The following is a 55,379-nucleotide window of genomic DNA, read 5'->3' on the forward strand; positions in this document are numbered from 1 at the left end:
CATTGTTCGTGGAATTCATTGTGCTGGCGGAAGCCTATCAGGTAGCGCAGCAGCGCCTCGCGGTCCAGCCGCGGGCCGGTGTAGCGGATCTGCACGCTGCCCCAGTCCGGCTGGCCGGTGACCAGGCAGTTGGATTTCAGCAGGTGGCTGCACAGGGTTTCGCTGACAACGTCGCCGGCGTCGGCGCGCAGGACCTGTGGGCAGGGCGCGTAGTTGTCCACCTCGATGTCCAGATCGTCGATGCAGTCGCCGGCTAGTTCGGCGATGGTTTCGCCGGCAAACTGCTGCGGCAGCATGATGTCGACGCCTATCGCCTTGCCGGCGGCGGCGGACAGGTCGTCGGCCAGTTGGCGGCGCAGCGCGTCCAGGCCGGCCATCCGGGTCTGGTTGTAGCTGTTCAGATAGAGCTTGAACGATTTGGATTCGATCAGCTTAGGGCTGTCGGCCGGGATGCGGAAGGTGGCGATGCCCACTTGCGGCTTGCCGCGAGCGTTGAGCCAGGACAGTTCGAAACCGGTCCAGATGTCCACGCCGGCAAACGGCAGCGCGGAGGCGTCCACGCCGATTTCATCGCGCTTGACCTGGCGCGGGATCGGAAACAGCAGGCCGGGAGCGTAATGGTCCTGGTAGCTGACGGTTTTGCCCAGAGGCGATTGCTCCGGGGACATGGCTTGAGTGTTCATGGCTTGAATTATATCGGTTTCAACGCCTTTCTCTATCTATCCAGCCGACGTACAGCGGATCGTAAGCAGGTTCTTTAGAGCAGGCCCTTGCGCCACAGCGCCATCAAATCCATGGTCAGCGCCACGCTGCAATGCAAGGCGATGCCCAGCCAGATGGAACGATAGCGATAGCTGAGCGCGCCCAGCGCGACGCCGGCGACGATGGCGGCCAGGCTTTCCAGCAGCGGTTTTTCAAAATGGATCATGCAGTAGGGCAGCACCATCACGAAGACGGCGCTGATGCCCAGCCTGGGCTTGAGCCCGTGCACCATATAGCCGCGAAAGAAGAATTCCAGCGCGGCGAACTGGGCGAAATACAAGAGCTCCCACAGCAGCCAGTGCGGCCATAGGCTTTCGCCGGCGCTAAGCCGGAAAAAGGGGTAAATCTTCAAAAAGCCGGGCTGTCCCGACGCCCACCACACCAGGGGCAGCATCACGGCGTAGAACAGCGGAAACAGCTTCAGGTCGGTTTTCAAGGTGGCGAGGTCCGGCCAGGCCAGGCCGAAGTCGGCCAGCGGGCGGCGGTCCAGCAGGCGGATGGCCAGCAGCGGCAGCAGGCAGTAGCTGATGATGCTGGCCAGCGCCCAGTAAGCGACGCGGTAGAGGTCGGTGTCCGGGTTGTGCACCACCTGCTGGCGGAAGGACAGGCCCAGCGCCGGCCACCATTGCTGTAGCCCGTCCAGCATCCAGTAGCGGTTGGCCGGGTAGTACAGCAGGGTCAGGCACAGGCAGCTGACCAGCAGCACGCCGGCCGCCTGACGATCGGCTGGCGTCAGGGCGGACGGACGTGGCTGGCTGGCCATGTCAGCGCTCGCGGCGCATGAAGTCGCGCGGGCGGAAACCGAGCGCGAACAGCGAGGCGAAATAGACCACCGCGCCGGCCGTCACCAGCAGGCTGAGCCAGGCCACGCGCTGCCAGGCAGGGCCGTGCCAGTGGACGGGCAGCAGCCATTGCAGCGCCAGCAAGGCGGCGGCCATGGCGGCGATGGCCACGGCCATTTTGCTCAGAAAGCCGCTCCAGCCGGCGGAGGGCTGGTAGATGCCGCGTTTGAGCAGAGCGCGCAGCAGCAGGCCGGCGTTGAGGCAGGAGGCGAGGCCGATGGACAGCGCCAGGCCGGCGTGCTTGAGCGGGAACACGAAGGCCAGGTTCATTACTTGGGTCAGGCACAGGGTGATCAGGGCGATGCGCACCGGGGTCTTGATGTCCTGACGCGCGTAGAAGCCGGGCGCCAGCACTTTGACCAGAATCAGGCCGAGCAGGCCGAAGGAGTAGGCGATCACCGCCTGCTGCGACATCAGCGCGTCGTGGGCGGTGAATTTGCCGTAGGTGAACAGCGTGGCCAGCAGCGGGCCGGACAGCAGGCCCAGGCCCACCGTGGCCGGCACCGCCAGCAGCAAGGACAGGCGGATGCCCCAGTCCAGCAGTACGCTGAACTCGCCATCGGAGCGGGTGGCCGCGTGTTTGGACAGCGAGGGCAGCAGGATGGTGCCCAGCGCCACGCCCAGCACGCCGGACGGGAATTCCATCAGCCGGTCCGCGTAATACATCCAGGACACGCTGCCGGTGGGCAGGAAGGAGGCGAAGGTGGAGTTGATCAGCAGCGAGATTTGCGCCACCGACACGCCGAAGATGGCCGGTCCCATCTGTTTGATCACGCGCCAGACCTCCGGGTCGCGGAAGGCGAACACAGGGCGCGCCAGCATGCCTATCTGTTTCAGGAAGGGCAACTGCCACACCAGCTGCACCAGTCCGCCGACGAAGACCGCCCAGGCCAGCGCCATGATGGGCGGATCAAAGTGACTGCTGAAGAACAGCGCGAACACGATGAAGCTGAGGTTGAGAAAGGTGGGCGTGAAGGCCGGAATCGAGAACTTGCCCCAGCTGTTGAGCACGCTGCCGGTCATGGACGACAGCGAAATAAAGAAGATATAAGGGAAGGACACGCGCAGGATGTCGGCGAACAGAGCCGCCTTGGCCGGCTCGCGGTAAAAGCCGGGCGCGGATATCCACATGATCAGCGGCGCGGCCAGCATGCCGACGGCGGTGACCAGCAGCAGCACCGAACCCAGCACGCCGGTGATTTTGGCGACGAATTCGCGGGTTTCCTCTTCGCTGCGCTGGTTCTTGTATTCGCCCAGTATGGGCACGAAAGCTTGCGAAAACGCGCCTTCGGCGAACAGGCGGCGCAGCATATTGGGAATCTTGAAGGCGGCGTTGAAGGCGTCGGCGGCCATGCCGGCCCCGAAAACGCGAGCGATGATGGTATCGCGGACCAGGCCCAGGATGCGGGACACCATGGTCATGCTGCTGACAGCAGCCAGAGCCTTGAGCAGATTCATGTTGCGGGTGGTTTATCTAGCGTTGAGCAGGCCCGCTAGTGTACGCCGCCAGGTTTATTGTTGCAAAACCTGAGTTTAGGGCTTAGAATCGCGGGTTTCAGATTCCGCTCATCAGGAGAAAGATTCATGGCTAACAGCGCACAAGCTCGCAAGCGTGCACGCACAGCCCTTAAGCAGCGCGCGCACAACGCCAGCCTGCGTACTGCGTTCCGTACCGCAGTTAAGAAAGTGCTCAAGGCAGTTGAAGCCGGCGATAAAGCCGCTGCCAAGGTAGTGTTCCACACTTCCGAAAAAGTGATTGACCGCATTGCTGACAAGGGCGTGTTCCACAAGAACAAGGCCGCTCGTCACAAGAGCCGTCTGTCGGCTCAGATCAAGGCCATGGCCTGATCACAGCCCAGCGCTAAAGAATACGCAAAGGCTCCGCATCGCGGGGCCTTTTGTGTGTCTGGCGCATTGATTTCCCTGGGGGAGGCATGGCTATGTCTGGATGGACGGCTTGTGCGCTGGCTTTGTGCGCGGCGCAGACCCTGGCGGCGGAGCTGCCGCAGCAACTGGCCGAATGCGGCCGGCTGGCGGACGCCAAGCTGCGTTTGGCCTGCTATGACGGTCTGGCCGGCGGCCAGACCCCGGAGGCGGCCGCTTTGCCTCCCCCCGCCGTTCCGTCTCCGGTGCGGCAGGTTTTGGCCGACGGCGCTCCGCCGGACGCGGCGCCGGTTCCAAGCCGGTTGGCCGAGGCATGGGACTTGGACGGCCGCTCCCGCGGCGACACATTCGGTTTCCGTCTGTACCGCCCCAATTACTATCTGCCGGTCTGGCAAATGGCCAAGCCCAATAACGAGCCGCAGTCGCCGACCCGGCCGCCCAGCCAGACCCCGGGCGGCGATCTGGACAAGACCGAGGCCAAATTCCAGTTGTCGTTCAAGACCAAGGTGTGGGAGGACATCTTCGATTCCCCGCTGAACCTGTGGTTCGCCTACACCCAGCAGTCACATTGGCAAATCTACAACCGGGCGCATTCCGCGCCGTTCCGGGAAACCGATTACGAGCCGGAGCTGATCCTGAGCTTCCCGCTACCGTCCTCCTGGGCTTGGGGCGAAACCCGGCTGCGCATGGGCGGCCTGGGTTTGTTGCATCAATCCAACGGCCGAGCCAATCCCTTGTCGCGTAGCTGGAACCGGGTCTACGTGATGGCGGCGCTGGACAACGGTCCGTTTACCTTGCAAGGACGCTGGTGGGCGCGGCTGCCGGAGTCCGGAGACAAGGACGACAACCCGGATATCGTGAAATACATGGGGCACGGCGATCTGCAGGCGATCTATCAATATCGCGGTCAGACTTTCAGCGCCTTGTGGCGACCCAATTTCGACAGCGGCAAGCACGGCCTGCAATTGGACTGGAGCTTCCCGGTGAAGGGCAAGTTGCGGGGTTATGTGCAGGCTTTCGACGGTTACGGCGAAAGCCTGATCGACTACAACGTGCGCACCCGCGCCGTGGGCATTGGCCTGACGATGAGCGATTGGCTGGAGTGAGTCTGGCTAGCTTGTCTGGGATTGGGGTCCGCTGAGCGGCGGCTGGAAAGATTGCGAGCAGGCCCGCCCATGGGCGGGCCCTGCGCTTATTGCAGCAGCGCGGCCGCTTGGCGCGCCATCTCGCCTTCCTCGTCGGTGGGCAAGACATAGGCGGCGCGCGCGCTGGCGACGGTGGTTAGCCGCCGCGCCTGGGTCAGGTTGGCCGCCTGGTCGGCTTCAAAGCCCAGCCAGGCCAGCTGTTGCAGCACGCGGCCGCGCACCTCCGGCGAGTGCTCGCCCACGCCGGCGGTGAACACCAGCGCGTCCAGGCCCTTCATCGCCGCGGCCAGGCTGGCCACTTCGCGGGCCACCCGATAGCAGAACAGCTCGATGGCCTCGCGCGCCGCCGGCAAATCGCTGGCCAGCAGTTCGCGCATATCGGACGACAGGCCGGAGACGCCGAGCAGGCCGGAGTTCTTGTACAGCTCGCGCCGCACATCGGCCACGCTCATGCCGGCCTGTTCCTGCCAGTAGAGGATGACTTCAGGGTCGATGTAGCCGGGGCGGCTGCCCATCATCAGCCCGTCCACCGCGGAGAAGCCCATGCTGGAGGCCATGCTGCGGCCGGCGTCCAGCGCGCAGGCGCTGGCGCCGCTGCCCAGGTGGCAGACCACCACCTTGGCGCGTTCCAGGCCCAGTTCCGGCAGCCGACGCGCGATGGCGGCGTAGGACAGGCCGTGGAAGCCGTAGCGGCGAACGCCGTCGTCGTGCCAGTGGCGGGCGATGCCGAAGCGGGTGGCGACTTCCGGCTGCTGAGCGTGGAAGGCGGTGTCGAAGCAGGCGAACTGCGGCAAACGGGCGTCGTATTCCTCGAAGGCGGCGATCACCGACAGGCTGACCGGCTGATGCAGCGGCGCCAGCGCCACGTAGTCCTCCAGCTGGGCGCGGATGTCGGCGTCCAGCCGCATGGCGGCGGTGAAACGGCCGCCGCCGTGCACCACGCGGTGCACCACGGCCAGCGGTTCCAGCTGCTGATCGGCCAGGCTGTTGATCACCGCGGCGATGGCGCTGCCGCGGCTGCCGTCGTCCAGCGCGTGGCGGCTCAGCGTCTGGCCCTTGCCATCCAGCAATTGCAGTTCCGGCTTGGTCTGGCCAAAGCGGTCCACCATGCCGCGCGCCAGCAATTGGCGTCCATCCGGCGTGAAGGCGCGGAATTTCAGCGTGGAGGAGCCTGCGTTGACGGCGAGCAGTACCCGGCTCATGAGCGTGGCCCGCTTTGCCGACGCTTGTGCGCCAGCACGTTGGCCACCGCGGCGGAGGCTAGGCGGCCGGTGGCGTCGTCGGCGCGGCTGGTCAGCACGATGGGCACGCGCGCGCCCATCACGATGCCGGCAGAGGCCGCGGCGGCGAGATAGGTCAGTTGCTTGCCCAGCATATTGCCGGCCTCCAGGTCCGGCACCAGCAGGATGTCCGGGTCGCCGGCCACCGGCGAGACGATGCCCTTGCTGTCGGCGGCTTCGCGCGAGATGGCGTTGTCGAAGGCTAACGGGCCGTCGAGGATGGCGCCGGTGATCTGGCCGCGATCCGCCATTTTGCACAGCGCAGCGGCGTCCAGCGTGGAGCGCATCGCCGGGTTGATGGTTTCCACCGCGGCCAGGATGGCCACCTTGGGCTGGCGGATGCCCAGCGCCAGGGTCAGATCGATGGCGTTCTGGCAGATGTCGCGCTTGGTCAGCAGGTCCGGTTCGATATTGATCGCGGCGTCGGTGATGAACAGGTAGCGCGGGTAGGACTCCACCTTCATGATCCAGACATGGCTGATGCGGCGGTCAGTGCGGATGCCAGTGCCGCGCGCCAGCGCTTCGGCCATGAATTCGTCAGTGTGCAGGCTGCCCTTCATCAAAATGTCGGCGTAGCCGTCACGCACCAGAGCCACCGCCTGTTCGGCGGCGGCGTGGCTGTGCGGCACGTCGATCAGTTCGAAGGGGCTCAGATCTACTTCCAGCTCGTCGGCCAGCTTGGCCAGCCGGGCGGCGGGCGCCACCAGGATGGGGGTGGCGATGCCGTGGTCGGCGGCTTCCACCGCGCCCAGCAGTGCCTCTCGGCTGCAGGGGTGGGCCACGGCCATCGGCAGCGGGCCCAGGCCGACGGCCTGTTGAAGGATGTCGGAAAAAGCGTGTTCGTCGCGAGTCATGGCGTGTCTCCTCAAGCCTTGATGTGGTGGCCGCCGTCGACATAGATGGTCTGGCCGGTCAGGCCGCGGGCGGCTTCGGAGATCAGGAAGGCGCAGGTGGTGCCCACGTCTTCGATTTCCACCAGGCGGTTCTGCGGCGCTCGCGCGATGGCGTCCTCGATCAATTGGTCGAAGTGGGCGATGCCGGAGGCGGCGCGAGTGCGCAGCGGGCCGGGAGACACCGCGTGTACGCGGATGTTCTTGGGACCTAGTTCACTGGCCAGGTAGCGCGACACGCTTTCCAGCGCCGCCTTGACCGGGCCCATGATGTTGTAGTTCTCCACCACCTTGTCCGCGCCGTAATAGCTCATGGTGATCAGGCTGCCGCCCTGAATCATCAAGGGTTCGGCCTGGCGGGCCATTTCGATGAAGGAGTAGCAGGACACGCGCATCGCCTGCTGGAAACCTTCCAGCGAGCAGTCGGTAACGCGGCCGTGCAGGTCGTCCATTGGGCAGAAGGCGATGGAGTGAATGACGAAATCCAGTTTACCCCATTGCTGGCGGATAGCCTCGAACACCGCTTCCATCTGCCCCGGCTGCTCCACGTCCAGCGGCAGCACCAGCGGCGAGCCCAGTTGGTCGGCCAGCGGACGCACGTATTTTTCCGCTTTCTGGTTCAGGTAGGTGACGGCGAACTCCGCGCCCAGGTCGCGCAGTACGCTGGCGCAGCCGTAGGCGATGCTGTTCTCATTGGCGATGCCGACGATCAGGCCTTTCTTGCCGGCAAGAATGTTGCGAATGCTTTCCATCTGACCCTCTTGATAAACCATGTGACCTCCGGGATTTGTAGGGTTGCAGGGCAGTATTGCGGGCTAATGAAGCAAAGGGATTTTTGTATTGACGATTCAGTCGGATATAATCGACGATTTGGCGGGAACGAAGGCTTGATGTCCAGGCGCTTCGTCCGCATCTGTCCGACTAGGCATGCCGGGCGTAAGTTCACGCTCGGATAGTGCAGTGCAGCATGAGTTCGGTTTATTATGCCATCATGATTACTGGTGGGGAAGCAAAGCTATGCCAATCTACGAATACCGTTGCGGCGCCTGCGGCGTCGCCAAAGAGCATCTGCAAAAACTCAGCGACGAGCCGATCGCGCAATGCCCTGCCTGTGGCAGCGCCGAGTATCGCAAGCAGTTGTCCGCGGCCGGCTTCCAGCTGAAAGGTTCCGGCTGGTACGCCACGGACTTCAAGGGCGGCGCGTCCGGCGGCTCGCCCTCCGCGTCTTCGGACAGCGCGTCTTCGGACAGCGGCGGCGGGCATAGTTGCGGCACCGGCTGTGGGTGCGCGTAAACCTCGATGACGCCGCAAATCAAAATGACGCTTAAGGGTTATCTGGTCACCGGCTTGCTGGTGTGGCTGCCCTTGGCCGTGACGCTGTGGGTCTTGAACCTGATCGTCACTTCGCTGGACCAGACTCTGAACCTGTTGCCGCAGGAATGGCAGCCGGAGGCCTTGCTCGGCTTCCATCTGCCGGGCCTGGGCGTGGTGCTGTCGGTGCTGATTCTGCTGGGCACCGGCATGCTGGCCGCCAATGTGCTGGGCCAGCGCGTGCTGGACATGTGGGACGCGCTGCTGTCCCGCATCCCGGTGGTGAAAAGCATCTACAACAGTGTCAAGCAAGTCAGCGACACCCTGTTGTCCGATTCCGGTCAGGCCTTTAAAAAGGCGCTGCTGGTGCAGTTCCCTCATTCCGGCATGTGGACGGTGGCGTTTCAAACCGGCCCGCTGCCTGAAGTCGTGTCCGAATCGCTGTCCGACGACGAGTTCATCGGGGTCTATGTGCCCACCATCCCCAACCCGACCTCGGGTTATTTCGTGATGGTGGCCAAGAAGGACACCCGCGCCTTGAACATGAGCGTGGACGAGGCGTTGAAATACGCGATCTCCATGGGCATGGTGGCGCCGAATCCGCCGCCGGCCGCCCAGCGTCCGCGTCTGAACGACGAACATAATCGGCAGGGCTAGACCGACACCCTGTCTAGCCCTTAACGCCTTTCTTTCCCCCGGGCGGGGAAGTCTCACCGAATTTGAATAAAAGGGTTTACCCAAATGCGTACCGACTATTGCGGACTTATTGACAAGAAATACCTCGGCCAGACCGTTACCGTGAAGGGCTGGGCTCACCGCCGCCGCGACCATGGCGGCGTGATCTTCATCGACCTGCGCGACCGCGAAGGCCTGGTGCAGGTGGTGATCGATCCGGACACCCCGGAAGCGTTCCAGTTGGCCGACAGCAGCCGCGGCGAATACGTGCTGTCCATCACCGGCATCGTTCGCGAGCGTCCGGCCGGCACCGCCAACAGCAAGATGATTTCCGGCGAGATCGAAATCCTGGCCAAGGAAATCGAAATCCTCAACGCCGCCGCCACGCCGCCGTTCCAGATCGACGACGAGAACCTGTCCGAGAACGTACGTCTGACCAACCGCGTGATCGATCTGCGTCGCCCGGCGATGCAGAAAAACTTGCGCTTGCGCTACAAGGTGGCGATGGGCGTGCGCAACCATCTGGACAAGCAGGGCTTCATCGACATCGAAACCCCGATGCTGACCCGCTCCACGCCGGAAGGCGCGCGCGATTACCTGGTGCCTTCCCGCGTGCACCCGGGCGAATTCTTCGCGCTGCCGCAATCGCCGCAGCTGTTCAAGCAATTGCTGATGGTGGCCGGCTTCGACCGCTACTACCAGATCACCAAGTGCTTCCGCGACGAAGACCTGCGCGCCGACCGTCAGCCTGAATTCACCCAGATCGATATCGAGACCTCGTTCCTGAACGAGGACCAGATCATGGACATCACCGAGGGCATGACCAAGGAGATCTTCCGCGACGTGCTGGGCGTGGAGCTGCCGCCGTTCCCGCGCATGACTTACGCCGACGCGATGTTCTACTACGGCTCCGACAAGCCGGACATGCGCGTGGACCTGAAATTCACCGAACTGACCGACGTGATGAAGTCGGAAGAGTTCAAGGTGTTCCGCGGCGCCGCCGACATGGCGAACGGCCGCGTGGTGGCTCTGCGCGTGCCGGGCGGTTCCAGTCTCAGCCGCAAGGAAATCGACGACTACACCCAGTTCGTCGGCATCTACGGCGCCAAGGGTCTGGCCTACATCAAGGTCAACGACGCCAGCAAGCCCACCGAAGAAGGACTGCAGTCGCCCATCGTCAAGTTCCTGTCCGCTGACGGCCTGAAAGCCATCATCGAGCGCACCGGCGCGCAAAACGGCGACATCATCTTCTTCGGCGCGGACAAAGCCAAGGTGGTGAACGAGGCCATCGGCGCGCTGCGCATCAAGATCGGTCACGAACACGGCCTGGCCAACGGTTACTTTGTCAAGGAGTGGCGTCCGCTGTGGGTGGTGGACTTCCCGATGTTCGAACACGATGAGGACGACGATCGCTGGACCGCCTGCCACCATCCGTTCACCAGCCCGAAACAGGGCCACGAGGACCTGATGGCCACCGATCCGGGCGCCTGCCTGGCGCGCGCCTACGATATGGTGCTGAACGGCTGGGAAATCGGCGGCGGCTCCATCCGTATCCACCGCGCCGACATCCAGGAGAAAGTGTTCGGCGCGCTGAAGATCAGCCCGGAAGAGCAGCAGAACAAGTTCGGCTTCCTGCTGGACAACCTGAAGTTCGGCGCGCCGCCGCACGGTGGCCTGGCTTTCGGTCTGGACCGCCTGGTGACGCTGATGTGCGGCGCGGAGTCCATCCGCGATGTGATCGCCTTCCCGAAAACCCAGCGCGCCCAGTGCCTGCTGACCAACGCGCCCAACGCGGTGGACGACAAGCAGCTGCGCGAACTGAACCTGCGTCTGCGCCAGAAGGCCGAGCCTTCCGCTTGATGCCGGTTTGATCCGACGCCGACGGCCGTTGCGCAAGCAGCGGCCGTTTTTCATTCGGCTACTCTCGGCGGTCTTGGCTTGAACCTTGCGCTTTTGGCCCAATCTAACAGCAGCCTCATACTTGTAAGCGAGCACCCGCCGGGCCGACATTGCAAAACTTTATCGCAACGATATGGATTTACAATTTGCCGATGCCGGCGGCCCTGATTTATAAAGCCTCGCATTCCGCCGCGTTTCCCGACGCCCGATCAGGGAAGCGCAGTCACACCAAGACCTTTAAGGAGATCCGCAATGGCCGTACTCGTTGGCAAACAAGCCCCCTTCTTCGATGGCGCGAAAACCTTCTCCGCCGTGCTGGGCGATGGTCAGATCGTTGACAACTACTCCTTCAAGCAAGCTACCGCCGGCAAGTACGCGGTAGTGTTCTTCTACCCGCTGGACTTCACCTTCGTGTGCCCGTCCGAACTGATCGCTTTCGACCACCGTCTGGCCGACTTCAAGGCCAAGAACGTGGAAGTGATCGGCGTGTCCATCGACAGCCAGTTCACCCACGCCGCATGGCGCAACACCCCGGTGGAAAAAGGCGGCATCGGCCAGGTTGGCTACACCCTGGTGGCCGATATCCAGCACGAACTGTGCAAGTCCTTCGACGTTGAAGCCGATGGCGGCGTCGCTTTCCGCGGCTCCTTCCTGATCGACCGCTCCGGCGTGGTGCAGCACCAAGTGGTGAACAACCTGCCGCTGGGCCGCAACGTCGACGAAATGCTGCGCATGGTTGACGCGCTGCAATTCACCGAAGAGCACGGCGAAGTGTGCCCGGCGGGCTGGAACAAGGGTAAGAAAGGCATGAAGCCGAGCGCCGAAGGCGTGGCTTCCTACCTGGCTGAAAACGCCAAGGACCTGTAATTCGTCGTAAACGGATTGCGTCCGACCCTGCCCCGCGCGCCTTGGCCCGCGGGGCTTTTTCTTGCGCGCCCTTGGCCGACTTGGCGCATTGCTCGCTATAACTAACAATAAGTTACCAAGATAACGACAGGCCCGAGCCATGTCTTTGCCGATCAGCCAGCTGGACAGCTATACCATGCTGCATGTGATGCGCTCCACTCACCTGTCCGTGCCGCACGCCTTGTTGGGCGCGGCCTTGCTGACCGGTCTGGAATGGGGGAAGGCGCCGCTTGCGGCCGCCTTGCTGTGGCTGCTGCTTTTCAGCCTGTTGCTGTTGAGCCTGTGGGGGACCACTTGGCGCGCCGGCCGTTGTCCCGAACACGACGATTGGCAGATCGCCGCCTTGTACCGGCGTTTTGCAGCGCAGATCGTCGCCGCGGGCTCGGGTTGGGGCGTCGCGGCCTGGATTCTGATGCCCGGCGACGATCTGACATACAGCCTGATCGTGGTGCTGTGGGGCATTGCGGTCAGCGCGGTGCAAGGCGCGATGCTGTCGGCGCGCCGCGAGTTGTTTTACGGTTTCGTCGGTCCACTCTGGGGTTTGCTGCTGCTGCGTTTGTTTCTCTCTCCGGAACCGGTGCTGCGTTGGGTGGGCGCTTCCGGCGTCATCTATTGCCTGTCGCTGACGCTGTTCACCGCCTTGTTGCATCGCTTCGCGCTGGAGTCCATGGGACAGCGCGCCGAAAACGCCAGCCTGATGCGCGAATTGACGCTGGAGCAGGCGCAGTTGGACAGTTACAACGCGATGCTGGAGCAGAAAAACATAGAACTGGACGGCGCGGTGGAGCGCATCAGCGAGCTGGCCTCGCGCGATCCCTTGACCGGTGTGTTGAATATGCGCTCCTTGATGCGGGAAATGGAGCGCCTGCTGGAACATTCGGAAACCCAGGGCGCGCCTTTCGCCATCGCCATCATCGATCTGGACCATTTCAAGCGTATCAACGACAGCTGCGGCCATGCGCGCGGCGACGAGGTGCTGCAACAGCTGTGCGTGCTGGCGCAGCAGGCGCTGGCGGACGGGGAGCTGTTCGGTCGTTACGGCGGGGAGGAGTTTCTGTTGTTGGCGCCGGCTTGCAGCGGTTCCGAGCTGAATCGGCGCATGGAAGCGCTACGCGACAAGGTGGGCGGCTGGGACTGGCGGCGTCTGACCGGAGACTTGCCGGTGACCTTGTCCTGCGGCGTGGCCGCCTGGCGGCGGGGCGTGGACCCGCTGAGTCTGTTGCAACAGGCGGACAAGGCGCTGTATCAAGCCAAGGCGTTGGGGCGCGACCGCGTCTGCCTGGCGAGAGAGGCCGAGGCGTGAGGCGGAGGCTGGGCATTCTGATGCCGTTTCCCTGGCAAGCGGCGCACCCGCGGCTGGAGGCGGAACTGGTGCGTCAGTTCGTCTCCATGCTCCAGCTCTCGATTCTGCAGTCCTTCATCGCCATCCCGCTGTTTGGCTTGCTGATGTTCGGGCACGCGCCCGGCTGGCGCATCTTGAGCTGGGTGGGCATGTTTCTGCTGATGCAGTTGCTGTTCGCGCGCCTGGTCTACCGTTTTCGCCGTTACGCGCATAGCCAGGACCAGGTGTTCCGGCATTATCAGGCGCTGCGGCAGTTGATGCTGTTCAGCGCGCTGGTGTGGAGCATGATGATGTGGTTCATGTTTCCGCAGGCGGAAGGGCCCTACCGCATCGTGGTGGTGCTGTGGCTAGCCGGCGGCTTCGCCGCGGTCTGCCTGCTGCTGGCCCCGTGCCGCGATCTGCACCTGACGTTTTTCGTCGGCTACTGGGTATACCCGCTGTACCGTTTCCACTGCGAGGGCACTTTGCTGTACAGCGCCTTGCTGGTGGGCGCGGTGATCTTCATCCTGGTGCAGTGGGAGTTCCTGTCCAGCTTCAATCCGCTGCTGCGCGACACCGTGAGGCTGCGCGAGCGCAATGCGGTGGTGCTGCGCCGGCTGCAGGATCTGTACGCGGAAAGCGCGGCCAAGAGGGAACTGCTGGAGCAGCGCAGGCAGATGTTGCAGCAAGCGGCGGAGCAGATGAATCTGCTGGCGGACTCCGACGTGTTGACCGGCTGCTTGAACCAGCGGGCCTTGCGTTGCCGGATGGCGGAGCTGGACCAGTCCGACGAGCCGGTCTGGAGCCTGGCGATGTTGGATCTGGACGAGTTCAAGCAGGTGAACGACCGCTTTGGCCATTTGGTGGGCGACCAGGTGCTGCAACAGGCAGCGCAGCATATCGCCTCCTGTTTGGAGGGCGGGATGACGCTGGCGCGCTATGGCGGGGAGGAGTTCGTGGTGCTGGCCCCGAGCCTGGCGCCGGAGAGGCTGGCCGAGAAGATGGAGGCGGTCAGGCTGCGCCTGCAAGGGGCCCAGCTGGACGGCTTGCCGGACGGCTACGCGCAGACGGTGTCCATCGGCGTGGCGGGCCAACCGCCGCTGAATGGCAGCCAACAGGCTTTGCTGCAGGCGGACGCCGCCTTGTACCGCGCCAAAGCGTCCGGCCGCAACAGGGTGTGCGTGTGGGACGCTAAGCCGGAGCGGGATTAGGCAGGCCGCGAGTTTGTTCAAAATCTGCTGTGCATGGTGTAACGCGGTACGGCGAGTAGGTCTTCAGAATGCGTATGGACCACCTGCACATACCGCTCCCGTCAGTCGTTTTCGCCTCTTGCCCGAGAGACTTTGAACAGGTTTTGAGATAGCGGTTCGGGATCGCGGCCGAGCATGGCGCGCAGCGCCGCTTGCTGGATCAGCGCCGACAGGCAGACGGCGGCGGCGCACAGCCACCATAGCGCGACGCCGCCCACGGCGCCGTACAGCCAGGTGCCCAGCGCCGGAGCGAACAGGGTGCGGCCCTGCCACACCGCGTTGTACAGCCCCAGATAGCGGCCGCGCAGCCGGCCTTCCGAGCGGTGCATCACCAGCATGGTGTAGCAGGGAGAAATCAGCAGCTCGCCCAGCGTCAGCGTCGTCATCATCAGCACGGCCCACAGCGCGCCTTGGCCCACGGTTAGCCACAGGAAGGCGAAACCGGTCAGCAGCACGCCGGCTTGAGTGCTGGCCAGCAGGCCCCAGTCCAGAATGCGCCGGCTGATCGGAATCTGCAACGCCACTACCATCAGCCCGTTCAGAGTGAACAGATAGCCCATCCATTGCGGGCCCAGTTGATAATGCTCGCGCAGGAACAGACCCAGCGTCACATAGATCTGGTCGAATACCGCAGTCATTAGCATCAGGGCCAGCAGCATGCGTAGAAAGGGAAGATCGCGCCAGGGGCCGACCAGCGCCTCGGCGGTCGCTTCGGCGGTTTCGAGCGCCGCCTGATGGATGGAGGCCGAACCGGCGCGGCGATAAGCCCAGGCCAGCCATAGCGCCGCGCTCAAGGTGGCGGCGGCGTTGGCGGCGTAGACCCAGCCGTAGCCGATGGTGGCAAGCGAACCGCTGAGCAAGCCGGCGCCGGCGACGCCCAGGTTGAAAGCCACCCGCAGCATGCCCTGCGCCACCGCGCGCTGCCGCGGCAGGCAGGGTTCCAGCGCCAGCCGCAGATTGACCGGGCGAAAAGCGCCGTCGGCGAAGCCGGAGACCAGCAAGACCGGCGCGAACAGCCAGAGCGGGATCGCCAGCGCCAGCAACAGCAGGCACAGGCCGGAAACGGACAGGAACAGCGTGGCCAGCTTGCGGCCGTCGAAGCGGTCGGACAGCGCGCCGCCGTTGAGGGAGCCTAGCAGCGCGCCGGCGCCGTAGGCCGCCATCATCAGGCCGATTTGCGTATAGCCCAGCTGGTAGCTTTCGCGCAGATAAAGCGGCAGGAATAGTTTGGAAATGCCGCCGATATTGTTGATGAGGCTGCACAGTACTTGGATGTAGACCGTGGCGGGCAGGCCGCGATAGGGGGACAGCAGGCGTTTCAGCCAGGGGGCGGGCTGCGGGCGGCTCATAAGAATCCAGGATATGATTATGCTTTTGGATTATCTTGCTGCGTTGCAACTAAGAAAGTCAACACCGCAAATATCCGGCCGGCCCGGAAAAACGCCGCGGGGAGGTTTTTCAGCGCAGCGGCAGCTTGGCTTTGACCGTGCGCATCATCGCGGGCTGGGCGGCGGCGACCGGGTGCAGCCCGTCCGGCTGGAACTGGGACAAATCGGCCTCGAAGCCGGCCACCAGCAAGGGTACGAAGGAGAGGCGCTCGCGTTTGGCCAAGTCGGCGTAGGCTTTGCGGAACTCGGCGCCGTATTGCGGGCCATAGTTCGGGGGCAGGGCCATGCCCACCAGCACTACCTTGGCCTTGCTTTGTTTGGCCAAGGCGATCATCTTGGACAGGTTGCCGCGCATCTGCTCCAGAGGCAGGCCGCGCAGTCCGTCGTTGGCGCCCAGCTCCAGCACCACGATGTCCGGGCGATGACGCGCCAGCGCGTCCGGCAACCTGGCCAGGCCGCCGGCGGTGGTTTCGCCGGAGACGCTGGCATTGACGATGCGGTGCTTCGCCCCCATCTCCTTGGCGAGCAGGCTGACCCAGCCCTGGCCGGGAGACAGGCCGTAACCGGCGGACAGGCTGTCCCCGAAGACCAATATCGTTGCGGCGGACGCCGGCAACATCAGCAGGCACAGGCCGGCGGAAAGTAGAACTTTGCTTAGTATCGAGCGCATAAATGAATCCAATTGAAACCCAGGCGGTGTTGGCGGCCAGCGAACTGGCCAAGCAGGTGCATTTCCACGGCGAGCCGCTGAACATCCTGCGCAGCGCCACGCTGACCCTGTATCCGGGCGAGAGCGTGGCCATCGTCGGCGCTTCCGGCTCCGGCAAGTCTACCCTGTTGTCCCTGTTGGCGGGTCTGGATCACCCGTCCGGCGGCGAGGTGTCCTTGTTCGGCCAAGCCTTGTCCGGCTTGAGCGAAGACGCGCGCGCGCTGCTGCGCAGAGACAAGGTGGGGTTCGTGTTCCAGAATTTCCAGCTGATGCCGCAACTGACCGCGCAGGAAAACGTGATGCTGCCGCTGGAGCTGGCCGGCCGCGCCGACGCGCGCGAAGCGGCGCGCCAGATGCTGGACCGCGTCGGCCTCAGCCATAGGCTGGGTCATTATCCGCGCCATCTGTCCGGCGGCGAGCAGCAACGAGTGGCCTTGGCGCGCGCCTTCGTCATTCACCCCGGCCTCTTGTTCGCCGACGAGCCCACCGGCAATCTGGACCCGCACAGCGGCCGCCAGATCATCGACCTGCTGTTCCAGCTCAACGCCGAGCAGGGAACCGCTCTGGTGCTGGTCACCCACGACACCGAGCTGGCCAGCCGCTGCGACGCCATCTACCGGCTGGTGGAAGGCAAGCTCAACGGGGCGCGCTCATGACTCTGGCCGGCCGCTTGACCTTGGTGTTGCGCTTCATCCGCCGCGAACTGGTGTCCGGCGAGCTCACCATCCTGGCCCTGGCTCTGGTGGTGGCGGTGATGGCGATGAGCAGCGTGGCTTTTTTCTCCGACCGCGTGGAGCGCGCGCTAAGCACCCAGGCCACGCAGCTGCTGGCTGCGGATTTGGTGCTTAACGGCAATCAGCCGGCGCCGGAGCCTATCCGCCGCGAAGCGGAAAAACGCGGGCTGCGGCTGGCTGACAACATCAGTTTTCCCTCCATGGTGTTTTCCGGCGGCCAGGCGGCTTTGGCCACGTATAAATCGGTTAGCGACAATTATCCCCTGCGAGGCGAAGTCAGCGTGAAGCTGGCCGATGGCCGCGTAGCCAGTGGCAGCTTGCGGCCGGCCGCGGGCACCGCCTGGGCCGACGCCAGGCTGATGCGGCGCTTGAAGTTGAAGCTGGGCGACATCCTGGGCGTGGGCGGCGCGCAACTGCGGCTGGCCGGCGAAATCGTCCGCGAGCCGGACGGCGCGATGGATTTGTACAACTTCGTGCCGCGGCTGATGTTCAACCGCGCCGACCTGGCCGCCACCGGCCTGATCCAGGAAGGCAGCCGCGCGCGCTGGCGGCTGATGTTCGCCGGCGACGATCGCGCCATCGCCGATTTCCGCCAGTGGCTGGACAGGACCAAGCCCAAAGACGCGCGGCTGGAAAACGTCGAGGAGGCGAGGCCGGAGGTGCGTACCGCGCTGGAGCGCGCGCGGCGCTTTCTCGGCTTGACCGCGATGCTGACCGTGGCGCTGGCGGCGTCGGCGGTGGCGCTGGTGGTCCGCCGTTACCTGGCGCGCCATTGGCAGCAGGTGGCGGTGCTGCGCTGCCTGGGTCTGACGGCAGGCGAGGTGTGGGGGCTGTTCGTTAGCCTGTTCCTATTGTTGGGCCTGCTGGCCGGCGCCTTGGGCACCGCCGGCGGCTTTGGCGTGCAATTGGCGCTGATGCAGCTGGCCAGCGGCTATGTCGGCGAGATATTGCCGGACCCGGGTTGGCTGACCTGGCTGGTGGGGCCCTTGGCCTCGTTGGTGTTGCTGGCCGGCCTGGCTCTGCCGCCCTTGATGGGCATACGCGACGTGCCGCCGGCCGCGGTGCTGCGCGATGAGTTGACGCCGACGCGTCAGGGCGTGCTGGCACCCTTGCTGGCCCTGGTGGCGCTGCTGGGCCTGGCCGCGTGGCAAGTTGGCGACCTGGCTGTGGCCGGCTGGCTGCTGGCCGGCATGCAGGGCTTCTTCGCCGCCGTGGGCGCGCTGGCGCTGGGCGTGGTCTATCTGATGCGGAGGCTGCCGCGCGGACGCCGCGTGGGCTGGCGCTTCGGCATCGCCAATATCGCCCGCCGCCACTGGCTGGCGGTGATCCAGATCGTGTCCTTGTCGGTGGGCCTGATGGCCTTGCTGACGCTGACCATTGTGCGCGACGACCTGATCGGCGCCTGGCAGCGCAGCGTGCCGGCGGACGCGCCGAATAAATTCGTCATCAATATCCAGCGCCACCAGCTCGACGGCGTGCGCAACGCCTTCGCCTCGGAGGGACGCGCGGCGCCGGAGCTGGCGCCCATGGTGCGGGCGCGGCTGATAGCGATCAACGAGCATCCGGTGCGGCCGTCGGCTTACGAGGACGAACGCGCGCGTCGGCTGGCCGAGCGGGAATTCAACCTGTCCTGGCGCGACGAGTTGCCGCCGGGCAACAAGCTGACGGCGGGCCAGTGGTGGCAGCCTCAGAAACGGATTCCGCCGCAGTTCTCGGTGGAACGGGAACTGGCCGGCACTTTGGGCATCAAGCTGGGGGACACATTGGTCTTCGATCTGGCCGGCACCCCTTACCGCGCCAAGGTCACCAGTTTGCGCGAAGTGCCGTGGGACAGTTTCCGCGTCAATTTCTTCGTGATCGGCACGCCCGGTCAGTTCAGCCAGCAGCCGGCCAGCTGGATTACCAGCTTCCGGCTGGAAGCGGCGGACGAGGATTTCGTCAATCGTCTGGTGGGCGAGTTTCCCAATCTGACCGTGATCGACGTCGGGGCGATCCTGACCGAGGTGAGGGCGATGATGGACAAGCTGTCGCGCGGGATCGAGGCCATGTTCGGCCTGGCCTTGGCCGCCGGCGTGCTGGTGTTGTGGGCATCGCTGGCGGCCACTCGCGACGAGAGGCTGTTCGATGTCGGTCTGATGCGGGCGCTGGGGGCATCGCGGCGGCAGGTGCGCAGCGTGGTGCTGGCGGAGCTGGCCTGGTTGGGCGCGTTTTCCGGTTTATTGGCGGCATTGGGGGCGATGGGCATTGGCGCTTTGGCTTCGGTCAAATTGTTCAACCTGCCCTTGGTGTTCAATCCGTGGCTGTTGCCCGCCGGCATCGCCTGCGGCGCGCTGGTGGTGGTGGTGGCCGGCTGGCCGCTCGTCGGGAGAGTGACCCGGACTTCGCCGATGGCGGTGTTGAGAGCGATTTGAGTTTGGTGGTCAAAGCTGAGAGTCAAGCGGGGCGAAACCCGCAAGGAGACGCATGATGGATGCGATAGTACAGGCGGCAATGGCCAAGTGGCCGAACGTGCCCGCCGTGTTTGGCTGGCTGCGGCTGGACGCGCGCGGCCAGTGGTGGATCAAGGACGAGCGCTTGCAGCATGAGGCGATGACCGAGTTTTTTGGCCGCAACTACAGCCGCGACGGACTGGGACGTTGTTATGTGCAGAACGGGCCGCAGAAAGTCTATGTGACGCTGGACGCCGCGCCGCTGGTGGCGCGGCGCACGCCGTCGGGTTGGAGCACGTTGCCGTACGACGATGACGTGCCTGCGCGCTCCGCCTGGCTGACGCCGGAAGGCATGTTGTTGATCGAGATCGGTGGAGAGTTGGCGGCGGTGGACGACCGCGACCTGGCCGCGGTGCTGGACGAGGGGGCGCCTGGCTGGGACGGCGACATGGCCTCGTTGCCGGACAGGCTGGCGCTGGGCAAGGCGGCGATTCCGCTGGGGAAGGAGAGCCTGCCGGATTTGTGGCGGCGTTACGGCATTGTCGGGCGGCCCAAAGGCTGAGCCGTTTCACCGTCAAACAAAACCCCGGGCAAGCCCGGGGTTTTGTTTGGTCCGCGCATGGCTTGGCTTAGAAGGTGTTTACGATCTCGCGAGCTAAGGTGAGACAAGGCGAAAACCGCTGAGAAAGCGGAGTGTACGCATGGTACATGAGCATTTCGAAGTTGCACTCACCGAGCCACGTTTCACGACGCGCAGCAGATCGTAAACAGGTTCTTAGAGCGGACGCGACTCCACCTGCACCATACGTTTGCGCCCGGCCAGCATGCCCATGGCGAAGGTGGCGGCGGAGATCAGCGTGAACAACAGACCCAGCGGCCACAGGCTGTGGGTCTGGTCGCGGATCAGGCCCACGCTGAGCGGGCCGAGCGAGGCCAGCGCGTAGCCGACGCCCTGGGCCATGCCGGACAAATGGGCGGCGACATGGGGATCCGGCGAGCGCAGCGCCAGCAGGCTCAGCGCCATGCTGAACAGGCCGCCCTGGCCCAGACCCAGCAGCACCGCCCAGAACAGCAGGCTGTCGGTCGGCGCGAACAGCATGCCCAGCAGACCGCTGATCACCAGCGCCACGGTGACGGCGATCGGCGGGCGCTGGTCGCGGCAGCGCTGTCCCAGCGCCGGCACTAGCAGCGAGGACACTACCTGAACCATGATGGAAATGGACAGCAGCAGGCCGGCGTGCAGCGGGGTCTCGCCACGGTCTATCAGGATGGACGGCAGCCAGCCGAACACGATGTAGGCCATCGACGACTGCAAGCCCATGAACAAGGTGACTTGCCAGGCCAAGGGGTCGCGCAGCAAGCCGCGCACCAGCCATTGTCCGTGATGGGACACCTGCCGGATCCGCGTCTGCGGCCACCACACCAACAGCGCCAGCAGCGCCGGGCTCGCCCAGATCGCCAGCGCGCCCTGCCAGTTGTTCCCCATCCAGCGCATCGCCGGCACGGTCAGGCCGGCGGCCAGCGCCGCGCCCAGGCACAGCGCCATGGTGTAGACGCCGGTCATCAGGCTGACCTGGGCGGGGAAGTCGCGCTTGACGATGCCGGGCAGCAGCACGCCGATGATGCCTATGCTGGCGCCGGCCAAGGCCGAGCCGGCAAACAGGCCGAATTGACCGAACTGAGTGCGCAGCAAAATGCCCAGCGCCAGGGTCACCAGAATCAGCGCGATGGTCTTTTCACTACCCCAGAGGCGGGCCAGCCTCGGCGCCAGCGGACCGAACACGCCTAGGCAAGCGACCGGCAGCGTGGTGAGTAGGCCGGCCATCAGGCCGCTGAGCCCGCGGCTGGCGGCGACGTCGTGCAGCACCGGGGACAGGCTGGACAGCGCCGGCCGCAGATTGACGCCGACCAGGATCAGGCCCAGCAGCAAGAGCCAGGGACGGTGCAGCGCGGGGCGCTGGCTTTGCACGCCGGCGTCGTCGATCTCGGCGTCGATCAGCGTGTCTTCAACCGGCAGATGATCCGGCATGGATTTGGGTGTGGACATGGGTTTTCCTTCTGCGCTTTTGTTGTTGTCGGAGCCGGCTCCCCGCGCCTGGGGGCCGGCTCAAATCGGGCTTAATCCGTGTTGGAGCGATTCAGCAAGCGGTCCAGCGCCTCCAGCAAGGGACGGGTGATGGCGGCGGCGGCGCGCGCCGCCTCGTCCGGCCGGCGCTGGCGTATGGCTTCGTAAATGGCTTGGTGGGCGGCGAGGTCCGGGTCCGGCAGGGCCTCGTCGAGGATGGACTGCTGTACGTGCTGACGCACCGCGCGCGAAAAATACGCGTAGAGCTCGGCCAGAGCCTGGTTGCCGCTGGCGTTGGCGACGGCGAGATGAAATTCCAGATCTCGTTCGATGAAGTTTTCCAGCGGTTCCTGAGGCAATCGTTCGCCGCGCCGCGCCAGCGCGTCCGCTATCGCGCTGAGATCCGCTTCCGGGCAGCGGCTGGCCGCCAGCCGCGCCGCGCTTTCCTCCAGCATGCAGCGCACTTCCAAGTGCTCGCGCAGGCTGGCGCGGCTGATGGCGCGCATGGCGTCGCCGGGGTTGACCGTTGCGCGCACATAGCTGCCGTCGCCCTGGCGCACCTCCAGCAAGCCGGCGTAGAGCAGCACCCGCACCGCTTCGCGCACCGTGTTGCGGCTGACGCCCAGCTGCTCCGCCAGTTCCGGTTCGGTGGGAATGCGAGCGCCTAACGGCCAGTCGCCGTCCGCCAGACGTTTGGCGATGTTTTCCACGGCGATGTCGACCAGCGAGCGTTTATAGGGCAGCGCCAGCATGCGGCCTCCTTATTCATCCAATCATCCGATGAATTTTAACGAGACAATACGGCGCAGGCAATGCTAGATGAAAAACAAATAGCAAATATCAATCATGCATAAGTGGAGATGCCGTTGCCGCTGTTGCCGTTGCCGGACAGGCCCAGGCCGTTGTTCAGAATCTGGGAATTGACCGCATAGGGCGCGCCCAGAGAGTAAACCATCGCGTACAGCGATAGCGCGCTGATCTGCTGCGCGCTCAGCTGGATGGTGCCGGACTGGTTGCCGGTCAAGGAGGCGAGGTTGGCGGGGACGGTGTTGGACGTCGGGGTGGCCGACTGCCTCAGCTGCAGGCTGAATTGCATTTTCTGCAAGGCGGTCAGGGTTTGCGGAATGGTGCCGTTGCCATAGGAGGCGTAGCTGTTGGCCAGCCAGTTCAGCGCCCGGGCGGCGGTGTAGAGCAGATTGGCCACGCCCTGGGAGTCGCCGCTGTAAGCGCTTTGCAGGCTGTTGTTGCTCAGGCTGAGGCTGCCCATCTGGCCGAACTGCTGCGGATATTGAAAATTGAGGCCGATCTGGTTCAGCTTGACCAGCAGCGAGCTGCCGTTGCTGTAACTGGCGCCGGCCTGCTGGTTCATGCTGTTGGCCAATTGCTTGGCGATGGGGTCGCGGCTGAGCAGGCCGCCGCTGACCAGCAACGCGTTCAGGCTGCCTTGCAGGGTGTTGAAGGCGTCGGCCAGCGATTGCGCCTGCCCGTTGAGGCCGTTCAGATCCAGCTTGACCGAGATATTGGTGCTGCCGGTGGACAGCAAGTCCATGGATACCGAGGCGCCCAGCGAGATGCCGCTGTTGCCGGCGTTGGAACCGGAGGCGCCGTTGATCAGGTAGTTGGCGTTTTGCGCGGCCTGGGTCTGGGTCAGGTTTTGGCCGCTGCCCACCGCCTGGGTTTGGTCGAAGGCCAGGCGGGATAGGCCATTCTGGTCCGTATTGTTGCCGTCGTTGTCGCTGACCAGAATCTGAAAGTTGTTGCTGGCGCCGGTCTGGGCGGCGCTAATTTGCAATTGATAGTTGCCGGAGGCGTTCTGCACGATATTGGCCACCATGCCGACGCCGGAGCCGTTGATGGCGGTGGCGATGCTGGACAGGGTGCCGTTGCTGATGGACAGCGTGGCCGAACTGCCGCTGGGCGTGAAGCTGGTGGCCGAAGTGGGAGAGGTGTAGGCGTAGCTGCCGGTCTTGATGGTCAGGCTGCCGCTGCCCACCGCCGTGCTGCTGGTGTCCGGCAGCGTGAAGGCGGTGACTGCGCTGTGCGCCTGCGCCAACTGTGAAATCGATACGCTGTAATTGCCGTTTTGCGCGCCGGCGGCGGTGGAAACGCTGGCCACCGACGGATTGCTGCTGCTGCCGCTGATGGAGTTGTTGACCGCGTACGGGGAGTAGATCTGTTGCAGGCTGTCCTGGAAGATGTTCAGGCTGGACAGCAATTGGCCCAGCCCGGAAATCAGCACCACATTGGGATCGGTGCCGGCGCTTTGCGAGCTGTTGCCGCTGCGGATGAGCGGAACAATGGGCGATGTGCCCAATAAACCGCTCAAGAGTTGGTTGTTATTGCCGAAAAGCGATAACAGCGGATTGTAATTTCCGAGGATATTGTTTGCCATGGCTGACCCGCAGAATCCCTGTTGCCACCTCTCAGTGTAGGTGATCAATCAGGGATTTGCTGGCAAGCGGGCTGTCCCGGCGGACAGGCCGCCGGGGAGAAGGCTTACTTGGCCGGAGCCGCGTCCTTCACGCATTTCTTCACGAAGCTGGCCTTGGCCGCGCCGGCGAGTTTCTTGTCGGCGGCTTTGACGTCGCAGCTTTTTTGGGCGTTGGCGGCGGCGCTGTCTTTCTCGCATTTCTTCAGGAAGCTGCTTTTAGCGGCGCCGGCCAGTTTTTTCTCGGCGGCTTTGGCGTCGCAGGCGGCGTCAGCCAGCGCCAGGTTGGCGGAAGTCAGGGCCAAAACAGCGATCATCAGGTATTTGCGCATGATTCATCCTTAGTAGGGCGGGTTGTCGGTCCCATGACGGGCGAGAAAAACGATACTCCAAGTTATAGCGCATGAACACTGCGTTTTGTTGACGTCATGTAACAGTTTGCATCGATAGATGTCAGCATTGTCAGTAAAAGCGGCTGCTGGCTAAGGCGCGAACAGGCTCTCATTCGTAGCGGCGCTGGCGCGCGTTGAGGCGGTAGACCAGGGCGAGGGTGGAGAAGGCGAACAGCACCAGCAGCAGGCCCAGACGGTGGGCGCTGGCGTAGTCGGCCTGCTCCACGTGGTTGTACAGCGCGATGGAAATGACCCGGGTTTCCCCTTCGATATTGCCGCCTATCATCAGCACCACGCCGAATTCGCCCACGGTGTGGGCGAAGCCCATGCTGGCGGCGGCCAGCACGCCGGAGCGGCAGCTGGGCAGGATGACGCGGGTCAGCCGCTGCCAGCGGCTGGCGCCCAATACCATCGCGGTTTCGATTTCCTCGCGCCGCACCGCGTTGAAGCTGACGATCAGTGGTTGCAGCACGAAGGGCAAGGAGTACAGCACCGAGGCGATGATCAGCCCCTGAAAGGTGAAGGCGAGGCCGGGCCAGCCCAGCCAGGCGGTCAGTTGACCGATGGGGCCATGCGGGCCGAAGGCGACCAGCAGATAGAAGCCCAGCACCGTGGGCGGCAGCACCAGCGGCAGCGTCGCGCTGGCCTCTATCACCGGCTTGAGGCGCGAACGCGTGCGCGACAGCCACCAGCCCAGCGGCACGCACAGCACGAGCAGGATGAGGGTGCTGATGGCGGCCAGCCGCAGCGTGAGCGCGATGGCCGCCCATTCGGAAGCCGTCATTGCGCGAAGTCGTAGCCCGCCTTCTTGATCAGCGCGCGCGCCTTGTCGCCCTTGAGGAAGGCGAGGAAGGCCTTGGACGCCGGCGTGTCGCGAATCAGCAGCGCATCCTGGCGGATGGGCTGATGCAGTTTGGCCGGCACCAGCCAGAAATGGTTGGAAATGCCTTGCTCCAGCAACTGCGCGTAAGCGACGAAGGCGAAGTCGGCGCCGCCGACCTGGGCAAATTGCATGGTCTGGCTGATATTGTCGCCGGTGACGAACTTGGGCTTGAGGGTATCGGCGAGTTTCAGCGCGGCCAGGGTTTCCATCGCCGCGCGGCCGTAGGGCGCGGCCGCCGGGTTGGCGATGGCCAGTTTGTTGAAGTTGCCACCGCGCAGCGCGGCTTCGCCGGCGTCGTCGCGCAGCTTGCTCCACAGCGCGAGTTTGCCTATGGCGTAGGTGAAGCGGCTGTCGGCCTTGCCTATCTTGTCGCGCAGCAATTCGGCCGGGCGTTCGTCGTCGGCGGACAGGAACACGTCGAAGGGCGCGCCCTGGCGGATCTGCGCGGTGAGCTTGCCGGAAGCGCCGCCACTGGCCTTAATGTCGTGGCCGCTGGCGGCCTTGAACTCCACGGCGATCTTGTCCAGCGTCTGCTGGAAATTGCTGGCGACCGCCACGGTGACGGTGTCGGCGGTGGCGAACAGCGGGGACAGCAACAGCAACAAGCTCAGTATTTTGCGCGGCATGGTCGGCTTCCTGACAGGGTATGTGGCGACCATTATGCCGCCAGCCTGGGCGCTAGCCTACTCCCCAAACGGCGTAGCCGCCGCCAAGTGCTGGGCCATCTGCCGCGCGTGATGGCGGCTCCAAAGGTCGACGCGCTGTTGTACCCACTCCGCGTTGGACGGTTGCGCATCGGCCGGATTTAATTCTTTTCCCAGCAGGTTGACGCCGCCGGCCAGCAGCAATCCGGACTCGGAGTCCTCCAACTGGCCTATGGTGGAGACTTGGGCCAGGTAGGGGTCGATATCGTCGGCGAAGCGGGCCAGATTGAGAGAGGCCTGCAATGGCCGCCGCGCTTCCGGTCCGGCCAGTTCCCTCAGCATGTCGCCCACCGCCACGCGCAGCCGGGCGATGCCCGGTCCGGGCGCGGCAGCCACCGGCAGCCCCTCGAGGCATAGCGCCTGGGCCAGGCTGCGGCGGTAGCAGGCGTCGAGGCGATTGTGCTCGTCCGCCGCAGTGGCCAGCCATTGGCCATCCGCTTGGCGGCCCAGAAAGATCAGCGGTTCGATCAGGATGCCGTGATAGCGCTTCAGATCGACGCCGGGCTGCAGGTACAGCACCTGGCCGGCATGGTCCGGGTTGGGGTGGAAGGCTTCGCTGGGCAGCAGGACCAGATTCTCCGGCTTGTCTCCGGCGTGACCGATATTGGCCAGCAAGGCGGAAGCCATCAGCGCGCAGGCGAGTTTAAAGAAGGGTTTCATCGTGCGGGCTCAATGGGGATTGCATGGGAGATGGACTGCTGCCGCCATCGCGGCGTTCCATCGATATTGTTGCAACTTTGTGACGAGGGCGGACTATCTTCATGCGGCTTATTGCGCAGGCGAGGCTGCGCCGCGCCGCGCCGCCGGCGTCAATTGCTGGCGCAGCAACGGGGACCAATCCTGGATCAGCAGCTGCCGCCAGCCGTCGTCCTCGTCGCCGGCGGCGGCTTCGGCCTGCGATTGCATGGTGACGCCGCCGGCGACCACGCCCCGTCCCATCGCGTCTTCCAATTGAGACACCGAGGACACCAGTTGCAGATACGGTTCTATATTGGAAGCCATGCAAGGCAGTTGCAGCGCTACGTGGCTGCTGCTCAAGGGCTGGCTGTCCTGGGCGATCCGAGATTGGCGCGCCGCCACCGCGATGCGCAGGCGAAGCACGCCTGCGGTGGCGACGTCGGTCAGGGCGATAGGCCAGGCCTGCAGCAACGCGGCCACCTGGCGGCGCAGGATCTGGTTGACGATTTCTTGTTCCGCGGCTTGCAGTAACTGCCAGCCGCCGTCCTGTTGCCGGTTCAGCAGCAACAGCGGTTCCACGATCAGCGCGTGGTAGCCGTTCAGCGCCGCGGGCGATTGCAGGTAAGTCAATTGCTGCGCATGCCGGCCTTGCCGGAAGGCTGCCATCGGCAGACGCCATAAATCCCTGTCGGTCTGCCGGACTGCCGCCAATCTGGCCAGCGCCGTCCAGGCCACCAATGCGCATCCCAGATTGAAGAATGGCTTCATGAAAAGACTCGCATCATTTAAGCAGTCCATTTAATCAGGTATAGAACGCGAGCAAAACTATGCAAAATGGAAAGGTGGACAGTTGATTTGGCGCAAACTTTGCTTGATTGCGGGGGGAGGGCCTGACATGTCGGTCAGGCCGGCTTGTCTGGTATCATGCGCGATCGTTCCGCTGCGCTGCCTTATTCTTTCCGTCAAATGATGAAAACACTGTTTCGCCTGTTCTTGCTGTGCCTCGCGCTGGGCTGTGCCTGGCTGGCCTGGGTGGTCCTGATTCCGGTTGGCTTGCCGGAAGCCGGTTACAAGCTGACCGTGGGACCCAACCGCACTCTGAGCCAGGTGGCGCGCGGGCTGGAACAGGAGGGGGTGGTGCGCAGCCGCCAGGTGATGGTGGCCCTGGCACGCCTGCAAGGCGTGGACCGCAAGATCAAGGCGGGCCTGTATCGTTTCGACGGCCAGGCATCGATGCTGGACATCCTGAGCCGCTTGGCCGACGGCCACCCGGACGAGGCCAGTCTGACGGTGATCGAGGGCTGGACCTTCCGCCAATTCCGCCAGGCGATAGACCGCAATCCGGATATCCAGCATACCGCCAAGGACTGGAGCGACGAGGAGATCATGCGGCGACTGGGCTTTGGCGACGCCAAGCCGGAAGGCCTGTTCTTTCCCAGCACCTATTTGTTCAGTCCGGGCATAGAAGACGCCGAACTGTACCGGCAGGCTTTCAGCGCCATGCAACAGCGGTTGGAGGCGGCCTGGGCGGCGCGCAAGCCGGAACTGCCTTACCGCACGCCTTACGAACTGCTGATCATGGCCAGCCTGATAGAGAAGGAAACCGGCGAAGACGCCGACCGTCCAATGGTGGCGGGGGTGTTCGTCAACCGCTTGAAGCAGGGCATGCGCTTGCAGACCGACCCATCGGTGATCTACGGCATGGGCAGCCTGTACCAGGGCAAGATCGGCAAGGCCGATCTGCGCCGCGACACGCCTTACAATACGTATACCCGCGCCGGGCTGACGCCGACGCCCATCGCCCTGCCGGGCAAGGCGGCGCTGGACGCGGCGGCTAATCCGGCCGCGACCAACGCCCTGTATTTCGTCGCCCGCGGCGACGGCACCTCGCACTTTTCCGCGACGCTGGACGAACACAACCAGGCGGTGCGCAAATACATCTTGAAGAAAGGACAGTAATGGCGCTAGAGCAGCAACGCGGCCGCTTCATCAGCCTGGAGGGCATAGACGGCGCCGGCAAGAGCACCCATCTGGCCTTCATCCGCGATTGGCTGGCGCAACACGGCGTCGACGCCGTGTTCACCCGCGAGCCGGGCGGCACTCCGCTGGGAGAGAAAATCCGCGAACTGCTGTTGGCGGTGGACACCGAGGCCTCGCTGGACGCGGAAACCCTGCTGGTGTTCGCCTCGCGCCAGCAATTGCTGCACAGCGTGATCGAGCCCGCGCTCGCCGCCGGCCAGTGGCTGGTGTCAGACCGCTTCACCGACTCCACTTTCGCCTTTCAGGGCGGCGGCCGAGGCGTGCCCTTCGAGCGCATCGCCGAACTGGAACAATGGGTGCAGCACGGTTTGCAGCCGGACCTGACCCTGCTGTTCGACCTGCCGCTGGAGGTAGCTGCCGAGCGCATGTCCAAGACCCGGCAGCTGGATCGCTTCGAGCAGGAAAAAGCCGATTTCCACGTGCGCGTGCGCGAAGCCTATCTGCGGCGCGCCGCCGGCCAGCCGCGTTTCGCGGTGCTGGACGCCAGCCGCTCCATCGCCGAGATCCAGGTCGACATCGCGGCCTGCCTGCAAAAACTGCTGGAGGCCGCGTGATGCTGCTGCCCTGGCAACAAGGCGACTGGGCGCGGCTGAACGCCGAGCGCGAGCGCCTGCCCAACGCCTGGTTGTTCACCGGCGCGGCGGGCATCGGCAAACTGGAGTTCGCCGAATATCTGGCCCAGTCCTTGCTATGCGAACGCCCCCAAGCCGGCCACCAGCCTTGCGGCGAATGCGAAGCCTGCCGTTGGTATCTGCACGCCACTCATCCGGACTTCCGCCGCTTGTCGCCGCTGGGCGATGAGGACGAGGAAGGCAAGGAGGGCGCGGAGGGCAAGAAAGTCAGCCGCAAGCTGCCGGTGATCAAGATCGAGGCGGTGCGCGAGGTGATCGACTTCGCTCATCTGAGCGCGCATCGCGCCGGCCGACGCATCGTCCTGGTGGAACCGGCGGAAAGCCTGAATCCGGCCGCCGCCAACGCCTTGCTCAAAATCCTGGAAGAACCGCCGGCCGAGGTCTTGTTTCTGCTGGTGGCGCATGCACCCCAGCGGTTGCTGCCCACCATACGCAGCCGCTGCCGCCAATTTCCGCTGACGCGGCCGGACCAGGCGCAAGCGCTGGCCTGGCTGCGCGAGCAGGGCGTGGCCGACGCCGAACTGGAGCTGGCCCACAACGGCGGCGCGCCGCTGTTCGACCACGATCCGGCGCTGGCCAAGCTGCGTGGCCAGTTTGTTCAAGGGCTGGCCCAGCCCAGCTTCGCCAATGTGTTGCAGCTGGCGGAGGCGGTGGATAAACAGAAACTGCCGCTGCTGCTGCCCATCGGCTGGCTGATGAAATGGCTGCATGATCTGGCGAGTTTGAGACTGGCCGGTTTGGTCCGCTATTATCCAGATCAGGAGCGCGCCTTGCAGCAGCTGTCGGCGCGCGCCGACATCGCGCAATTGATGGCGTGTCAGCAAACGCTCAATCAACTGGCGCCGTTTGGCCAGCATACGCTGAACACGCGCTTGCAATTGGAGGCGGTGCTGATGGACTATCTCAAGATATTCGCCAGCGGCAAGGCCGCCTGACACTGAGGGTTAGCAAGTATGGACACTTCCGCCACTCGCCCGGACCTCAACCCCAACCGTCCCGGGGTGCTGTCCCTGCACATCAAGGAGCGCAGCGCGCTGTTCGCCGCCTACATGCCCTTTGTGCGCCACGGCGGCATTTTCATTCCCACCAACAAGGAAATGAAGCTGGGCGAGGAAGTCTTCTTGCTGCTGACCTTGATGGACGATCCGCAGCGCATCGCGGTGCAGGCCAAGGTGGTGTGGCTGACGCCGGCCGGCGCCAACAACAGCCGTGTGCAGGGCGTCGGCGTCGAGTTCGTCGCCGGAGATACCGGCAAGCAGGCCAAGGACAAGATCGAGGCCCTGCTCAGCGGTGTGCTCAACTCCAGCCGGCCCACCCATACCATGTGATTGTTTTCGCGGCGCGTTTCCGCGCGCCGCAGCCTGATTGACGCAAATATGTTTATCGACTCCCACTGCCACATCAATTTTCCCGACCTCGCCGCGCGCATGCCGGAAGTGCTGGCCAATATGCAGGCCAACCAAGTGAGCCATGCGCTGGTGATCGGCGTCAGCCGTCCCAAATATCCGCAAGTGCTGGCGCTGGCGGAAAGCCACGGCAATTTGTACGCCACCGTGGGCGTGCATCCGGATGATCCGGAGGCGGAAGAATACAGCGAGGACGAGCTGGTGGCGCTGGCCGCGCATCCGCGAGTGGTGGGCATTGGCGAAACCGGCCTTGACTACCACTGGTGCAAGGGCGATCTGGACTGGCAGCATCAACGCTTCCGCACCCATATCCGAGCCGCCAAGCGCGTGGGCCTGCCGCTGGTGATTCATACCCGCGAATCCGCCGAGGACACCATCCGCCTGATGCGTGAAGAGAACGCTGAAGTGTGCGGCGGCGTGATGCATTGCTTCACCGAAACCTGGGAGGTGGCGCAGGCGGCGCTGGAACTGGGCTTCTACATTTCCTTCTCCGGCGTGGTGACTTTCAAGAACGCGGCCCAGGTCAAGGAGGTGGCGCAGAAAGTGCCGCTGGAGCGGATGCTGATCGAAACCGACTCGCCCTACCTGGCGCCGGTGCCGTATCGCGGCAAGGTCAATGAACCGGCCTACGTCCGCCATGTGGCCGCGCATATCGCGGAACTGCGCGGTATCGAGGTGGAAGAGGTGGCGCGCGTCACCAGCGATAATTTTTTCCGGCTCTTCTCCAAGGCCGGTCGTTGAAGCGGAGAAAGCGCATGAAGCGAATCTTGCTGTCCGGGCTGGCCTTGCTGGCCATCCTGTTGTCGGCCCAGGCTTGGGCCAATTGCGTCAATCTGAACGGCCGCAGCTATTGTTCCGAAGACGGCGGCATCGCTCTGGTGCAGCGCGGACAGGCGATGTGCGGCAAGGGTGAATGCGCGATTGATGAATTCGGCAACGTATTGTGCTCGCCGTATCCGGGCGGCGGGGTGGTGCGCGCCAATGGCGTCACCTACGCCGGCCCCGGCGCCTGCCTGTTGTCGCGCGACGGCAATCCGTATTGCGCCAAGCAGCCGCGCGGCAGCTGCCAGCAAGACGCGGACGGGAATGTCCGTTGCGACGGCGGCTGGGTGCGCGAGAAGGCGGAACGCCCGGAGCGCTGCCGCTGATGTCTTGTTACTTGGAAAACGTCATTGGGCTCGCTTGAAGTCACCATCCTGGGCTGCGGCTCCAGTTCCGGCACGCCGGCCATAGGCTGCGATTGCGCTACCTGCCGCTCGCCGGATCCCCGCAATCGCCGCACCCGCGCCAGCGCCTACATTAAGGTGGCCGGCCAGGGGCTGTTGATCGACACCGGGCCGGACCTGCGGCAGCAGGCGTTGCGCGAAGGCCTGAGCCGGGTGGACGCGGTGCTGTACACCCACCCGCACGCCGACCACCTGAACGGCATCGACGATCTGCGCGCCTTTTGTTATGTGAAGAAAGGGCCGATCACGCTCTACGGCAACGCCTTCACCCTGGACAACATCAAGCGCCGTTTCGACTACGCGCTGCTGCCGCCGTCCAAAATGTGGGACAAGCCGGTGCTGTTGCCGCAGCAGGTGGACGGGCCGGTGGACTGCGGCGGCGTCGCGCTGACGCCGGTGCCGCTGCAACACGGCTCCTGGCCTTGCCTCGGCTGGCGCGTCGGCGACATGGCCTGGCTGACCGACGTGTCGGACATCCCTGACAGCAGCCTGCCCTTGTTGCAAGGGCTGAAAGTCTTGTTTCTCGACTGCCTGAACCACGACCCCTATCCGTCCCACCTCGGCGTGCGGCAATCCTTTGCCTGGGCCGAGCGCATCGGCGCCGAGCGCACGGTGCTGATCCACATGACCCACCGGCTGGAGTTCGCCGCGCTCCGCGCTGAATGCCCGCCCGGCGTGGAGGTGGGCTATGACGGCCTGCGCGTCGAGCTGCCGTTTAGCTGATACCCGTCATGTCAAGAAATCGTTAATAATCAATCGCTTTTATTTCAGGGCTGCAGCGGGATTTTCTGATCCAGCACCGCCACCGCGGTCAGCGCATTGTCCGGGCTGCCGTCCAGCAGCTTGTCGGAATAGCTGAGGTAGGTCAGGGTATTGCGTTTGGCGTCGACGATGCGCACCACCCGCACATGCTTGAAGATGAAGGACGCGCCTTCCTTGAATACCTGCTCCTGCTTGGGCAGCGGCCGCGAGAACTTGATCGCGCCCACCTGGCGGCAGGCCACCGAGAAGCGGGACGGGTCCTTGGCCAGGCCCAGCGCTCCCTTATAGCCGCCGGTCTTGGCGCGCGAGATATAGCAGGCCACGCCTTGCACTGCCGGGTCGTCGAAAGCTTCCACCACCACCTTGTCGTTGGGGCTGAGCAGCTTGAAGGTGGTGGACACCTCGCCCACTTCCTCGGCCATCGCGGGCGCGGCCAGGCAGGCGAGCAGCAACAGGGCAATCTTGTTCATTCAGGTTCTCCGGCCGCGGGAAAAACGCCGGCCGCGGAGGGCGGCCGGCGTTCTGCGGATGGAAGCGATTGTAGGGAAAGCCGGCCTCCGCCTCAATCGGCAGCCGCTTTGGCGCGGAAGGCCGCCATTTCATCGGCGACGAAGTACTCTATCATTGTGCGGTAGACCGCCGCGGTCAGTGCCGCGTCGGCCCCCAGTTCGCCGGCCAGACGCTCGACGCGGCGCATCACCTGGTCGACGCGTTTGCCGCCTTCCACTTCTTCCCGGCTGTGCTTGAACGCCGCCGCCTGGCGCACATAAAGGCCACGCTCGGCGATCAGCGCCACCAGCGCGCGGTCGATGCGGTCGATCTGGCCGCGCACCTCATCCAGGTTTTGGCATTGGTAGATCTGTTCCATTCTGCGTCCTCTCCTCTTAAAGAGTGTGTTTACGATCTCGCGAGCTCAGGCGAGACAAGGCGAAACCGGCTGAGGAAGCGGAATGTACAAGTGGTACATGAGTATTTCGAAGCCGGCACTCATCGCACAATTTCTCAGCCGACGCGCAGCAGATCGTAAACAGGTTCTTAATAGTAGTTCAAACCCATCGCCGCCTTAACCTCGGACAGTGTGGCGGCCGCCACTGCGCGCGCGCGCTGGGTGCCGGTTTTCAGCATTTCCATCACCGCGGCCGGATCGCGCGCGTACTGCTCGCGGCGGGTGCGGGTTGGCTCCAGCAAGGCCTGCAGGCATTCCTCCAGCTGTTTCTTGATCACGGTGTCGCCCAGGCCGCCGCGGCGGTAATGGTCCTTCCATTCCGCCACTTGCGCCGGGTCGGAGTGGAACACGTCCAGATAGGTGAACACCACATTGCCTTCCACCTGACCCGGATCGGCGACGCGCAGGTGATTGGGGTCGGTGTACATCATTTTCACCGCCTGGCGGATCTCGTCCGGCGTGGCCGATAGGGTGATGGTGTTGCCCAGAGATTTGGACATCTTGGCCTTGCCGTCGATGCCGGGCAGGCGGGAGCCGTGTTCCGGCACCACCGCGCGCGCTTCCACCAGCACAGCCCGATCCACGCTGCCGTTGAAGCGGCGAACGATCTCATTGGTCTGCTCGATCATCGGAATCTGGTCTTCGCCCACCGGCACGATGCTGGCCTTAAAAGCGGTGATGTCCGCGGCCTGGGCGGCGGGGTAGGTGAGGAATCCGGCGGGAATGTCGCGCTCGTAGCCGCGCTGCTTGATTTCATCCTTGATGGTGGGGTTGCGCTCCAGGCGCGCCACGGTGACCAGGTTGAGATAGTAGGAAGACAGCTCGGTTAGCTCCGGCACCAGGCTCTGGATGAAGATGGTGCTTTTTTCCGGGTCTATGCCCACCGCCAGGTAATCCAGCGCCACCTGCAGCACATTGTCGCGGACCTTCAGATAGTTGCCCATATTGTCGGTCAGCGCCTGGGCGTCGGCGAGCAGCAGGAACTGACGGCAATGGTCTTGCAGAATCACGCGGTTGCGCAGCGAGCCGACGTAGTGGCCCAGATGCAGTTGTCCGGTGGTGCGGTCGCCGGTGAGGATGATGTCTTTGGCTGTGATGCTGTCCAGATTCATATTGGTCTCCAGTGAGCTTGCTGGAAACTGCCGATCCGGGGAGGAGAGGTACTGCTGGAAACCCTATGCCGCCGTATCGGCAGCTTCCGGGTTTTGGGTATGCAAACGCCGGCGCCGCCTTAGTTCAGGCGCCACCACCAAAAAAAGGATGCGAATGCGGTTGCGTAGTTCATGGGCTTTATCAGAGCACGGCGGGCAGAGCAGCGTCAAGCGTCTTCTCAGGCCAGGACATGCAGCAGGCTGCCGGCCGGCGGCATGAGGTCTTCGGAATAGGGCGAAACGTTCTTGTTTCCGGTCGCGCTCTGAGCTTGGCGCAACAGCCGTTCGAAAGACTCGCCCTGGGAAGCGGCATCCCTGTTGGCCGTGGAGGATTGAGGGGGAGGGGCGACGAACTCAGCCATTTCCTTGCGTGGATCGCCGGCGGCGGCGCGGCTGTCAGTCTTGGCGGCGACCGCGCTCACTTGTCTCAACGGCGAGGCGGCGGCCTTGATCTGCGCGGTGATGGAGGCTATATGCATCGGGGTTCCCGGTTCAAGGGATTAAGATGCTTATTTGAGAGCGCCTGCTTGCTATATGTTCCGAAGGGAATTGTAAAAAAGTGATAATAAACAAAGTGCTATATGGATATTGTTGCAGGATTGCTTAGGCGGTAGGCATGAAAACGGCCGGGCGAAGCCGGCCGGTTCAATATGGGATACAGGTAAGGCTTAGAGTCTGTTCAAAGTCTCGCGAGCAAGGGCGAGACAAGGCGAAAACAGCTGAGAAAGCGGATACGGTACATGAGCATTTCGCAGCTGTACTCTCCGTGTCACGTCTCACGACGCGCAGCAGATCGTAAACAGATTCTTAGAACGTGTTTACGATCTTGTGAGCTAAGGCGAGACAAGACGAAAACGGCTGAGAAAGCGGAATGTACACACGGTACATGAGCATTTCGAAGCCGGTTTCAACGCCGTATCGTTGACGCGCAGCAGATCGTAAACAGATTCTTAGAAACGCCGGCCCAGCGCCGCCTTGTGCATGATGGTGGAGGCGATCTCCTCAATGGACTTGTGAGTGGTGCTGATGAAGGAGACGCCGTGATATCGGAACATGGACTCGGCCTCGTTCACCTCGCGGCGGCAGTTGTCCATGCTGGCGTATTTGGAGTCCGGCCGTCGCTCGGAGCGGATATAGTGCAGTCGCGCCGGGTCGATGGTCAGGCCGAAGATCTTGTCCTTGAACGGCAGCAGCAACTTGGGCAGCGTCGGGCTGCCCAGGTCTTCCGGCGTCAGCGGGTAGTTGGCGGCGCGGATGCCGTATTGCAGCGCCAGATACAGGCAGGTCGGGGTCTTGCCGGAGCGGGATACTCCCACCAGGATCACGTCCGCTTCGTGCAGATCCTTCAATTTGACGCCGTCGTCGTGGTTCAACGAAAAGTTGACCGCCTCGATGCGATGATCGTACTTCTCCTCGTTGACCATGCCGTGGGCCTTGCCCACGCTCAGCGAGGCGCGCTGGCCGATTTCCTGTTCCAGCTGGCCAATGAAGGTGTCGAAGAAATCTATCATCACCGCGTTCTCAACCTGCAGCGCGCTGCGCACGTCCGGGTTGATGATGCTGGTGAACACCAGCGGTTTCAGGTGATCCGTTTCCGACACCTGGCGGATCACCTCCGCCAGCGCTTCGGCCTTTTCCACGGTATCGACGAAGGGAATGGTCTCGCGCTTGAATTCCACAGTGTCGAACTGAGTCAGCAGCGTGTGGCCCAGCGATTCGGCGGTGATGCCGGTGCGATCGGAAACGAAGAAGGCGGAGCGGAGATGGTGGGGCATGCAAACACCTGTATTGCGAGTGAACGAGACCGGAACCGCGCCTGCCGCGCTTTGCGGCGCACCCGGGGTCCAAGGGATTCTATACTCTGAAAGGCCGCGACGAAACCCGCTAGGAGCGCCGCTTAATCATGTAGTGCGTAAATTACACGGATTTGACAATCATTTTCATCAGGAATGTCTGTCAACTTATTGATTCTGTTGCAATGCTTGTCCTCGTTCCGCCGAAAACCCGTGTTGCGCTGCAAAAGACGCTACGCATCTGGCACGTAATTCGGCTAGAATGCGGCCCTATCGTCCCAATCCAACACAGGAAGTGAAGTGATGGCTGAGAACTACGTCATCTGGTTCGAGAAACTGCGCATGACCGATGTGGAGCAGGTAGGCGGCAAGAACGCCTCCCTTGGTGAAATGATCAGCCAGCTGGCCGGCTCCGGGGTTCGCGTCCCAGGCGGCTTTGCCACCACGGCGCAGGCTTACCGGGATTTTTTGCAGCACAACGGTCTGGCCGACAAGATCAGCGCCGCACTGGCCAATCTGGACATCGACGATGTCAGCGAACTGGCCCGAATCGGCAAGGAAATCCGGCAATGGATCATCGACACCCCGTTCCCCGCCAAGCTTGATGCCGATATCAAAGAGGCCTGGGATCAGATGGTGGCCGATGCCGGCGGCGCCGATATCTCCGTTGCAGTTCGCTCTTCCGCCACCGCCGAAGACCTCCCCGACGCCTCGTTCGCAGGCCAGCAAGAAACCTTCCTGAATATCCGCGGCCTTGACAATGTCAAGGATGCGATGAAACACGTTTTCGCCTCCCTCTACAACGACCGCGCCATTTCCTACCGTGTGCACAAAGGCTTTGAGCACGACGTAGTGGCTCTGTCCGCCGGCGTGCAGCGCATGGTGCGTTCCGACTGCGGCGCGGCCGGCGTGATGTTCACCATTGACACGGAATCCGGCTTTGAAGACGTGGTGTTCATCACCGCGTCTTACGGCCTGGGCGAAACCGTGGTGCAGGGCGCGGTGAACCCTGACGAGTTCTACGTACACAAGCCGACGCTGAAAGCCGGCCGTCCGGCGGTGCTGCGCAAGACCATGGGCTCCAAGCTGATCAAGATGGAGTTCACCGACGCCTCGCAAGCCGGCCGCTCGGTGAAGACCGTGGACGTGTCCCCGGTGGAGCGTCAGCAGTTCTCCATCAGCGACGCCGAAGTGGCCGAACTGGCCGAATACGCGTTGATCATCGAGAAGCACTACGGTCGTCCGATGGACATCGAGTGGGGCCGCGACGGCCACGACGGCAAGCTCTACATCCTGCAGGCCCGCCCGGAAACGGTGAAGTCGCAGGAAGACCGCAAGGACACGCTGCGCCGCTACCGCCTGAACAGCAAATCGCAAGTGCTGTGTGAAGGCCGCGCCATCGGCCAGAAGATCGGCCAGGGCGTGGTGCGCACCATTAAGGACGCGTCCGAGATGGACCGCGTCAAGCCGGGCGACGTGCTGGTCACCGACATGACCGACCCGGATTGGGAACCGGTGATGAAACGCGCGGCCGCCATCGTCACCAACCGCGGCGGCCGTACCTGCCACGCGGCCATCATCGCGCGCGAGCTGGGCATCCCGGCCGTGGTGGGCTGCGGCGACGCCACCCAGGTGCTGTCCGAAGGCATGAAGGTCACCGTATCCTGCGCCGAAGGCGACACCGGCAACATCTACGACGGCCTGCTGGACGTGGAAGTAATCGATCTGGAACTGGACAAGATGCCCAAGGCCCCGGTCAAGATCATGATGAACGTCGGCAACCCGGAATTGGCCTTCGACTTCGCGCAGCTGCCGAACGAAGGCGTGGGCCTGGCGCGCATGGAGTTTGTGATCAACCGTCAGATCGGCATTCACCCGAAAGCGCTGTTGGAGTTCGACAAGCTGCCGGCGGATTTGAAAGCCACCATTAGCGACCGCATCGCCGGCTACGCCAGCCCGGTGGACTTCTACGTCGACAAGATCGCAGAGGGCGTGTCCACATTGGCCGCCGCCTTCTATCCGAAAAAGGTCATCGTGCGCATGTCCGACTTCAAGTCGAACGAGTACGCCAACCTGATCGGCGGTCAGCTGTACGAGCCGCACGAAGAAAACCCGATGATCGGCTTCCGCGGCGCCGCGCGCTACGTGGCCGAATCCTTCCGCGATTGCTTTGAACTGGAATGCCGCGCCATCAAGAAAGTGCGCGACGTGATGGGTCTGACCAATGTGGAAGTGATGATTCCCTTTGTGCGCACCCTGTTCGAAGCCGAGCAAGTGGTGGAGATTCTGGCGGCCAACGGCCTCAAGCGCGGTGAAAACGGCCTGCGCCTGATCATGATGTGCGAGCTGCCGACCAACGCCGTGCTGGCGGACAAGTTCTTGCAGCATTTCGATGGCTTCTCCATCGGCTCCAACGACATGACCCAGCTGACGCTGGGCGTGGATCGCGACTCCGGCGGCCCGATCGCTTCTACCTTCGACGAGCGCAACGAAGCGGTCAAAGCCATGTTGCACATGGCGATCCAGGCTTGCCGCAAGCAAGGCAAGTACATCGGCATCTGCGGACAAGGTCCGTCCGATCATCCGGACTTTGCCAAGTGGCTGGTGGAAGAGGGCATCGAAACCGTGTCCCTGAACCCGGACACCGTGGTGGAAACCTGGCTGTACCTGGCGCGTGAACTGAACAGCTAAGTTCACCCTTCCGTCGCTTTCCAACCGCCCGCTTGCCGGGCGGTTTTGTTTTGTCCGGCGCTTCTTGCAAGCGGCGGGCGCGGACGCGGGGCTATGCTTGAGCGCATCGATTCATGAACGCCAATAGGAAGCCCGTCATGCAGTTATTTCGTAGCACTCCCGTCAAAGCCTCGTTGGACATCGTCATCCCGCGTTACCTGGACGCCAGGCCGGCCAAGGAGGCCTCCGCACTGGCTCAAGTGCTGACCGCCTGCTCCAATCGCGCGTTGGAACAAGGCGTGTATCCGGATCTGGGTGCTTTGCGCGCCGATTGCCAGCGCTGGGGCGCCATTGTCGCGGGCAGCCGGCAATTCAATAATCGCCAAGGCGCGGAGCTGGATGGGAAGCTGGATCGCCTGGGCGCGGCGCTCAAGCAATCCTTGCAAGGCATTGAACAACGGATTCAGGCCGAAGGCCGGCACTACGGCGATAGGCTGCAATTGGCCAAGCAGGGCTACGCGGTGGATCTGGAGCCTTCCCGGCGCGTATTGGGCGACAAGCTGGCTTTAAGTTTCGGTTAAGGCTGCCGTGTTGTAATCCAGACATCGACAACACACTAGGAGTCCAAACATGAAAGCCATCACCGTTCTGCTCACCGCCGCCGCCTTGTCTCTGCCGTTCGCCGCTCAGGCGGAATTCGCCGGCCCCGGCGTGCCGGCCGCCGTTACCACCGTGGCCGCCGCGCAAAAAGCCGCCGACGATACCCCGGTGACGCTGGAAGGCAAGATCGTGCGTCAGATCGACCAGAAGCGTTACGAATTCCGCGACGCTACCGGCACCATGACGGTGAAGATCAGCCAGAAACGCCTGCCAGCGAAAAAGTTCGACCACAACAGCAAGCTGCGCATTGTGGGTGAAGTAGACAAGGAACTGACTTCGACCAAGGTGGACGCCAAGCTGGTGGAAGTTTTGCCGTAAGCCGCTTTTCCCCCGCTCAACGCGAACGGGCCCGGCACTGCATGAGCAGGCCGGGCCCTTGTCGTTATTGGGGGGCTTACTGTGACGGACCTTCGTCCTTCAACTGCTCCTCATGCTCCAATTCTTGTTGCGCCTCCAGCGCCTGCTCCTCGGCTTCGCGCAGCAAGTGGTTGATCTTTTCGAAGTCGAACAGGTCCTGGGTATTGCGCAGCCGCTCGGCGTAATGAATGATGTTGCTGCCGTCGGCCAGCAGCAGGGCGGGGGCGGTGTAGCCGCTGAGCGGATATTCGCGGATCAACACCCCGTAATGTTTGTGGAAATCGCGGCCGCGCAGCGTGGACAACAGAGTAACGTGGGGCAGGCCATGCTCGCGTCGGGCACGCGCCAGAGAGGACGGCGAATCCACGGTGATCACCACCAGACTGATTTGCGGCCAGCGTTCCAGGAAGCGCCGCGTCTCTTGCAGCAGGTATTGGCCGCCATGCTCGTATTCGTCCAGCGAGAGCAAGGTCAGAATCAGCTTGGGCACGCCGCCCAGGCCTTCCAGCGACACGTCCTGCTTACCGTCGCCCACCAGCATGAAGCTGGGCAGATAGGCGCCCACCTCAGGGAAGTCCCCCTCCACCGGCAACAATTCATCGCCGTATTGCAACATGAAGTCGCTCATTCTCGTCTCCCTATGCCCATTCTTCTATCGTGGACTACATGGCGGCAAAATCAAGCCGCCGTTTTGCTATGAGCATAAAAAAAAGCCCGCGCGGACGCAGGCTGTAAGGGCTGGGAAAACAAAAGCTTAGGATTGAGCGGCTTCCGCGGCGGCCAATTGAGCGGGCAGCGGCGCGGCGGCCGGCTCCTCCGGCAGAACCGGCTCGCCGGCCAGCACGCGGCGCATGCGTTCTTCGTCCAGCGCCTTCTCCCAGCGCGCCACCACGATGGTGGCCACGCCGTTGCCTATCAAATTGGTGATGGCGCGGGCTTCGGACATGAAGCGATCGATGCCGATCAGCAGCGCCAGGCCGGATACCGGCAGTTTGCCGCCCAGCGTGGCCAGCGTGGCGGCCAGGGTGATGAAGCCGCCGCCGGTCACCGCCGCCGCGCCCTTGGAGGTCAGCAGCAGCACGCCCAGCAGGCCCAATTCCTCGGCCAGCGTCAGGTCCACATTGGTGGCTTGGGCGATGAAGATGGCGGCCATGGTCAGATAGATGGAGGTGCCGTCCAGATTGAAGGAGTAGCCGGTGGGAATCACCATGCCCACCACCGGTTTGGAGCAGCCCAGGTTTTCCAGCTTCTTCATGATGCCCGGCAGCGCGGATTCGGAGGAAGACGTGCCCAGCACCAGCAACAGTTCTTCCTTGATGTAGACCAGGAAGCGCCACAGGCTGAAGCCGTTGAGTTTGGCGATGGTGCCCAGCACCACGAAGACGAAGGCGAAACAGGTCAGGTAGACGCAGAGCATCAGGAAGCCCAACTGCTTGAGCGAACCCACGCCGTACTTGCCGATGGTGAAGGCCATCGCGCCGAAGGCGCCGATGGGGGCCAGCTTCATCAGCATATTGATCACGCCGAACAGAGCATGGGAAAACTCGTCCAGAATGTGGACGATGGTCTTGCCGTTGTCGCCCATCTTGGTCAGCGCCAGGCCCAGCAGCACCGAGAAGGTCAGCACCTGCAGGATTTCGCCGTTGGCGAACGCGCCCACCACCGTATCCGGAATGATGTGCATCAGGAAATCAATACTGCTCATTTCCTTGGCGTTGGCGGCGTACTTGGCCACCGAGTGCGCGTCCAGCGTGCTCGGGTCCACATTGAGGCCGGCGCCGGGTTTGAGCACATTCACCACCACCAGGCCGATCACCAGCGCCAGCGTGGTGACGGCTTCAAAGTAGAACAGTGCTTTCACGCCCACGCGGCCCACTTCCTTCATATCGCCCATCTTGGCGATGCCCACCACCACGGTGGCGAAGATGATGGGAGCGATCATCATCTTGATCAGTTTGATGAAGGCGTCGCCCAGCGGCTTCATCTTCGCGCCCAGATCGGGAACGAAGGCGCCAAGCATCACGCCGAGGAAAATGGCCAGCAGCACCTGGAAATAAAGGCGCTGGTAAAGAGGGGTTTTGGTTCGCATCGTGATCCCTGTAGCGTTGTCTGACTCCGGCGCGGGGGGGCCGAAGTTGTTATGCAAGCAAAAGCGGGCTCTTAATGGCCCATGACTGCGGATGCTAGCAAGAGGAGGGGCGGCGACGAATTGCCGATATCCCTATGCGGGATATCCCCAACACGAACCAAATCGCGCCTGCGCGTCGGCATGGCCGCGCTGTTTTGGCGGAGGCAAGGCTCCATCCGAGCCGTCAGCTTCTATGCTTGGAAGACGCATCGTCAGAATCCAGCAAGAGGCTTGCCGCCATGAAGTTTGCATTTGTCTACCTAGCCCTGTTGTTGGGCGCGCTCTCCGCCAGCGTCCTGGCGGAATCGGCATCGCCTCGCCTCCGTTTGCTGACCGAGGACTACCCGCCGTTCAATATCGCGCTGGAGGAAGGCAAGATCGGCGGCCTGTCCACCGACATCCTGCGCGAACTGTTTCAGCGCGCGGGCATTCCGTACAGCATGGAATTGCTGCCCTGGCTGCGCGCCTACGCCATCGCTCAGCAGGAAGACAATAGCTGTGTTTACTCGACCTCGCGCACGCCCAGCCGGGAGAGTCAGTTCAAATGGGTGGGGCCGCTGGTCAGCAACTCCTGGAGCCTGTTCGCCGGCCCTCACAGCCCGGCGGGCGTGGCCGCGCTGGACGACGCGCGCGGCTACACCATAGGCAGCTACAAGGGCTCGGGGATGTCGCAGTATCTGGCCGATCTGGGTTTCAAGCTGGAGCTGGCGAGAGCGGACGATTTGAACGCCAGAAAGCTGGTGGCCGGCCATATCGACTTTTGGGCCAGCGGCGAGTTCAGCGGCGCCTACATCGCCTCCGCCAACCGGCTGCCCATCCGACTGCTGTTCAGCTTCAACACGGTGCAGATGTATCTGGCCTGCAACCCGGGAATGGATGAGCGCATCGTGCTGAAGCTCAACAAGACGCTGCTCAATATGCAGCGCGACGGCGTGGTGGACGCGCTGCGCAAACATTACCGTTAGGCTGGGCCGCCTAGGAGCGCGAAGCTCAGTGGAATTGTTTGATGTAGGACGCCACGCCGCCCAATAGCATCTCAATCGAGATCGCGGTCAGCACCAGGCCCATTAGCCGCTCCAGCGCGGTGATCGCCTGCTCGCCCAGCAGCTTTTGCAGCTTGCCGGAGAAGAGAAACACCAGCAGCGTCACCAGCATGCAGATGGTCAGCGCCCCCAGCCATTCCAGCATCCGCTCCGGTTCGCGGGTGGACATCAGCAGCACGGTGGCCATCGCCGACGGGCCGGCGATCAACGGCACGGCGATCGGCACGATGAAGGGCTCGCCGTGCATCTTGTCGCCGCCGAACACGCTGCCCTCGCCGGGGAAGATCATCTTGATGGCGATCAGGAACAGGATCACGCCGCCGGCCACCCGCATCGAATCGTCGGTCAGATGCATCAGGTCCAGAAAGTTGCGGCCAAAGAACATGAAGGCGGACAGCACCAGGAAGGCGATCAGGCATTCGCGGTAGACCACGCGGCGGCGGCGTTCCGGTTTGACCTGCTTGAGCGCGGCGATGAACAGCGGAATATTGCCCAGCGGATCGGTGATCAGGATCAGCAGGACGGTGGCGGACAGGAAAGAGGTTTGCATGGTGTGTGCTTGCAGCGTTGAGTGGTGTCAATGGCGCGCAGGCCCTGTGCGTAAGGCTCTGGATTTTTAAGCGCGCGTCCGGGCGGGATTATCTCACGGCGATGCCGAATGGGTTAGTCCGGATTGCGACGGTTTTATTCGTTTGGCTTGCCGCCTCAGTCTGCCCGCCAGGCGGGGCTGGCGGGCGTTGACGAGATCAGCTCAGTTCCTGCAACGCTTCATAAGCCTGTTGCAAGCGGCGGGCAAAGGGTTCGAGCAGACAATACACCTGCTCGCGCTCCAGATGCTCGATCTCGGACTGGTCCAGCAGCGTCAGCAGCCCGGCCAGCGCGCTGCTGATCTGGCCCAGTTCCAGCGAGGCGGTGTGACAGATGTCGTGGACGTGTTGGCTGCATTGCGCCAGCCGTTCCAGTTCGGGTTTGCAGAGGCGCTGCGCGTGCAGCTGCTGGATCAGGCGGTCTAGTTCGATGAGGCTGGGGATGGGATTCATGGCTGCGCCTCCGGAAGCGGGGCGCGGGCTGGCGTGTCGCGGGGCGGGGGATAGCTGAACAAGGGTAGAACCAACATGGGGAACGCTCCTTTTTCGTGGTTCGCCTGCGGGCTCGCTCTCAAACGGGCTGGCAGGCGCGTGACGAGGTTGAGAGACCGGGGAAAAAGGAAGCCGGTAGGCCGTAAAGGCCTCCCCGCCACGGCCCGCCGGATGGCGAAGCAATAGCGTTCTGGACGCGACTGCATACGCAGTGGCATCCCCTTTTTCCCTTTATATGGGCTCTCACACCCAGCGCCGTTAAGTGAAACGGCACGCGGCGATTGTTGCCGATGGGCTGGGTGGGGTCAAGCGGCAGCGTCCAGCTGTGCTGTGTTGTCGGTCTTATTCGATGATATTGATTTTGGTACTGATTTATGGTATCAGTTGAGTGTGAAACGAAAACACTTGATCACCTTGCAGTTGATCTTCACGCGTCCAGTCAGCGCCAATATCCGGTGGAGCGATATCGAGGCTTTGTTTCAGGAGCCGGGTGTAGAGCCTATTCACGATCTCGCGAGCTAGAGCGAGACAAGGCGAAAGTGGCTGAGAAAGCGGAATGTACATTTGGTACATGAGCATTTCGAAGCCGGTTTCAACGCCGTATCGCCGACGCGCAGCAGTTCGTGAATAGGGTCTGAGATTGAGGAGCGTGAAGGGAGGGATATCTGCGTTGCCTTATTCGGCGTGGTGAGGGTGTTTCATCGGCCCCATCCTTCTCCGGATACGGACAAAGGCGCGGTGGCCGCAATTAGAAAATGGCTGGAAACCAACGGGGTGACACCATGAAGAATATTCTACAGATTGAAGGCTACCGAGCTGTGATCAGCTATGACCCGGAAATCGACATGTTTCGCGGCGAGTTTCTGGGCTTGAGCGGCGGAGCGGATTTTTATGCAGGCGATGTCGCAAGCCTCAAACGAGAAGCCGAAATATCGCTGCGCGTGTATCTGGACGCATGCCGCGAGAAGGGGCTGCAGCCTCTTAAAACCTATTCGGGAAAATTCAATGTGCGCATTGCGCCGCGCTTGCATGAAATGGCGGCGGCAGCGGCGTCGGCCGAGTCCAAGAGCTTGAACGAGTGGGTGGAGGCGGCGATCGAGGAGCGGGCGGAGGCCATGGACCTCAAAACGGCTTAAACACCGCATGGTTCAATCTTGGGGCACTCCGCGGGAGTGCTCCATGAAAAACGGCGAGCCATGGCTCGCCGTTTTGCTGTCCGCGCGCGGTGTTACTCCGCGGCGTGATCGTCCTGCTCGATGGTTTCGGCCTGCTCGCCCGGTTTTTCCTTGCGGGCGCTGCCTTCCACCATATTGATAACGAACAGCCGGCATTGCAGCGAGCCGTTGTACAGCGGGGTGCGGCGCTTGGGCGACAGATGGATCAGCTTGGCCAGGCGCAGGTCGCCGCTGAACAGGTTGGCGTGCCAGCCGGCGAAGTGGGCCTTCAGCCAGTCGCCCAGCAGCGGATACCACTCGGCCAGCTGGTCCAGTTCGTCCATGCGCACGCCGTAGGGCGGGTTGGCCACCAGGATGCCGTTTTCGCCGTTGGGACGAGCGTCCAGCACGTCCATCGCCTTCAGTTCCACCAGGCCGGAGAGGCCGGCGCGTTCCAGGTTGTCCTTGGCGACGTTGATGATGGCCTGGTCGCGGTCGGAGCCGTTGATCGCCAGCTTGACCAGCGGTTTTTCCGCGTGCTGGGCGTCCAGCAGCAGTTTTTCCCAGCTGGCGGAATCGAAGCCGCGCAGTTTCTGGAAGGCGAATTTGCGTTGGCGGCCCGGCGCGCGGTTGAGCGCGATGTCGGCGGCTTCCACCAGGAAGGTGCCGCTGCCGCACATCGGGTCCAGCAGCGGCTGGCTGCCGTTGTAGCCGGTCAGCATCAGGATGCCGGCGGCCAGGTTTTCACGCAGCGGCGCGTCGCCGGTTTCCTGGCGCCAGCCGCGCTTGAACAGCGGTTCGCCGCTGGTGTCCAGGTAGATGGTGGCGCTGTCTTCGGTCAGGAACACATGAACGCGCACGTCCGGGTGGCGGGTGTCGACATTGGGCCGGCCCAGTTGCGCCTGGCGGAAGCGGTCGCAGATCGCGTCCTTCACCTTCAGCGAGATGAAGTCCAGGCTCTTGAAGTGGCAGCGGATGGCGTCGGTCTTCAGCTTGATGCTGTTGGACACGTCGAACCAGCGCGGCCAGTCCACGTTCATCGCCAGGCGGTAGATGTCTTGTTCATTGCGGTAGCCGCCCTGGGCCAGTTGCAGCAGCACGCGGCTGGCGGTGCGGCTGTGCAGGTTGGCCGCCATCAGCAGATCGCGGTCGCCGGCGAAGGCTACGCCGCCGTCGGCGGCGGCGATGTCGCGCGCGCCCAGGCCGCGCAACTCGTCGGCCAGAATGGCTTCCAGGCCGCGCGGGCAGGGGGCGAACAAGGACAGCACGCTGTCGCGCACCTGGGTCAGGCTCGGGGCCTGGCGTTCGGACGGCGTGTGCCGCGGCGCGTCGGCGTAGCGGTGTTCTCCGCGGGTTTCCACGCGGTGTTGGTCGCCCAGCGGCTTCAGGCTGCCGGCGCCGGGTTTGCCGAACTGTTGGCGAGTTTCGCCTTCACGACGCTCGTGGCGCGGGCGTTCTTCCTGTTGCCATTGACGCGGCGCGCGTTCGGCGTCGTCGCGGCGGACGTCGTTGTCGCGGTAGGACGGTTTGCTGAACAGCTTGCGCGTGCCGCCCTCGCTGCGTTCGGCCGGCTCGCCTTGCGGCCGGTCCTGGCGCGGCGCTTGTTCGGCGTCGTCGCGGCGGCTGCGGTTGTCGCGTTCGGCGGATTTGCCGAACAGTTTGCGTGGGCCGCCCTCGTCGCGTTCAGCCGGCTCGTTTTGCTGCCACGGCTTGCGCGGTGCTTGCTCGGCGTCGTCGCGGCGGAAACGGTTTTCGCGCTCGGCGGACGGGGTGAAGGGCTTGCGTTGCGCTTCGTCGTGGCGTTCGTCATGCTGGCGCTCTTGCCACGGTTTGCGCGGCGCGTCGTCGCGGCGATCGCCATGTTGACGTTCTTGCCATGGCTTGCGCGGGGCGTTGTCGTGACGCTCGCCGTGCTGGCGTTCCTGCCACGGTTTGCGCGGCGCTTGTTCTGCGTCGTCGCGACGGAAGCTGTGGTCGCGGTTGGCCTGCTTGCCGAACAGTTTGCGCGGACCGCCCTCGCCGCGTTCCGCCGGCTCGTTTTGCTGCCACGGCTTGCGCGGGGATTGTTCGGCGTCGTCGCGGCGGAAGCGCTGCTCTCGGTCGGCGGACGGGTTGAACGGTTTGCGCGGCTGATCCACGTGGCGTTCGCCGTCGCGTTGTTGCCAGCGCGGTTTGCCTTGCGGCGCGCCTTGTTCGCCGTCCCGCTCCAGATGCAGCGGTTTGCGGCCGGACGGGCCGCGGTCGCGGCTGTAAGGCTTGCGTTCTTGTTCCACGTCCGCGGCGGCGTTCAGCGGTTTGCGGCCGGATGGGCCGCGGTCTCGGCTGTAATCGCGCGGCTCGCGGTCTTCGCGGTGATGGAAGGGCTTTTTGGGGCCGCTGCCTTGCGGGCGCTCTTCGCCGTCGCGGGCGAAGCTGCGTGGCTGCCAGTTGTTGCCGCGCTCTTTATTGAAGCGGTCCTGCTTGAAATTATCTTGGCCTTCGTTGCGTTCAAAGCGCTGCTGGCCTTGCGGGCGGCGTTCGTTGCCATAGGGCTTGTCGCGCCCGGCCTGTTGGTCGCGTCCTTGGTAGGGGCCGCGCTTGCCGCCGTCTCGCGGGGCTTGTCCCTGTCCTGGGCCGCGGTCTTGCCAGTTGGGCTTGGCGTTGCCTGGGCGCGGGCCGGAATAGGGCGCGCGCGGCGAGGCGTCGGCCGAAGGCGCTTTCTTCTGGATCACGGGGCTTTTACCGGCCGGGCTGTCTCCGCCTGCCGGCGAACTGGCCTCATTGTCGCGGCTATTGAAATCGCGGCGCATATTGGCACGCTGGCGGGAACGGAAACTGGACATGGAACTTCCTTGAGTAAGCAGACTTTTAAGCAATTCTTTGATTTTAACTTATTTGTCCGGAGGCTGCTTGGTGACAGCGAGGGTTTCCGCTACCATATCCGGTTCGATTCAAGATGATAGATGATGTTGCACAGCTCATTCGCCGCGCGGCTGACCGCCTGGCAAAAAACGCATGGACGCCATGATTTGCCGTGGCAGGTCAGCGACCCGTACCGGATCTGGCTGTCCGAGATCATGCTGCAGCAGACCCAGGTCAAAAGCGTGCTGGAATATTACCCGCGCTTTCTCGCCCGCTTTCCGGACGTGGCGGCCTTGGCCGCCGCGCCGCAGGAGGATGTGCTGGCGCTGTGGAGCGGCCTGGGCTATTACAGCCGGGCGCGCAATCTGCACAAGGCGGCGCAGATGGTGATGGCCGAGTTTGGCGGCGGCTTCCCGGCCGAGCGCCAGCAACTGGAGCGCCTGCCCGGCGTGGGGCGTTCCACCGCCGCGGCAATCGCTTCTTTCGCTTTTGGCCAGCGGGAGACCATTCTGGACGGCAACGTCAAACGGGTGTTGACCCGTTGCTTTGGCATTGACGGCTTTCCCGGCGAGAAGGCGGTGGAGCAGCGCTTGTGGCGGCTGGCCGAAGACCTGCTGCCGCGGGAGGCGGCGCTGATGAGCGCCTACACTCAAGGTTTGATGGACTTGGGCGCCACGGTGTGCAGCCGCGGCAAGCCGGCCTGTACCGTCTGCCCTATGGTGGATGGCTGTGTGGCGGCGGGGGAGGGACGCACCGGCGAACTGCCGACGCGGCGGCCGAAGAAAACGGTGCCCACGCGCCATACGGTGATGCTGCTGGCCACGCACGAGGACAAGGTATGGCTGCTGCGGCGACCGCCTTCCGGTATTTGGGGCGGGTTGTTGTCGCTGCCGGAGTTCGAGACCTCGATGCAGGCCGAGGACTGGCTGCAGCGGGCGGGGCAGGGCGACGTCTTGCCGGCCTGGCCGGAGTTGGAACACGTGTTCACGCATTATCGTTTGATCATTACGCCGTTGCCGGCGCGCCTGGATGGCTTGAACGGCGGCGCGGCGATGGAGGACAGCGGCCAGTGGCTGCCGTTGGCGGAAGCGCCGGACGCCGGTGTGCCCGCGCCGGTGCGCCGGCTGTTGTTGCGCTTGGCCGAGTAGCCGGGCGCTGTCGAAACACGATTTGATTGAGTTACTGGGTTGATATGGTTTCCGTAGTTCGTTCGATGGCTGACACCCTGGCAGACGCGGCTAATCCGCAGCGCTGGCTGGAGGGCTTGTCTTCTTCGCTCAGCGGGGAAGAGCAGGCGATGCTCACTCGCGCCTTTGACGAGGCGCGCGCCTTGTACTGCGGCAAGACCATGGCCCAGACGGGCGAGGACTTGTTCAACCACGCGGTGGCCGCCGCCGCCATCGTGGCGGATCTGAACCTGTTGCCGGACGCCATCGTCGCCACCTTGATGTTCGCCGCTTCGGATTACCGCGAGGATTGGCAGGTCTGGCTCTCCGAAACCTTCAACCCCACGGTGGCGGTGCTGGTGGAAGGGGTCAACGGCGTGCGCCGCATCACCGAGCTGGCGCGTATCGACAAGCTTTCCACGCCGGAGGAGCGCGCGCGTCAGGCGGAAACCATGCGCAAGATGCTGCTGGCCATGGTGGCGGATATCCGCGTGGTGTTGATCAAGCTGGCCTGGCGCACCCAGACCATGCACTACCTGGCCGAGGTGGCGGACGAGACGGTGCGCCGCCGCATCGCCACCGAGACGTTGGACCTGTTCGCGCCCCTGGCCAACCGCCTGGGGGTGTGGCAGATCAAGTGGGAGCTGGAGGACCTGGGCTTCCGCCATACCGAGCCGGACAGCTACAAGCGCATCGCCAAGCTGTTGGACGAGCGCCGGCTGGAGCGCATCGATTATATCGACCGGCTGCTGAACACCTTGCGCGCGGAGCTGAAGAACGCTGGCGTGAAGGCGGAAGTCGCCGGCCGGCCCAAGCACATCTTCTCCATCTGGAAGAAGATGAAGAAGAAAAAGCTGGATTTCTGCGAGCTTTACGATATCCGCGCGGTGCGCATCCTGGTAGAGCGGCTGCCGGACTGCTACACGGCGCTGGGCATTATTCACGGGACCTGGCAGCCGATTCCGGGCGAGTTCGACGACTACATCTCCCACCCCAAGGCCAATAATTACCGCAGCCTGCACACCGCGGTGATCGGGCCGGAGGATAAGGCGGTGGAGGTGCAGATCCGCACTTTCGAGATGCACGAGCACGCCGAGTTCGGCGTGGCCGCGCACTGGCGCTATAAGGAAGGCGGCAAGGGCGACGCCGCCTATGAGGAGAAAATCTCCTGGCTGCGTCAATTGCTGGACTGGCGCGAGGAGATGTCGGACCGCGAAGGCCTGGCGGAGGCGTTCAAGACTGAGCTGTTCGCCGACACCATCTATGTATTGACGCCGCAAGGCCGGGTGATGGCCTTGCCGTTTGGCGCCACCCCCATCGATTTCGCCTACTCGGTGCACACCAATCTGGGCCACCGCTGCCGCGGCGCCAAGGTGGAGGGGCAGATTGTGCCCTTGTCCACGCCGCTGCAAAACGGCCAGCGGGTGGAGATCATCACCGCCAAGGAGGGCGGGCCGTCGGTGAACTGGCTGCACGACGGCTGGGTGAAGAGTCATCGCGCCATTTCCAAGATCCGCCAGCACATCCGCCTGCTCAACGCGGACACCGTGCGCGAAACCGGCAAGATGTTGTTTGAGCGCGAGCTGGCCCGCCACAGCCATATGCAACCCAATCTGGGGGCGCTGGCGGAGAAGTTGGGCTACGACAAACTGGAAGAAGTGTACGGCGCGCTGGGTCATGGCGAGCTGACCACGCGGGTGGTGTCCAACGCCATCGTCAGCTTCGCGCCGCCGCCGCCGGCGGACGTGGCGCCGGAAAGCCTGGTCAAGGCCAGCAAGGGCGGCCACGACGCGGGCGGGGTGCTGATCGAGGGCGTGGACAATCTGATGACGGTGCTGGCCAAGTGCTGCAAGCCGGCGCCGCCGGACGGGGTAATGGGTTTCGTCACCAAGGGGCGCGGCATTTCCATTCATCGTACCAACTGTCTGACTCTGAAAAAGCTGTCGGTGGAGGTGCCGGAGCGGCTGATCGCCGCCGAATGGGGAGATCAGCGCAGCAGCGTCTTCCCCATCGACATCGAAATCATCGCCATGGACCGTCCCGGCCTGCTGCGCGATCTGTCTGACGTGCTGTCGCGCGAAAAGTTGAATCTGATCGGCGTCAACACCCTGTCGCGCGACACTCGCGCCCGCATGCGCTTCACCGTGGAGGTGCGCCAGGTGCAGGACATCAGCCGGGTGTTGTCGCGGATGATGGAGTTGAGTGGGGTGCAGGAGGCGCGGCGTTTGTAAGAGCCTGTTCAAAGTCTGCTGCGCTTCGGCGATACGGCGTTGAAAACAACTTCGAAATGCTCATGTACCGCTTGTACATTCCGCTTTCTCAGCCGTTTTCGCCTTGTCTCGCTCTTGCTCGCGAGACTTTGAACAGGTTCTAAGAACCTGTTTACGATCTGCTGCGCGTCGGCGATACGGCGTTGAAAACAACTTCGAAATGCTCATGTACCGCTTGTACATTCCGCTTTCTCAGCCGCAACGCCTTGTCTCGCCTTAGCTCGCGAGATCGTCAACACGTTCTAAGGCGCGGCCGAGTTTGCGTTGGCACAAGTTCACCGTCGCTGTGCATTGCTTTGACTTGAAGAAATTTTCATAATGGGTTTTTTGCGCCGCCGCCCGCCGGTGGCGTCGAGGTTTTGGAACGCTTGGCGAGCGCGCCTGGCCGTTTCTCATTGAAAGGTTTGTTAGCTCATGTCCGAACTGATCGCCGCGGCGCGCCGCGCCCTGTCCCTGATGGATCTCACCACGCTGAACGACGACGACACTAACGACAAAGTCGCCGCACTGTGCCGCAAGGCCAAGAGCGAAGCCGGCACCGTGGCCGCGGTCTGCGTGTATCCGCGCTTCGTGCCCATCGCCAAGAAAACCTTGCGCGAGGCCGGCTGCCCCGAGGTAAAAGTGGCCACCGTCACCAACTTCCCGGCCGGCGACGAGGACATCTCCATCGCGGTGGCGGAAACCCGCGCCGCGATCGCCTACGGCGCGGATGAGGTCGACGTGGTGTTCCCGTACCGCGCGCTGATGGCCGGCAACCGCGAGGTGGGCGCGCAACTGGTGGCGGCCTGCAAGGACGCTTGCGAAGGCAAGACGCTGAAAGTCATCATCGAAAGCGGCGAGCTGAAGGACGAGGCGCTGATCCGCGAGGCCAGCCTGATCTCGATCCAGGCCGGCGCTGATTTCATCAAGACCTCCACCGGCAAGGTGCCGGTGAACGCCACGCTGGAAGCGGCCGGCGTGATGTTGTCCGCCATCCGCGAAACCGGCGGCGCTTGCGGCTTCAAGGCGGCCGGCGGCGTGCGCACCGCGGCCGAAGCGGCGGAATACCTGGACTTGGCCGAACATCTGCTGGGCGCGGAATGGGTGAGCGCGGAGCGCTTCCGTTTCGGCGCGTCCGGCCTGTTGGGCAATTTGCAGGCGGAAATTCAAGGGGGAGAGGTCAAGCCGATTAGCGGCTATTGATCGCTCGCTGTTTCAAACAATGGCCGTGGCGTTGGGTCCCGGCCATTATTTATTGCACGCGGCGGGTTTCGCCGCGGCAGGCGCAAGGCAGGGAGAATGCCATGTTTTTGCCTCAGGAAATCATTCGCAAGAAACGCGACGGCCAGACGCTGTCGCAACAGGACATCCAGCAGTTCGTCGCCGGCATCACCGACGGCAGCGTGGCCGACAGCCAAATCTCCGCGCTGACCATGGCGGTGTACTTCAACGGCATGGCCCTGGAAGAAAACGTGCACATGGCGCTGGCGATGCGCGACTCCGGCCGCCGCATGCAGTGGAGCGATCTTAATCTGCCCGGCCCGGTGGTGGACAAGCACTCCACCGGCGGCGTCGGCGACGTGGTGTCGCTGATGCTGGGGCCGATGGTGGCCGCCTGCGGCGGCTTCGTGCCCATGATTTCCGGCCGCGGCCTGGGCCATACCGGCGGCACGCTGGACAAATTGTCGGCGATTCCCGGTTACAACCCCTTCCCCAGCCCGGACGAGTTCCGCCGCGTGGTGAAGGAAGTGGGCGTGGCCATCATCGGCCAGACTTCGGACCTGGCCCCGGCCGACCGCCGCGTTTACGCGGTGCGCGACGTGACCGCGACGGTGGAATCGGTGGCGATGATCACCGCGTCTATCCTGTCCAAGAAACTGGCCGCCGGCCTGGACGCTTTGGTGATGGACGTGAAGGCCGGCACCGGCGCCTTCATGCCGACGATGGAGAAATCCGTAGAGCTGGCGGAACGCATCGTCAAGGTGGGCAACGGCGCCGGCGTGGCCACCAGCGCGCTGATCACCGAGATGAGCCAGCCGCTGGCTTGGACCGCCGGCAACAGCATAGAAACCCGCGAGGCGGTGCGTTACTTGAAGGGCGACGAACGCAATCCGCGCTTGCATGAAGTGACCATGGCGTTGTGCGCCGAGATGCTGGTGGTGGGCAAGCTGGCCAAGGACGAGGCCGAGGCGCGCGACAAGCTGCAGACCGCATTGGACTCCGGCCGCGCCGCCGAGATCTTCGGCCGCATGGTGGCCGCGCTGGGCGGCCCGGCCGACTTCATGGAGAACTATGATTCCCATATGGCGCCGGCTCCCATTGTGCGCCCGGTGCTGTCCGAACGCGCCGGCTTCGTCGGCGGCATGGACACCCGCGGCATCGGCATGGCGGTGTGCGCGCTAGGCGGCGGACGCCGCCTGCCCAGCGACGAGCTGGATTTCCGCGTCGGCTTGTCCCGCTTTGTCGAGCTGGGTCAGCGCATCGACGCCGGCGTGCCGCTAGCTTATATTCACGCGGCGGATGAAAACAGTTTCGCCGACGCGGAGCGCCGCCTCAAGGCGGCGATTCAACTGGCTGACGCGGCACCTTCCGCGCTGCCGCTGGTCTATCAAAAGATTCGCCAGCAGTAATCCCGGAGCGGCAATATGAAACGAGCCATCATTCTGATTCTGGATTCGCTGGGCATCGGCGCCGCCGCCGACGCCCAGCAGTTCGGCGACGCCGGCAGCAACACGCTGGGCCACATCGCCATGGAGGCGGCCGCCGGCCGCGCCAACGTCGGCCGCAACGGCGCGCTGACCCTGCCTAATCTGTCCCGCATGGGCCTGGGCCACGCCTGCCGCTTGTCCTCCGGTTATTTCCCGGAGGGCATGGACCCGGCTGAGCCCGCGGCGGCCTACGGCTACGCGCGCGAGCTGTCCAGCGGCAAGGACACCCCGTCCGGCCACTGGGAAATCGCCGGAGTGCCGGTATTGTTCGACTGGGGCTATTTCAGCGACCACGACAACAGCTTCCCGCAGGAACTGCTGGACGCCATCGTCGCCAAGGCCGAGCTGCCCGGCTATCTGGGCAATTGCCACGCTTCCGGCACCGAGATTCTGGACCGGCTGGGCGAGGAGCATATGAGGACCGGCAAGCCCATCTTCTACACCTCGGCGGATTCGGTGTTTCAGATCGCCTGTCATGAAGAGACGTTCGGGCTGGAACGGCTGTATCAGCTATGCAAGATCACTCGCGAACTGCTGGAGCCCTACAATATCGGTCGCGTCATCGCCCGTCCCTTCGTCGGCGAAGGCAAGGGCCAGTTCGTGCGCACCGGCAATCGCAAGGACTTGGCGGTGGAGCCGCCGGCGGCCACGGTGCTGGAAAAACTGGCCAAGGCCGGCGGCGACGTGGTGTCCATCGGCAAGATCGCCGATATCTACGCCCATGTCGGCATCACCCACAAGCACAAGGCCACCGGTTTTGACCAATTGTGGGACGCCACCCTGGGCGCGATGC

The 55,379-nt window shown here is 63.7% G+C and carries 54 protein-coding genes (2 of these 54 cut by a window edge); 28 read left to right on the forward strand and 26 right to left on the reverse strand.

Annotated elements, in window-relative coordinates; translation table 11 throughout:
- The 3 genes from queF to murJ all read right to left on the reverse strand — a co-directional run.
- On the reverse strand, positions 1–683 hold the 5' portion of the coding sequence (queF, locus tag HA052_RS01680) for an NADPH-dependent 7-cyano-7-deazaguanine reductase QueF (protein WP_206118745.1). Its footprint begins 157 nt before the window's first position; 683 of the gene's 840 nt are visible here — the first part of the coding sequence; it begins with the start codon at positions 681–683; the stop codon falls past the left edge of the window.
- A 74-nt stretch (positions 684–757) separates the two neighbouring features.
- Positions 758–1,525 carry a CPBP family intramembrane glutamic endopeptidase gene (locus HA052_RS01685; protein ID WP_166450547.1) on the reverse strand — a complete coding sequence of 256 codons (768 nt, stop codon included), beginning with the start codon at positions 1,523–1,525 and terminating at the stop codon, positions 758–760.
- Position 1,526: 1 nt separating this feature from the next.
- Positions 1,527–3,062 (reverse strand): murein biosynthesis integral membrane protein MurJ, encoded by a 1,536-nt coding sequence (gene murJ, locus HA052_RS01690; protein ID WP_166450548.1) that lies wholly within the window; start codon positions 3,060–3,062, stop codon positions 1,527–1,529.
- Between the two features lie 126 nt (positions 3,063–3,188).
- Between murJ and rpsT the strand changes: the two genes are divergently transcribed.
- Both rpsT and HA052_RS01700 read left to right on the forward strand, forming a co-directional pair.
- Positions 3,189–3,452, forward strand: a complete 264-nt coding sequence (gene rpsT / locus HA052_RS01695) for a 30S ribosomal protein S20 (RefSeq protein WP_039756090.1) — start codon at positions 3,189–3,191, stop codon at positions 3,450–3,452.
- A 92-nt stretch (positions 3,453–3,544) separates the two neighbouring features.
- Complete coding sequence (locus HA052_RS01700) at positions 3,545–4,594, forward strand: phospholipase A (protein ID WP_166450549.1); 1,050 nt, start codon at positions 3,545–3,547, stop codon at positions 4,592–4,594.
- A gap of 86 nt (positions 4,595–4,680) precedes the next feature.
- Here HA052_RS01700 and HA052_RS01705 read toward each other — a convergent pair whose 3' ends face one another.
- From HA052_RS01705 to fabI, 3 genes are read right to left on the reverse strand one after another with little or no spacing between them, the layout of a single operon-like run.
- Positions 4,681–5,835 (reverse strand): acetate/propionate family kinase, encoded by a 1,155-nt coding sequence (locus tag HA052_RS01705; protein WP_166450550.1) that lies wholly within the window; start codon positions 5,833–5,835, stop codon positions 4,681–4,683.
- Entirely contained in the window at positions 5,832–6,767 is a 936-nt protein-coding gene (locus HA052_RS01710; RefSeq protein WP_166450551.1) for a phosphate acetyltransferase, read from the reverse strand. The genes HA052_RS01705 and HA052_RS01710 overlap by 4 nt, the downstream gene beginning before the upstream one ends.
- Positions 6,768–6,778: 11 nt before the next feature.
- Entirely contained in the window at positions 6,779–7,576 is a 798-nt protein-coding gene (gene fabI, locus HA052_RS01715) for an enoyl-ACP reductase FabI (protein ID WP_240937246.1), read from the reverse strand.
- Between the two features lie 244 nt (positions 7,577–7,820).
- Between fabI and HA052_RS01720 the strand changes: the two genes are divergently transcribed.
- The 6 genes from HA052_RS01720 (at position 7,821) to HA052_RS01745 (ending at position 14,126) form a co-directional block, all read left to right on the forward strand.
- Entirely contained in the window at positions 7,821–8,096 is a 276-nt protein-coding gene (locus HA052_RS01720) for an FmdB family zinc ribbon protein (protein WP_081550656.1), read from the forward strand.
- Between the two features lie 6 nt (positions 8,097–8,102).
- On the forward strand, positions 8,103–8,771 hold the full coding sequence (locus tag HA052_RS01725) for a DUF502 domain-containing protein (protein ID WP_081550658.1): 669 nt from the start codon (positions 8,103–8,105) through the stop codon (positions 8,769–8,771).
- Positions 8,772–8,855: 84 nt separating this feature from the next.
- A complete protein-coding gene (gene aspS, locus HA052_RS01730) occupies positions 8,856–10,649 on the forward strand; it encodes an aspartate--tRNA ligase (protein WP_081550660.1) in 1,794 nt (597 codons plus the stop codon).
- Between the two features lie 291 nt (positions 10,650–10,940).
- Positions 10,941–11,555 (forward strand): peroxiredoxin, encoded by a 615-nt coding sequence (locus HA052_RS01735; RefSeq protein ID WP_166450552.1) that lies wholly within the window; start codon positions 10,941–10,943, stop codon positions 11,553–11,555.
- A 139-nt stretch (positions 11,556–11,694) separates the two neighbouring features.
- Positions 11,695–12,897: a GGDEF domain-containing protein gene (locus HA052_RS01740; RefSeq protein ID WP_166450553.1), complete on the forward strand. Its 1,203-nt coding sequence runs from the start codon at positions 11,695–11,697 to the stop codon at positions 12,895–12,897.
- A gap of 20 nt (positions 12,898–12,917) precedes the next feature.
- Positions 12,918–14,126 carry a GGDEF domain-containing protein gene (locus tag HA052_RS01745; protein ID WP_166450554.1) on the forward strand — a complete coding sequence of 403 codons (1,209 nt, stop codon included), beginning with the start codon at positions 12,918–12,920 and terminating at the stop codon, positions 14,124–14,126.
- A 101-nt stretch (positions 14,127–14,227) separates the two neighbouring features.
- Here the strand turns inward: HA052_RS01745 and HA052_RS01750 are convergent, their stop codons facing one another.
- Both HA052_RS01750 and HA052_RS01755 read right to left on the reverse strand, forming a co-directional pair.
- Positions 14,228–15,514 (reverse strand): MFS transporter, encoded by a 1,287-nt coding sequence (locus tag HA052_RS01750; RefSeq protein ID WP_166450555.1) that lies wholly within the window; start codon positions 15,512–15,514, stop codon positions 14,228–14,230.
- A gap of 109 nt (positions 15,515–15,623) precedes the next feature.
- A complete protein-coding gene (locus HA052_RS01755; RefSeq protein WP_081550670.1) occupies positions 15,624–16,223 on the reverse strand; it encodes an arylesterase in 600 nt (199 codons plus the stop codon).
- Positions 16,224–16,225: 2 nt separating this feature from the next.
- Here HA052_RS01755 and HA052_RS01760 point away from each other — a divergent pair, with 2 nt between their 5' ends.
- From HA052_RS01760 to HA052_RS01770, 3 genes are read left to right on the forward strand one after another with little or no spacing between them, the layout of a single operon-like run.
- On the forward strand, positions 16,226–16,918 hold the full coding sequence (locus HA052_RS01760) for an ABC transporter ATP-binding protein (protein WP_019101893.1): 693 nt from the start codon (positions 16,226–16,228) through the stop codon (positions 16,916–16,918).
- A complete protein-coding gene (locus HA052_RS01765; RefSeq protein ID WP_166450556.1) occupies positions 16,915–19,407 on the forward strand; it encodes an ABC transporter permease in 2,493 nt (830 codons plus the stop codon). The genes HA052_RS01760 and HA052_RS01765 overlap by 4 nt, the downstream gene beginning before the upstream one ends.
- 55 nt (positions 19,408–19,462) lie before the next feature.
- The gene (locus HA052_RS01770) at positions 19,463–19,987 is read left to right on the forward strand and encodes a DUF2946 family protein (protein ID WP_166450557.1); all 525 of its coding nucleotides are present in this window, start codon (positions 19,463–19,465) and stop codon (positions 19,985–19,987) included.
- A gap of 213 nt (positions 19,988–20,200) precedes the next feature.
- On the opposite strand, the gene HA052_RS01775 is transcribed toward HA052_RS01770, so the two are convergent.
- From HA052_RS01775 to HA052_RS01810, 8 genes are all read right to left on the reverse strand, one after another.
- Complete coding sequence (locus HA052_RS01775) at positions 20,201–21,472, reverse strand: CynX/NimT family MFS transporter (protein WP_166450558.1); 1,272 nt, start codon at positions 21,470–21,472, stop codon at positions 20,201–20,203.
- Positions 21,473–21,543: 71 nt separating this feature from the next.
- Positions 21,544–22,242, reverse strand: coding sequence for a FadR/GntR family transcriptional regulator (locus tag HA052_RS01780; RefSeq protein WP_166450559.1), 699 nt, complete (start codon positions 22,240–22,242; stop codon positions 21,544–21,546).
- A 92-nt stretch (positions 22,243–22,334) separates the two neighbouring features.
- Positions 22,335–23,804, reverse strand: a complete 1,470-nt coding sequence (gene fliD, locus HA052_RS01785) for a flagellar filament capping protein FliD (RefSeq protein WP_166450560.1) — start codon at positions 23,802–23,804, stop codon at positions 22,335–22,337.
- A gap of 182 nt (positions 23,805–23,986) precedes the next feature.
- Positions 23,987–24,250: a hypothetical protein gene (locus tag HA052_RS01790; protein ID WP_081544250.1), complete on the reverse strand. Its 264-nt coding sequence runs from the start codon at positions 24,248–24,250 to the stop codon at positions 23,987–23,989.
- Positions 24,251–24,419: 169 nt separating this feature from the next.
- Positions 24,420–25,094 carry a molybdate ABC transporter permease subunit gene (gene modB / locus HA052_RS01795; RefSeq protein WP_166450561.1) on the reverse strand — a complete coding sequence of 225 codons (675 nt, stop codon included), beginning with the start codon at positions 25,092–25,094 and terminating at the stop codon, positions 24,420–24,422.
- Positions 25,091–25,819, reverse strand: coding sequence for a molybdate ABC transporter substrate-binding protein (gene modA / locus HA052_RS01800; RefSeq protein ID WP_166450562.1), 729 nt, complete (start codon positions 25,817–25,819; stop codon positions 25,091–25,093). The genes modB and modA overlap by 4 nt, the downstream gene beginning before the upstream one ends.
- Positions 25,820–25,876: 57 nt before the next feature.
- Entirely contained in the window at positions 25,877–26,557 is a 681-nt protein-coding gene (locus HA052_RS01805; RefSeq protein ID WP_166450563.1) for a DUF3313 family protein, read from the reverse strand.
- A 108-nt stretch (positions 26,558–26,665) separates the two neighbouring features.
- Positions 26,666–27,343 carry a DUF3313 family protein gene (locus HA052_RS01810; protein WP_166450564.1) on the reverse strand — a complete coding sequence of 226 codons (678 nt, stop codon included), beginning with the start codon at positions 27,341–27,343 and terminating at the stop codon, positions 26,666–26,668.
- Between the two features lie 198 nt (positions 27,344–27,541).
- On the opposite strand from HA052_RS01810, the gene mltG reads away from it, so the two are divergent.
- Genes mltG through HA052_RS01845 form a run of 7 tightly spaced genes read left to right on the forward strand, consistent with a single transcriptional unit; the run spans position 27,542 to position 32,602 of the window.
- Positions 27,542–28,534 (forward strand): endolytic transglycosylase MltG, encoded by a 993-nt coding sequence (mltG, locus tag HA052_RS01815; protein ID WP_081544439.1) that lies wholly within the window; start codon positions 27,542–27,544, stop codon positions 28,532–28,534.
- Positions 28,534–29,169, forward strand: a complete 636-nt coding sequence (gene tmk / locus HA052_RS01820) for a dTMP kinase (protein ID WP_081544255.1) — start codon at positions 28,534–28,536, stop codon at positions 29,167–29,169. Before mltG ends, tmk begins: the two co-directional genes overlap by 1 nt.
- Positions 29,169–30,182 (forward strand): DNA polymerase III subunit delta', encoded by a 1,014-nt coding sequence (locus HA052_RS01825; RefSeq protein WP_166450565.1) that lies wholly within the window; start codon positions 29,169–29,171, stop codon positions 30,180–30,182. Before tmk ends, HA052_RS01825 begins: the two co-directional genes overlap by 1 nt.
- 18 nt (positions 30,183–30,200) lie before the next feature.
- Entirely contained in the window at positions 30,201–30,575 is a 375-nt protein-coding gene (locus HA052_RS01830; RefSeq protein WP_043632172.1) for a PilZ domain-containing protein, read from the forward strand.
- Positions 30,576–30,623: 48 nt separating this feature from the next.
- Complete coding sequence (locus HA052_RS01835) at positions 30,624–31,394, forward strand: TatD family hydrolase (protein WP_166450566.1); 771 nt, start codon at positions 30,624–30,626, stop codon at positions 31,392–31,394.
- A 14-nt stretch (positions 31,395–31,408) separates the two neighbouring features.
- Complete coding sequence (locus HA052_RS01840; protein ID WP_166450567.1) at positions 31,409–31,801, forward strand: hypothetical protein; 393 nt, start codon at positions 31,409–31,411, stop codon at positions 31,799–31,801.
- A gap of 24 nt (positions 31,802–31,825) precedes the next feature.
- Positions 31,826–32,602 carry an MBL fold metallo-hydrolase gene (locus HA052_RS01845; protein WP_166450568.1) on the forward strand — a complete coding sequence of 259 codons (777 nt, stop codon included), beginning with the start codon at positions 31,826–31,828 and terminating at the stop codon, positions 32,600–32,602.
- Positions 32,603–32,646: 44 nt separating this feature from the next.
- Here HA052_RS01845 and HA052_RS01850 read toward each other — a convergent pair whose 3' ends face one another.
- From HA052_RS01850 to ppsR, 5 genes are all read right to left on the reverse strand, one after another.
- Positions 32,647–33,111 carry a CreA family protein gene (locus HA052_RS01850; RefSeq protein WP_166450569.1) on the reverse strand — a complete coding sequence of 155 codons (465 nt, stop codon included), beginning with the start codon at positions 33,109–33,111 and terminating at the stop codon, positions 32,647–32,649.
- A 92-nt stretch (positions 33,112–33,203) separates the two neighbouring features.
- Entirely contained in the window at positions 33,204–33,509 is a 306-nt protein-coding gene (locus HA052_RS01855; protein ID WP_081544260.1) for a chorismate mutase, read from the reverse strand.
- Positions 33,510–33,676: 167 nt separating this feature from the next.
- A complete protein-coding gene (gene trpS, locus HA052_RS01860) occupies positions 33,677–34,699 on the reverse strand; it encodes a tryptophan--tRNA ligase (protein WP_166450570.1) in 1,023 nt (340 codons plus the stop codon).
- Between the two features lie 218 nt (positions 34,700–34,917).
- Entirely contained in the window at positions 34,918–35,217 is a 300-nt protein-coding gene (locus HA052_RS01865; RefSeq protein WP_166450571.1) for a hypothetical protein, read from the reverse strand.
- 471 nt (positions 35,218–35,688) lie between these two features.
- Positions 35,689–36,513 carry a posphoenolpyruvate synthetase regulatory kinase/phosphorylase PpsR gene (gene ppsR / locus HA052_RS01870; protein WP_081544263.1) on the reverse strand — a complete coding sequence of 275 codons (825 nt, stop codon included), beginning with the start codon at positions 36,511–36,513 and terminating at the stop codon, positions 35,689–35,691.
- A 321-nt stretch (positions 36,514–36,834) separates the two neighbouring features.
- Between ppsR and ppsA the strand changes: the two genes are divergently transcribed.
- The 3 genes from ppsA (at position 36,835) to HA052_RS01885 (ending at position 40,179) form a co-directional block, all read left to right on the forward strand.
- Complete coding sequence (gene ppsA / locus HA052_RS01875; protein ID WP_081544264.1) at positions 36,835–39,222, forward strand: phosphoenolpyruvate synthase; 2,388 nt, start codon at positions 36,835–36,837, stop codon at positions 39,220–39,222.
- Between the two features lie 137 nt (positions 39,223–39,359).
- Positions 39,360–39,782, forward strand: coding sequence for a hypothetical protein (locus HA052_RS01880; protein ID WP_146176563.1), 423 nt, complete (start codon positions 39,360–39,362; stop codon positions 39,780–39,782).
- A gap of 49 nt (positions 39,783–39,831) precedes the next feature.
- A complete protein-coding gene (locus tag HA052_RS01885; RefSeq protein ID WP_081544266.1) occupies positions 39,832–40,179 on the forward strand; it encodes a NirD/YgiW/YdeI family stress tolerance protein in 348 nt (115 codons plus the stop codon).
- A 76-nt stretch (positions 40,180–40,255) separates the two neighbouring features.
- Here HA052_RS01885 and HA052_RS01890 read toward each other — a convergent pair whose 3' ends face one another.
- The gene (locus tag HA052_RS01890; protein ID WP_176219445.1) at positions 40,256–40,846 is read right to left on the reverse strand and encodes a thiol peroxidase; all 591 of its coding nucleotides are present in this window, start codon (positions 40,844–40,846) and stop codon (positions 40,256–40,258) included.
- A 126-nt stretch (positions 40,847–40,972) separates the two neighbouring features.
- The gene (locus HA052_RS01895) at positions 40,973–42,307 is read right to left on the reverse strand and encodes a dicarboxylate/amino acid:cation symporter (protein ID WP_166450572.1); all 1,335 of its coding nucleotides are present in this window, start codon (positions 42,305–42,307) and stop codon (positions 40,973–40,975) included.
- A 278-nt stretch (positions 42,308–42,585) separates the two neighbouring features.
- Here HA052_RS01895 and HA052_RS01900 point away from each other — a divergent pair, with 278 nt between their 5' ends.
- On the forward strand, positions 42,586–43,311 hold the full coding sequence (locus HA052_RS01900) for a substrate-binding periplasmic protein (RefSeq protein ID WP_166450573.1): 726 nt from the start codon (positions 42,586–42,588) through the stop codon (positions 43,309–43,311).
- 25 nt (positions 43,312–43,336) lie between these two features.
- Here the strand turns inward: HA052_RS01900 and HA052_RS01905 are convergent, their stop codons facing one another.
- Both HA052_RS01905 and HA052_RS01910 read right to left on the reverse strand, forming a co-directional pair.
- On the reverse strand, positions 43,337–43,939 hold the full coding sequence (locus HA052_RS01905) for a MarC family protein (protein ID WP_019100349.1): 603 nt from the start codon (positions 43,937–43,939) through the stop codon (positions 43,337–43,339).
- 196 nt (positions 43,940–44,135) lie between these two features.
- A complete protein-coding gene (locus HA052_RS01910; RefSeq protein ID WP_081544269.1) occupies positions 44,136–44,429 on the reverse strand; it encodes a DUF1484 family protein in 294 nt (97 codons plus the stop codon).
- Between the two features lie 794 nt (positions 44,430–45,223).
- Between HA052_RS01910 and HA052_RS01920 the strand changes: the two genes are divergently transcribed.
- Positions 45,224–45,604: a type II toxin-antitoxin system HicB family antitoxin gene (locus HA052_RS01920; protein WP_240937247.1), complete on the forward strand. Its 381-nt coding sequence runs from the start codon at positions 45,224–45,226 to the stop codon at positions 45,602–45,604.
- 92 nt (positions 45,605–45,696) lie between these two features.
- Here the strand turns inward: HA052_RS01920 and HA052_RS28115 are convergent, their stop codons facing one another.
- Positions 45,697–48,444, reverse strand: a complete 2,748-nt coding sequence (locus HA052_RS28115; protein WP_166450574.1) for a THUMP domain-containing protein — start codon at positions 48,442–48,444, stop codon at positions 45,697–45,699.
- A 126-nt stretch (positions 48,445–48,570) separates the two neighbouring features.
- On the opposite strand from HA052_RS28115, the gene mutY reads away from it, so the two are divergent.
- From mutY to HA052_RS01950, 5 genes are all read left to right on the forward strand, one after another.
- Positions 48,571–49,611, forward strand: coding sequence for an A/G-specific adenine glycosylase (gene mutY, locus HA052_RS01930; RefSeq protein ID WP_166450671.1), 1,041 nt, complete (start codon positions 48,571–48,573; stop codon positions 49,609–49,611).
- Positions 49,612–49,655: 44 nt separating this feature from the next.
- On the forward strand, positions 49,656–51,860 hold the full coding sequence (locus tag HA052_RS01935) for a RelA/SpoT family protein (protein WP_081544272.1): 2,205 nt from the start codon (positions 49,656–49,658) through the stop codon (positions 51,858–51,860).
- Between the two features lie 453 nt (positions 51,861–52,313).
- Positions 52,314–53,081, forward strand: a complete 768-nt coding sequence (deoC, locus tag HA052_RS01940) for a deoxyribose-phosphate aldolase (RefSeq protein ID WP_166450575.1) — start codon at positions 52,314–52,316, stop codon at positions 53,079–53,081.
- Between the two features lie 101 nt (positions 53,082–53,182).
- A complete protein-coding gene (gene deoA / locus HA052_RS01945; RefSeq protein ID WP_166450576.1) occupies positions 53,183–54,508 on the forward strand; it encodes a thymidine phosphorylase in 1,326 nt (441 codons plus the stop codon).
- A 15-nt stretch (positions 54,509–54,523) separates the two neighbouring features.
- Positions 54,524–55,379 carry the 5' portion of a phosphopentomutase gene (locus HA052_RS01950; protein WP_166450577.1) on the forward strand. 359 nt of this gene lie beyond the right edge of the window, so the window shows 856 of its 1,215 coding nt (coding positions 1–856); it begins with the start codon at positions 54,524–54,526; the stop codon falls past the right edge of the window.

Origin of the sequence: Chromobacterium fluminis, from assembly GCF_011602385.1 — a bacterium.
GTDB lineage: Bacteria > Pseudomonadota > Gammaproteobacteria > Burkholderiales > Chromobacteriaceae > Chromobacterium > Chromobacterium fluminis.

What these genes read in the sequence shown, in the direction of transcription:
- HA052_RS01835 (WP_166450566.1), top strand. Translation starts at nt 30,624, where the DNA reads ATGTTTATCGACTCCCACTGCCACATCAATTTTCCCGACCTCGCCGCG.
- HA052_RS01920 (WP_240937247.1), top strand. Translation starts at nt 45,224, where the DNA reads ATGGCTGGAAACCAACGGGGTGACACCATGAAGAATATTCTACAGATT.
- HA052_RS01755 (WP_081550670.1), bottom strand. Translation starts at nt 16,223, where the DNA reads ATGCGCTCGATACTAAGCAAAGTTCTACTTTCCGCCGGCCTGTGCCTG.
- HA052_RS01745 (WP_166450554.1), top strand. Translation starts at nt 12,918, where the DNA reads ATGCCGTTTCCCTGGCAAGCGGCGCACCCGCGGCTGGAGGCGGAACTG.
- HA052_RS01865 (WP_166450571.1), bottom strand. Translation starts at nt 35,217, where the DNA reads ATGCATATAGCCTCCATCACCGCGCAGATCAAGGCCGCCGCCTCGCCG.
- deoA (WP_166450576.1), top strand. Translation starts at nt 53,183, where the DNA reads ATGTTTTTGCCTCAGGAAATCATTCGCAAGAAACGCGACGGCCAGACG.
- HA052_RS01700 (WP_166450549.1), top strand. Translation starts at nt 3,545, where the DNA reads ATGTCTGGATGGACGGCTTGTGCGCTGGCTTTGTGCGCGGCGCAGACC.
- HA052_RS01850 (WP_166450569.1), bottom strand. Translation starts at nt 33,111, where the DNA reads ATGAACAAGATTGCCCTGTTGCTGCTCGCCTGCCTGGCCGCGCCCGCG.
- HA052_RS28115 (WP_166450574.1), bottom strand. Translation starts at nt 48,444, where the DNA reads ATGTCCAGTTTCCGTTCCCGCCAGCGTGCCAATATGCGCCGCGATTTC.
- HA052_RS01895 (WP_166450572.1), bottom strand. Translation starts at nt 42,307, where the DNA reads ATGCGAACCAAAACCCCTCTTTACCAGCGCCTTTATTTCCAGGTGCTG.
- ppsR (WP_081544263.1), bottom strand. Translation starts at nt 36,513, where the DNA reads ATGCCCCACCATCTCCGCTCCGCCTTCTTCGTTTCCGATCGCACCGGC.
- HA052_RS01885 (WP_081544266.1), top strand. Translation starts at nt 39,832, where the DNA reads ATGAAAGCCATCACCGTTCTGCTCACCGCCGCCGCCTTGTCTCTGCCG.
- murJ (WP_166450548.1), bottom strand. Translation starts at nt 3,062, where the DNA reads ATGAATCTGCTCAAGGCTCTGGCTGCTGTCAGCAGCATGACCATGGTG.
- HA052_RS01840 (WP_166450567.1), top strand. Translation starts at nt 31,409, where the DNA reads ATGAAGCGAATCTTGCTGTCCGGGCTGGCCTTGCTGGCCATCCTGTTG.
- HA052_RS01890 (WP_176219445.1), bottom strand. Translation starts at nt 40,846, where the DNA reads ATGAGCGACTTCATGTTGCAATACGGCGATGAATTGTTGCCGGTGGAG.
- tmk (WP_081544255.1), top strand. Translation starts at nt 28,534, where the DNA reads ATGGCGCTAGAGCAGCAACGCGGCCGCTTCATCAGCCTGGAGGGCATA.
- HA052_RS01765 (WP_166450556.1), top strand. Translation starts at nt 16,915, where the DNA reads ATGACTCTGGCCGGCCGCTTGACCTTGGTGTTGCGCTTCATCCGCCGC.
- HA052_RS01825 (WP_166450565.1), top strand. Translation starts at nt 29,169, where the DNA reads ATGCTGCTGCCCTGGCAACAAGGCGACTGGGCGCGGCTGAACGCCGAG.
- HA052_RS01805 (WP_166450563.1), bottom strand. Translation starts at nt 26,557, where the DNA reads ATGAAACCCTTCTTTAAACTCGCCTGCGCGCTGATGGCTTCCGCCTTG.
- HA052_RS01685 (WP_166450547.1), bottom strand. Translation starts at nt 1,525, where the DNA reads ATGGCCAGCCAGCCACGTCCGTCCGCCCTGACGCCAGCCGATCGTCAG.
- HA052_RS01775 (WP_166450558.1), bottom strand. Translation starts at nt 21,472, where the DNA reads ATGTCCACACCCAAATCCATGCCGGATCATCTGCCGGTTGAAGACACG.
- HA052_RS01725 (WP_081550658.1), top strand. Translation starts at nt 8,103, where the DNA reads ATGACGCCGCAAATCAAAATGACGCTTAAGGGTTATCTGGTCACCGGC.
- HA052_RS01740 (WP_166450553.1), top strand. Translation starts at nt 11,695, where the DNA reads ATGTCTTTGCCGATCAGCCAGCTGGACAGCTATACCATGCTGCATGTG.
- modA (WP_166450562.1), bottom strand. Translation starts at nt 25,819, where the DNA reads ATGCCGCGCAAAATACTGAGCTTGTTGCTGTTGCTGTCCCCGCTGTTC.
- HA052_RS01780 (WP_166450559.1), bottom strand. Translation starts at nt 22,242, where the DNA reads ATGCTGGCGCTGCCCTATAAACGCTCGCTGGTCGACATCGCCGTGGAA.
- rpsT (WP_039756090.1), top strand. Translation starts at nt 3,189, where the DNA reads ATGGCTAACAGCGCACAAGCTCGCAAGCGTGCACGCACAGCCCTTAAG.
- mltG (WP_081544439.1), top strand. Translation starts at nt 27,542, where the DNA reads ATGATGAAAACACTGTTTCGCCTGTTCTTGCTGTGCCTCGCGCTGGGC.
- HA052_RS01880 (WP_146176563.1), top strand. Translation starts at nt 39,360, where the DNA reads ATGCAGTTATTTCGTAGCACTCCCGTCAAAGCCTCGTTGGACATCGTC.
- HA052_RS01935 (WP_081544272.1), top strand. Translation starts at nt 49,656, where the DNA reads ATGGTTTCCGTAGTTCGTTCGATGGCTGACACCCTGGCAGACGCGGCT.
- HA052_RS01905 (WP_019100349.1), bottom strand. Translation starts at nt 43,939, where the DNA reads ATGCAAACCTCTTTCCTGTCCGCCACCGTCCTGCTGATCCTGATCACC.
- HA052_RS01705 (WP_166450550.1), bottom strand. Translation starts at nt 5,835, where the DNA reads ATGAGCCGGGTACTGCTCGCCGTCAACGCAGGCTCCTCCACGCTGAAA.
- HA052_RS01770 (WP_166450557.1), top strand. Translation starts at nt 19,463, where the DNA reads ATGGATGCGATAGTACAGGCGGCAATGGCCAAGTGGCCGAACGTGCCC.
- HA052_RS01910 (WP_081544269.1), bottom strand. Translation starts at nt 44,429, where the DNA reads ATGAATCCCATCCCCAGCCTCATCGAACTAGACCGCCTGATCCAGCAG.
- HA052_RS01710 (WP_166450551.1), bottom strand. Translation starts at nt 6,767, where the DNA reads ATGACTCGCGACGAACACGCTTTTTCCGACATCCTTCAACAGGCCGTC.
- HA052_RS01735 (WP_166450552.1), top strand. Translation starts at nt 10,941, where the DNA reads ATGGCCGTACTCGTTGGCAAACAAGCCCCCTTCTTCGATGGCGCGAAA.
- trpS (WP_166450570.1), bottom strand. Translation starts at nt 34,699, where the DNA reads ATGAATCTGGACAGCATCACAGCCAAAGACATCATCCTCACCGGCGAC.
- HA052_RS01750 (WP_166450555.1), bottom strand. Translation starts at nt 15,514, where the DNA reads ATGAGCCGCCCGCAGCCCGCCCCCTGGCTGAAACGCCTGCTGTCCCCC.
- ppsA (WP_081544264.1), top strand. Translation starts at nt 36,835, where the DNA reads ATGGCTGAGAACTACGTCATCTGGTTCGAGAAACTGCGCATGACCGAT.
- HA052_RS01900 (WP_166450573.1), top strand. Translation starts at nt 42,586, where the DNA reads ATGAAGTTTGCATTTGTCTACCTAGCCCTGTTGTTGGGCGCGCTCTCC.
- HA052_RS01790 (WP_081544250.1), bottom strand. Translation starts at nt 24,250, where the DNA reads ATGCGCAAATACCTGATGATCGCTGTTTTGGCCCTGACTTCCGCCAAC.
- modB (WP_166450561.1), bottom strand. Translation starts at nt 25,094, where the DNA reads ATGACGGCTTCCGAATGGGCGGCCATCGCGCTCACGCTGCGGCTGGCC.
- HA052_RS01855 (WP_081544260.1), bottom strand. Translation starts at nt 33,509, where the DNA reads ATGGAACAGATCTACCAATGCCAAAACCTGGATGAGGTGCGCGGCCAG.
- HA052_RS01810 (WP_166450564.1), bottom strand. Translation starts at nt 27,343, where the DNA reads ATGAAGCCATTCTTCAATCTGGGATGCGCATTGGTGGCCTGGACGGCG.
- HA052_RS01720 (WP_081550656.1), top strand. Translation starts at nt 7,821, where the DNA reads ATGCCAATCTACGAATACCGTTGCGGCGCCTGCGGCGTCGCCAAAGAG.
- HA052_RS01760 (WP_019101893.1), top strand. Translation starts at nt 16,226, where the DNA reads ATGAATCCAATTGAAACCCAGGCGGTGTTGGCGGCCAGCGAACTGGCC.
- deoC (WP_166450575.1), top strand. Translation starts at nt 52,314, where the DNA reads ATGTCCGAACTGATCGCCGCGGCGCGCCGCGCCCTGTCCCTGATGGAT.
- aspS (WP_081550660.1), top strand. Translation starts at nt 8,856, where the DNA reads ATGCGTACCGACTATTGCGGACTTATTGACAAGAAATACCTCGGCCAG.
- fabI (WP_240937246.1), bottom strand. Translation starts at nt 7,576, where the DNA reads ATGGTTTATCAAGAGGGTCAGATGGAAAGCATTCGCAACATTCTTGCC.
- HA052_RS01830 (WP_043632172.1), top strand. Translation starts at nt 30,201, where the DNA reads ATGGACACTTCCGCCACTCGCCCGGACCTCAACCCCAACCGTCCCGGG.